The organism is Streptomyces sp. NPDC002403, assembly GCF_053593015.1.
In genome coordinates this window covers 57436-111677 of sequence record NZ_JBSFBQ010000027.1, presented here as the reverse complement: position 1 = coordinate 111677, position 54242 = coordinate 57436, and the positions used below count along the sequence as shown (strand labels likewise).

53 protein-coding genes and 1 pseudogene (1 of these 54 running past the window's edge) are annotated in these 54242 nt (G+C 71.1%); 26 read left to right on the top strand and 28 right to left on the bottom strand.

Annotated elements, in window-relative coordinates; all coding sequences use genetic code 11:
- Nucleotides 1-114 precede the first annotated feature (114 nt).
- The 8 genes from ACWCPY_RS26650 (at nucleotide 115) to ACWCPY_RS26615 (ending at nucleotide 6985) form a co-directional block, all read left to right on the top strand.
- Nucleotides 115-759, top strand: coding sequence for an HAD family hydrolase (locus ACWCPY_RS26650; protein WP_451269002.1), 645 nt, complete (start codon nucleotides 115-117; stop codon nucleotides 757-759).
- Nucleotides 760-801: 42 nt separating this feature from the next.
- A complete protein-coding gene (locus ACWCPY_RS26645; protein WP_451269000.1) occupies nucleotides 802-2010 on the top strand; it encodes an MFS transporter in 1209 nt (402 codons plus the stop codon).
- Nucleotides 1979-3151, top strand: a complete 1173-nt coding sequence (locus ACWCPY_RS26640; RefSeq protein WP_451268998.1) for an acetoin utilization protein AcuC — start codon at nucleotides 1979-1981, stop codon at nucleotides 3149-3151. The genes ACWCPY_RS26645 and ACWCPY_RS26640 overlap by 32 nt, the downstream gene beginning before the upstream one ends.
- Before the next feature lie 122 nt (nucleotides 3152-3273).
- Entirely contained in the window at nucleotides 3274-4089 is an 816-nt protein-coding gene (locus tag ACWCPY_RS26635) for a phosphatase (RefSeq protein ID WP_451268996.1), read from the top strand.
- A 128-nt stretch (nucleotides 4090-4217) separates the two neighbouring features.
- Nucleotides 4218-4430 (top strand): helix-turn-helix domain-containing protein, encoded by a 213-nt coding sequence (locus tag ACWCPY_RS26630; protein WP_014046653.1) that lies wholly within the window; start codon nucleotides 4218-4220, stop codon nucleotides 4428-4430.
- A 110-nt stretch (nucleotides 4431-4540) separates the two neighbouring features.
- Nucleotides 4541-4639: a 30S ribosomal protein bS22 gene (locus tag ACWCPY_RS26625; protein ID WP_003948845.1), complete on the top strand. Its 99-nt coding sequence runs from the start codon at nucleotides 4541-4543 to the stop codon at nucleotides 4637-4639.
- A 186-nt stretch (nucleotides 4640-4825) separates the two neighbouring features.
- Nucleotides 4826-5920: an NAD-dependent epimerase/dehydratase family protein gene (locus tag ACWCPY_RS26620; protein WP_451268994.1), complete on the top strand. Its 1095-nt coding sequence runs from the start codon at nucleotides 4826-4828 to the stop codon at nucleotides 5918-5920.
- Nucleotides 5921-5935: 15 nt separating this feature from the next.
- Nucleotides 5936-6985: a lysophospholipid acyltransferase family protein gene (locus ACWCPY_RS26615; protein WP_451268992.1), complete on the top strand. Its 1050-nt coding sequence runs from the start codon at nucleotides 5936-5938 to the stop codon at nucleotides 6983-6985.
- A 71-nt stretch (nucleotides 6986-7056) separates the two neighbouring features.
- Here the strand turns inward: ACWCPY_RS26615 and ACWCPY_RS26610 are convergent, their stop codons facing one another.
- The 3 genes from ACWCPY_RS26610 to ACWCPY_RS26600 all read right to left on the bottom strand — a co-directional run bounded on the left by ACWCPY_RS26610 (nucleotide 7057) and on the right by ACWCPY_RS26600 (nucleotide 10552).
- Nucleotides 7057-8244, bottom strand: coding sequence for a DUF5667 domain-containing protein (locus ACWCPY_RS26610; RefSeq protein WP_451268990.1), 1188 nt, complete (start codon nucleotides 8242-8244; stop codon nucleotides 7057-7059).
- A 225-nt stretch (nucleotides 8245-8469) separates the two neighbouring features.
- Entirely contained in the window at nucleotides 8470-9246 is a 777-nt protein-coding gene (locus ACWCPY_RS26605; protein WP_389974894.1) for an ECF subfamily RNA polymerase sigma factor, BldN family, read from the bottom strand.
- Nucleotides 9247-9607: 361 nt separating this feature from the next.
- Nucleotides 9608-10552 (bottom strand): HAD family hydrolase, encoded by a 945-nt coding sequence (locus tag ACWCPY_RS26600; protein ID WP_451268987.1) that lies wholly within the window; start codon nucleotides 10550-10552, stop codon nucleotides 9608-9610.
- Nucleotides 10553-10699: 147 nt separating this feature from the next.
- Here ACWCPY_RS26600 and ACWCPY_RS26595 point away from each other — a divergent pair, with 147 nt between their 5' ends.
- The 7 genes from ACWCPY_RS26595 (at nucleotide 10700) to ACWCPY_RS26565 (ending at nucleotide 17935) form a co-directional block, all read left to right on the top strand.
- Nucleotides 10700-10975 carry a glutaredoxin family protein gene (locus ACWCPY_RS26595; protein WP_451268985.1) on the top strand — a complete coding sequence of 92 codons (276 nt, stop codon included), beginning with the start codon at nucleotides 10700-10702 and terminating at the stop codon, nucleotides 10973-10975.
- Nucleotides 10976-11247: 272 nt separating this feature from the next.
- The gene (locus ACWCPY_RS26590; protein WP_451268983.1) at nucleotides 11248-12015 is read left to right on the top strand and encodes a redox-sensing transcriptional repressor Rex; all 768 of its coding nucleotides are present in this window, start codon (nucleotides 11248-11250) and stop codon (nucleotides 12013-12015) included.
- Entirely contained in the window at nucleotides 12012-13508 is a 1497-nt protein-coding gene (locus ACWCPY_RS26585) for a glutamyl-tRNA reductase (RefSeq protein WP_451268981.1), read from the top strand. The genes ACWCPY_RS26590 and ACWCPY_RS26585 overlap by 4 nt, the downstream gene beginning before the upstream one ends.
- On the top strand, nucleotides 13505-14491 hold the full coding sequence (gene hemC / locus ACWCPY_RS26580; protein ID WP_451268979.1) for a hydroxymethylbilane synthase: 987 nt from the start codon (nucleotides 13505-13507) through the stop codon (nucleotides 14489-14491). Before ACWCPY_RS26585 ends, hemC begins: the two co-directional genes overlap by 4 nt.
- Nucleotides 14488-16158 (top strand): uroporphyrinogen-III synthase, encoded by a 1671-nt coding sequence (locus ACWCPY_RS26575; protein WP_451268977.1) that lies wholly within the window; start codon nucleotides 14488-14490, stop codon nucleotides 16156-16158. The genes hemC and ACWCPY_RS26575 overlap by 4 nt, the downstream gene beginning before the upstream one ends.
- Nucleotides 16159-16294: 136 nt before the next feature.
- Nucleotides 16295-17293, top strand: coding sequence for a porphobilinogen synthase (hemB, locus tag ACWCPY_RS26570; RefSeq protein ID WP_451268975.1), 999 nt, complete (start codon nucleotides 16295-16297; stop codon nucleotides 17291-17293).
- Between the two features lie 99 nt (nucleotides 17294-17392).
- On the top strand, nucleotides 17393-17935 hold the full coding sequence (locus ACWCPY_RS26565) for a hypothetical protein (RefSeq protein WP_451269008.1): 543 nt from the start codon (nucleotides 17393-17395) through the stop codon (nucleotides 17933-17935).
- 76 nt (nucleotides 17936-18011) lie between these two features.
- On the opposite strand, the gene ACWCPY_RS26560 is transcribed toward ACWCPY_RS26565, so the two are convergent.
- The 10 genes from ACWCPY_RS26560 to ACWCPY_RS26515 form a co-directional block, all read right to left on the bottom strand.
- Nucleotides 18012-19289: a choice-of-anchor A family protein gene (locus tag ACWCPY_RS26560; protein ID WP_451268973.1), complete on the bottom strand. Its 1278-nt coding sequence runs from the start codon at nucleotides 19287-19289 to the stop codon at nucleotides 18012-18014.
- A 188-nt stretch (nucleotides 19290-19477) separates the two neighbouring features.
- The gene (locus tag ACWCPY_RS26555; protein ID WP_451268971.1) at nucleotides 19478-21466 is read right to left on the bottom strand and encodes a transglycosylase domain-containing protein; all 1989 of its coding nucleotides are present in this window, start codon (nucleotides 21464-21466) and stop codon (nucleotides 19478-19480) included.
- 303 nt (nucleotides 21467-21769) lie between these two features.
- Entirely contained in the window at nucleotides 21770-22141 is a 372-nt protein-coding gene (locus ACWCPY_RS26550) for a DUF983 domain-containing protein (protein WP_451268969.1), read from the bottom strand.
- 67 nt (nucleotides 22142-22208) lie between these two features.
- Nucleotides 22209-23000 (bottom strand): DUF4253 domain-containing protein, encoded by a 792-nt coding sequence (locus ACWCPY_RS26545; protein ID WP_451268967.1) that lies wholly within the window; start codon nucleotides 22998-23000, stop codon nucleotides 22209-22211.
- Between the two features lie 52 nt (nucleotides 23001-23052).
- Nucleotides 23053-23715, bottom strand: coding sequence for a maltokinase N-terminal cap-like domain-containing protein (locus tag ACWCPY_RS26540; protein WP_451268965.1), 663 nt, complete (start codon nucleotides 23713-23715; stop codon nucleotides 23053-23055).
- A gap of 24 nt (nucleotides 23716-23739) precedes the next feature.
- Nucleotides 23740-24051 carry a DUF397 domain-containing protein gene (locus ACWCPY_RS26535; RefSeq protein WP_451268963.1) on the bottom strand — a complete coding sequence of 104 codons (312 nt, stop codon included), beginning with the start codon at nucleotides 24049-24051 and terminating at the stop codon, nucleotides 23740-23742.
- Nucleotides 24048-24833: a helix-turn-helix domain-containing protein gene (locus tag ACWCPY_RS26530; RefSeq protein ID WP_451268961.1), complete on the bottom strand. Its 786-nt coding sequence runs from the start codon at nucleotides 24831-24833 to the stop codon at nucleotides 24048-24050. Before ACWCPY_RS26530 ends, ACWCPY_RS26535 begins: the two co-directional genes overlap by 4 nt.
- A gap of 132 nt (nucleotides 24834-24965) precedes the next feature.
- Complete coding sequence (locus ACWCPY_RS26525; RefSeq protein WP_451268959.1) at nucleotides 24966-25763, bottom strand: HEAT repeat domain-containing protein; 798 nt, start codon at nucleotides 25761-25763, stop codon at nucleotides 24966-24968.
- A 43-nt stretch (nucleotides 25764-25806) separates the two neighbouring features.
- Nucleotides 25807-26448 (bottom strand): LysE family translocator, encoded by a 642-nt coding sequence (locus ACWCPY_RS26520; RefSeq protein WP_451268957.1) that lies wholly within the window; start codon nucleotides 26446-26448, stop codon nucleotides 25807-25809.
- Between the two features lie 194 nt (nucleotides 26449-26642).
- Nucleotides 26643-27374: a DUF4232 domain-containing protein gene (locus tag ACWCPY_RS26515; RefSeq protein ID WP_451268955.1), complete on the bottom strand. Its 732-nt coding sequence runs from the start codon at nucleotides 27372-27374 to the stop codon at nucleotides 26643-26645.
- 314 nt (nucleotides 27375-27688) lie between these two features.
- On the opposite strand from ACWCPY_RS26515, the gene ACWCPY_RS26510 reads away from it, so the two are divergent.
- Nucleotides 27689-29119, top strand: coding sequence for a helix-turn-helix domain-containing protein (locus tag ACWCPY_RS26510; protein WP_451268953.1), 1431 nt, complete (start codon nucleotides 27689-27691; stop codon nucleotides 29117-29119).
- Between the two features lie 44 nt (nucleotides 29120-29163).
- Here ACWCPY_RS26510 and argS read toward each other — a convergent pair whose 3' ends face one another.
- Nucleotides 29164-30936, bottom strand: coding sequence for an arginine--tRNA ligase (argS, locus tag ACWCPY_RS26505; RefSeq protein WP_451269006.1), 1773 nt, complete (start codon nucleotides 30934-30936; stop codon nucleotides 29164-29166).
- Between the two features lie 217 nt (nucleotides 30937-31153).
- On the opposite strand from argS, the gene lysS reads away from it, so the two are divergent.
- The gene (gene lysS / locus ACWCPY_RS26500; protein WP_451268951.1) at nucleotides 31154-32920 is read left to right on the top strand and encodes a lysine--tRNA ligase; all 1767 of its coding nucleotides are present in this window, start codon (nucleotides 31154-31156) and stop codon (nucleotides 32918-32920) included.
- A gap of 113 nt (nucleotides 32921-33033) precedes the next feature.
- Here lysS and ACWCPY_RS26495 read toward each other — a convergent pair whose 3' ends face one another.
- The 3 genes from ACWCPY_RS26495 to ACWCPY_RS26485 form a co-directional block, all read right to left on the bottom strand.
- The gene (locus tag ACWCPY_RS26495) at nucleotides 33034-34431 is read right to left on the bottom strand and encodes a DUF2637 domain-containing protein (protein ID WP_451268949.1); all 1398 of its coding nucleotides are present in this window, start codon (nucleotides 34429-34431) and stop codon (nucleotides 33034-33036) included.
- Nucleotides 34432-34639: 208 nt separating this feature from the next.
- Entirely contained in the window at nucleotides 34640-35548 is a 909-nt protein-coding gene (locus ACWCPY_RS26490; RefSeq protein WP_451268947.1) for a DUF3558 family protein, read from the bottom strand.
- Between the two features lie 242 nt (nucleotides 35549-35790).
- Entirely contained in the window at nucleotides 35791-36693 is a 903-nt protein-coding gene (locus tag ACWCPY_RS26485; RefSeq protein ID WP_451268945.1) for a DUF3558 domain-containing protein, read from the bottom strand.
- Between the two features lie 170 nt (nucleotides 36694-36863).
- Here ACWCPY_RS26485 and ACWCPY_RS26480 point away from each other — a divergent pair, with 170 nt between their 5' ends.
- A complete protein-coding gene (locus ACWCPY_RS26480; RefSeq protein WP_072488093.1) occupies nucleotides 36864-38057 on the top strand; it encodes an RtcB family protein in 1194 nt (397 codons plus the stop codon).
- A 154-nt stretch (nucleotides 38058-38211) separates the two neighbouring features.
- On the opposite strand, the gene ACWCPY_RS26475 is transcribed toward ACWCPY_RS26480, so the two are convergent.
- Entirely contained in the window at nucleotides 38212-38970 is a 759-nt protein-coding gene (locus ACWCPY_RS26475; protein ID WP_451268943.1) for an SDR family NAD(P)-dependent oxidoreductase, read from the bottom strand.
- A gap of 58 nt (nucleotides 38971-39028) precedes the next feature.
- The gene (locus tag ACWCPY_RS26470; RefSeq protein ID WP_451268941.1) at nucleotides 39029-39364 is read right to left on the bottom strand and encodes a YnfA family protein; all 336 of its coding nucleotides are present in this window, start codon (nucleotides 39362-39364) and stop codon (nucleotides 39029-39031) included.
- A 503-nt stretch (nucleotides 39365-39867) separates the two neighbouring features.
- Here ACWCPY_RS26470 and ACWCPY_RS26465 point away from each other — a divergent pair.
- A complete protein-coding gene (locus tag ACWCPY_RS26465) occupies nucleotides 39868-40152 on the top strand; it encodes a hypothetical protein (protein ID WP_451268939.1) in 285 nt (94 codons plus the stop codon).
- A gap of 67 nt (nucleotides 40153-40219) precedes the next feature.
- Here ACWCPY_RS26465 and ACWCPY_RS26460 read toward each other — a convergent pair whose 3' ends face one another.
- Entirely contained in the window at nucleotides 40220-41686 is a 1467-nt protein-coding gene (locus ACWCPY_RS26460) for an FAD-dependent monooxygenase (protein ID WP_451268937.1), read from the bottom strand.
- A gap of 125 nt (nucleotides 41687-41811) precedes the next feature.
- On the opposite strand from ACWCPY_RS26460, the gene ACWCPY_RS26455 reads away from it, so the two are divergent.
- Together ACWCPY_RS26455 and ACWCPY_RS26450 are read left to right on the top strand one after the other, a co-directional pair.
- Nucleotides 41812-42384: a TetR/AcrR family transcriptional regulator gene (locus ACWCPY_RS26455; RefSeq protein ID WP_451268935.1), complete on the top strand. Its 573-nt coding sequence runs from the start codon at nucleotides 41812-41814 to the stop codon at nucleotides 42382-42384.
- A gap of 59 nt (nucleotides 42385-42443) precedes the next feature.
- A pseudogene (locus ACWCPY_RS26450) lies at nucleotides 42444-42926 on the top strand (MarR family winged helix-turn-helix transcriptional regulator); the annotation flags it as partial.
- A 111-nt stretch (nucleotides 42927-43037) separates the two neighbouring features.
- Here ACWCPY_RS26450 and ACWCPY_RS26445 read toward each other — a convergent pair.
- Nucleotides 43038-43781 carry a Mut7-C RNAse domain-containing protein gene (locus tag ACWCPY_RS26445; RefSeq protein WP_451268933.1) on the bottom strand — a complete coding sequence of 248 codons (744 nt, stop codon included), beginning with the start codon at nucleotides 43779-43781 and terminating at the stop codon, nucleotides 43038-43040.
- Between the two features lie 63 nt (nucleotides 43782-43844).
- Nucleotides 43845-44039: a hypothetical protein gene (locus ACWCPY_RS26440; RefSeq protein ID WP_451268931.1), complete on the bottom strand. Its 195-nt coding sequence runs from the start codon at nucleotides 44037-44039 to the stop codon at nucleotides 43845-43847.
- Nucleotides 44040-44227: 188 nt separating this feature from the next.
- Between ACWCPY_RS26440 and ACWCPY_RS26435 the strand changes: the two genes are divergently transcribed.
- Nucleotides 44228-44665 carry a GNAT family N-acetyltransferase gene (locus ACWCPY_RS26435; RefSeq protein ID WP_451268929.1) on the top strand — a complete coding sequence of 146 codons (438 nt, stop codon included), beginning with the start codon at nucleotides 44228-44230 and terminating at the stop codon, nucleotides 44663-44665.
- Between the two features lie 29 nt (nucleotides 44666-44694).
- Here ACWCPY_RS26435 and ACWCPY_RS26430 read toward each other — a convergent pair whose 3' ends face one another.
- From ACWCPY_RS26430 to ACWCPY_RS26410, 5 genes are all read right to left on the bottom strand, one after another.
- Nucleotides 44695-45495, bottom strand: coding sequence for an AraC family transcriptional regulator (locus ACWCPY_RS26430; protein WP_451268927.1), 801 nt, complete (start codon nucleotides 45493-45495; stop codon nucleotides 44695-44697).
- Between the two features lie 43 nt (nucleotides 45496-45538).
- Nucleotides 45539-46675 carry a hypothetical protein gene (locus ACWCPY_RS26425; protein WP_451268925.1) on the bottom strand — a complete coding sequence of 379 codons (1137 nt, stop codon included), beginning with the start codon at nucleotides 46673-46675 and terminating at the stop codon, nucleotides 45539-45541.
- A 93-nt stretch (nucleotides 46676-46768) separates the two neighbouring features.
- Nucleotides 46769-47653 (bottom strand): universal stress protein, encoded by an 885-nt coding sequence (locus ACWCPY_RS26420; RefSeq protein WP_451268923.1) that lies wholly within the window; start codon nucleotides 47651-47653, stop codon nucleotides 46769-46771.
- 38 nt (nucleotides 47654-47691) lie between these two features.
- Nucleotides 47692-48693 (bottom strand): Acg family FMN-binding oxidoreductase, encoded by a 1002-nt coding sequence (locus tag ACWCPY_RS26415; protein ID WP_451268921.1) that lies wholly within the window; start codon nucleotides 48691-48693, stop codon nucleotides 47692-47694.
- Nucleotides 48694-48848: 155 nt separating this feature from the next.
- Nucleotides 48849-49502 carry a TetR/AcrR family transcriptional regulator gene (locus ACWCPY_RS26410; RefSeq protein ID WP_451268919.1) on the bottom strand — a complete coding sequence of 218 codons (654 nt, stop codon included), beginning with the start codon at nucleotides 49500-49502 and terminating at the stop codon, nucleotides 48849-48851.
- Between the two features lie 120 nt (nucleotides 49503-49622).
- Between ACWCPY_RS26410 and ACWCPY_RS26405 the strand changes: the two genes are divergently transcribed.
- On the top strand, nucleotides 49623-50180 hold the full coding sequence (locus tag ACWCPY_RS26405) for an NAD(P)H-dependent oxidoreductase (protein WP_451268917.1): 558 nt from the start codon (nucleotides 49623-49625) through the stop codon (nucleotides 50178-50180).
- 139 nt (nucleotides 50181-50319) lie between these two features.
- Here the strand turns inward: ACWCPY_RS26405 and ACWCPY_RS26400 are convergent, their stop codons facing one another.
- Entirely contained in the window at nucleotides 50320-50910 is a 591-nt protein-coding gene (locus tag ACWCPY_RS26400) for a hypothetical protein (RefSeq protein WP_451268915.1), read from the bottom strand.
- Nucleotides 50911-51039: 129 nt separating this feature from the next.
- Here ACWCPY_RS26400 and hemL point away from each other — a divergent pair, with 129 nt between their 5' ends.
- The 3 genes from hemL to ACWCPY_RS26385 form a co-directional block, all read left to right on the top strand.
- Nucleotides 51040-52356 (top strand): glutamate-1-semialdehyde 2,1-aminomutase, encoded by a 1317-nt coding sequence (gene hemL / locus ACWCPY_RS26395; protein WP_451268913.1) that lies wholly within the window; start codon nucleotides 51040-51042, stop codon nucleotides 52354-52356.
- Nucleotides 52353-53069 carry a histidine phosphatase family protein gene (locus ACWCPY_RS26390; protein WP_451268911.1) on the top strand — a complete coding sequence of 239 codons (717 nt, stop codon included), beginning with the start codon at nucleotides 52353-52355 and terminating at the stop codon, nucleotides 53067-53069. Before hemL ends, ACWCPY_RS26390 begins: the two co-directional genes overlap by 4 nt.
- 349 nt (nucleotides 53070-53418) lie before the next feature.
- On the top strand, nucleotides 53419-54242 hold the 5' portion of the coding sequence (locus tag ACWCPY_RS26385; RefSeq protein ID WP_451268909.1) for a hypothetical protein. The gene runs 427 nt beyond the window's last position; 824 of the gene's 1251 nt are visible here — the first part of the coding sequence; it begins with the start codon at nucleotides 53419-53421; its stop codon lies beyond the right edge, outside the window.

The window sequence follows — 54242 nt, the reverse complement described above, 5'->3', positions numbered from 1 at the left end:
ACTGCAGGGGGGACCCTGTGGGAGAGTAGGACGCCGCCGAACTCCTTTTACGGGAAAGCCCCGTGCCCTTGTGGCACGGGGCTTTTCTGCGTTCCGAGCGTCTAGGCTCGAACCATGCGCTACGAACTGGTCATCTTCGACAACGACGGTGTGCTCGTGGACAGCGAGCCGATCTCCAACACCATCCTGGCCGAGTACCTCACGGAGCTCGGTCACCCCACCTCGTACCAGGAGAGTCTTCGCGACTACATGGGGGCCGCCGTGCACCGGGTGCACGATCTCGTCGAGGAACGGACCGGGGAGAAGCTGCCTCCGGACTTCGACGCGACGCTGCACTCGCGGATCTTCGCCGCGTTCCAGCAGGAGCTGGAACCGGTGGCCGGGGTCGAGGACGTACTGGGGAAGCTTGTCGCCGACGGGGTTCCGTACTGTGTCGCGTCCTCCGGCAGCCACGAGCGGATCCGGGTCGGGCATCGCAAGACCGGGCTCGACCAGTGGTTCGAGGAGGAGTGGATCTTCAGCGCGGAGGACGTGGGGCACGGAAAGCCGGCGCCCGATCTGTTCCTGCTCGCCGCCGAGCGGATGGGCGTTGCTCCCGAGCGGTGCGTCGTCATCGAGGACAGCCCGCTCGGAGTGGAGGCGGCCAGGGCCGCGGGGATGGATGTGTACGGGTTTACGTCGATGATGCCGGCGGACCGGCTCGCCGGGGTGACCGGGCACTTCTCCGACATGAGTCAACTCCGGGAATTGCTCGCCTGATCCATCTACCCATGGGTAGGAACTGGCCTTACGCTCGCGGCCATGACAGACGCTCGTTTGCGGCACGGCAGGGCCTCCCTCACGCTGAGTTTCTTCGTACAGGGAGTCACCTTCGCTCTGCTGGTGACGCGGATCCCCGCCATTCAGGACCGGTACGGGATATCCGACGGGCTGTTGCCCGTCTTCCTGGCCGCGGTGCCCATCCTGGCCGGGGTGGGCAGCGTGGTCACCGAGAAGGTGGTCGCGCGGGTGCGGCCCAGGGTCGTGCTGCGGTGGGCCCAGCCCCTGGTGATGCTCGCGCTGCTCGGTGCCGGGGCCGGCAACGCGCTGTGGGAGGCGGCGCTGGCGCTGGGTGTGTTCGGGCTGTCCGTCGGGGCGCTCGATGCCTCCATGAACATGATGGGGGTCAGTCTCCAGCGGGCGTACGGGCGTTCCATCATGCTGGGCTTCCATGCCGCGTACAGCCTGGGCGGGATCGCCGGGGCGTCCATGGCGTGGGCCGGGGCGCACTGGGACCTCTCGCTGCTGGTCTCGTACCTGCCGGCGGTCGTCGTGCTGCTGCCCGCCGCGCTCATCGGGAGCCGGTGGTACGCCGAGGGCTCTTCGGCGGAGGCGGAGCCGGGGGAGACGCAGGGCAAGGGGGCTGCGGCCTCGGTCTCCTTCAAGTTGCTGATGCCGCTCTGTCTGGTGATGAGCTTCGCGTACATCGGGGACTCGACGGTCTCCAACTGGAGCGCCAAGTATCTGCAGGACGTCCTGGGCAGCTCGGAGCAGCTGTCGACCGTTCCGTACAACGTCTACATGGTGACGACGCTGCTGGGGCGGGCCGTCGGGGACTTCGGGGTGCGGCGGTTCGGGGCCGTGGCTGTGGTGCGGTCCGGGAGCGTGCTGGCGGCTGCGGGGTTCGCCGTGGTGGCGGTGGCCGGTGGGGCGTGGACCGGGATGCTCGGGTTCACCATGCTCGGGCTCGGGCTCTGCGTGATCGTGCCGCAGACGTTCGCCGCTGCCGGGCGGATGTTCCCCGGGGCGAGCGATACGGCCATCGCGCGGCTGAACATCTTCAACTACGTGGGATTCCTGGTGGGATCGCCGTTGGTGGGGGCGCTCGGGGATGCCTGGAGCTACCGCGGGGCGATGCTCGTACCGATGGTGCTGGTGCTCGCGACGCTGGTGTACGCCAAGTCGTTCGGCGCGGAGTCCGCCCGATACGGTGGCGGGCATGAGCGGCCGCGCACAGTTGATGTGGGATGACGCAGTAACGGGTTACAACTTCGGGGAAAGTCATCCGATGGACCCCGTCAGGCTCGCCCTGACCATGGGGCTGGTCCGGGCGTTCGGGCTCGACGGCGCGGTGGACGTGGTGGCGGCCAAGCCCGCCGGGGAGTCCACGCTGCGGCTGGTGCACCGCGAGGACTACGTGGCCGCGGTGCGCGCCGCCTCGGCCGATCCGAAGCTGGCCGATCAGCGCTACGGGCTCGGGACGGTGGACGATCCGGCGTTCGCGGGGATGCACGAGGTGTCGGCGCTGATCGCCGGGCAGTCGGTGGCGGCGGCCGAGGCGGTGTGGCGCGGGGACACCTCGCACGCCGTGAACTTCACGGGCGGGCTGCACCACGCCATGCCCGGCGGTGCGGCGGGGTTCTGCGTCTACAACGATCCGGCACTGGCCATCGCGCGGATGCTGGAGCTGGGCGCCGAGCGGGTCGCGTACATCGATGTGGACGTGCACCACGGCGACGGGGTGCAGGCGGCGTTCTGGGAGGACCCGAGGGTTCTGACCGTCTCGCTGCACGAGCACCCGCGCACGCTCTTCCCGCAGACCGGCTGGCCGGAGGAGACCGGCTCCGGGGCGGGTGAGGGCAGTGCGGTGAACGTGGCGCTGCCGGCCGGTACGGGGGACGCGGGGTGGCTGCGGGCGTTCCACGCGGTGGTGCCGGAGCTGCTGGCGGACTTCCGGCCACAGGTGCTGGTGAGCCAGCACGGGGCCGATACGCATTTCGAGGACCCGCTCGCCCACCTCGCGGTGTCGCTGGACGCGCAGCGCGCGGTGATGTCGGCCTGTCACGATCTCGCCCATGAGTACGCGGAGGGCGGGCGCTGGGTGGCGCTCGGCGGGGGCGGATACGCGGTGGTCGATGTGGTGCCGCGGTCCTGGACGCATCTGGTGGGGATCGCCGCGCATGCGCCGGTGGACCCGGAGTCGGTGATTCCGTCGTCGTGGCGGGACGAGGTCTATGCCCGGACCCGGCAGTTGGGGCCGGTCCGGATGACGGACGGCCGTACTCCTTCCTGGAAGTCGTGGGAGGAGGGGTACGACCCCGCGGACCGGCTGGACCAGGCGGTGCTGGCGACGCGGCGGGCGGCGTTCCCCCTGCGGGGGCTGCTGGCCTGATCCGGGCAGGGGCGGTCGTGGCGCGGACGTTTCCGCGCGGTGGCGCGTAATGGTTGCGCCAACTGTGCGGCGTAACCCGGCTTCCGGCCCTCCGTCCGGGTGATTGGGGGAGCATCGGTGGTGTGTTGAGCACCGGAGCGCTGCGTGCGCATCTGCTGGCGGCCCGGCTGGCCGGGCCCGTGGCCACCTCGCGGGAAGCGAGTCTGCGGAGCTATCGGCTCTTTGCCGCCAGGGATCCGCGGGTGACGCTCGGCCTCGTCCCCGGACGGGGCTGGAAGGAGTCCGATCTGCTCCGTCTGATGGCCGACAAGTGCGGGGTCTCGGACGATCCCGCTCATGTCTCGGGGCCCGATGTGATCGATCCGGAGCGGACCCTGGCGGGTCTGGACGCTTTCGCCGAGCGGCTGTCGCACGCCGCGGTCCGGCGGGCGCCGGTGCTGTTCGGGACCGGTCATCCGCACCGGCTGCTCGGTTTCTACGCAGCGCTGGCAGACGCCATGTCGGCGGCCGGGTGCCGCGTACTCACCCCCGCGCAGGGGCGATGTATCGACATAACGACCCGGTTCGGCGTACGCACGTGCAGCCTCGATTACGTACGAGGAGTCGCGATGGTGCGCGAACCCGGCGTGCGGGCTCCGGGTGGTGACACCGGCGCACATACCCATTCCCCGCTGCCGGTCAGGGTGGTGCTGGAGGCTGCCGCGGAGGGGCGCGGGCGGCTGCCGGAACTGGTCGTCGGGGACCACGGGTGGGTCTGCGGGGCAGGTCAGCTGGGCATTGAGGCGATCGGCCTGGCCGATACGGACGATCCCGCGCTGTTCGTCGGGGAGGCCGAGGGGCGGGTGGCGGTCGCCGTGCCGCTCGACGACGCGGTGCCGTCCGCGTACTACCGGCCGCTCACGCGCTATGTACTCAATCGGGCGTTTCTGTCACGGTAGGCGGCCGATCGCCTCACCTCTTCCCCACTCGCATCACCCGCCCCTAACCTGGGGAGTGAGCGCACAACGACGAAGAGTCACCGGAGGGGAAGCCGGTGCGCGTCTCGTGCGGAAGGTACAGGTGGGTCATGGCTGCTGGCAGCGAGAGGCCTCTCAACGAGGTCAAGTTTCTGACCGTGGCGGAAGTCGCCTCGGTCATGAGAGTGTCGAAGATGACCGTGTACCGCTTGGTGCACAGCGGTCATCTGCCGGCGATCCGGGTGGGTAGGTCCTTCCGGGTTCCGGAGCAAGCGGTTCACGAGTATCTCCGCGAGTCCTTTGTGGGGGTGGAGTCCGCCTGAGGTTCACCTCGGATTACGCCCCTCACGCGCTGGCGGGTAGGCTAGGCCGACGTAGGTCGTGTGGGCCCAGACGCCCCGCACCAGTGAAGAAGAAGTGAGCGAGGGTAGTCGTGGGCTCTGTTATCAAGAAGCGGCGCAAGCGGATGGCCAAGAAGAAGCACCGCAAGCTGCTCAAGCGCACGCGCGTTCAGCGTCGCAACAAGAAGTAGGCGAACGCAGTTCGTGAATCCGCAGCCCTCCCGCCGATCCGGCGGGAGGGCTGCGGCGCGTTGTGGGGGCGGTGACCCGCATTCGGGCCAAAGACTCGGGGGAAGGCCGCCGTGCGGTCATCACAGGGCAACATCCACCCGCTACGGTGACGGCCAGGGGAAACCTTTCGACGGAAGGCGCGGATCTTGGGGAAGGTCGTGCTGGTCACGGGAGCGGCCCGGCAGCTGGGCGGCCGCTTCGTGCGGCGCATCCAGCGTGATCCGGGCGTGGACCGGGTGATCGCCGTCGACGCGGTCGTGCCCGGACACGAGTTGGGCGACGCCGAGTTCGTGACGGCGGACATCCGCCAGCCGGCGATCGCCAGAGTCCTCGCCGAGCACTCCGTCGACACCGTGGTGCATCTGGACGTCTCGGCCAAGGCGGTCGGCACGGGCGGCCGGACGACGGTCAAGGAGACCAACGTCATCGGCACCATGCAGCTGCTCGGCGCCTGCCAGAAGGCGCCGAGCGTGCGACGGCTGGTGGTCAAGTCCAGTACGAACGTGTACGGCTCGGCGCCGCGCGACCCGGCGGTCTTCACCGAGACCACCCCGCCCAAGTCCCTGCCCAGCGGCGGCTTCGCCAAGGACGTGGTGGAGGTCGAGGGGTACGTACGGGGCTTCGCGCGCCGCCGCCCGGATGTGGCCGTGTGCGTACTCAGGTTCGCGAACATCCTGGGCCCCCGGGCCGATTCGCCGCTCGCCGACTACCTGTCGCTGCCCGTTCTGCCCACGGTGTTCGGGTACGACCCGAGGCTCCAGTTCGTGCACGAGGACGATGTCGTCGACGTACTGGGTGTCGCGTCGGGCGAGCCGGGGCGCGGGACGCTGAACAGCGGCACGTTCAACATCGCGGGGGACGGGGTGCTGCTGCTCTCGCAGTGCTCGCGGCGGCTGGGGCGGCCGACGGTGCCGCTGCTGCTGCCCGCGGTCACCTGGGTCGGCCAGGCGCTGCGCACCTTCGCCATGACGGACTTCTCGCCGGAGCAGATCCGGCTGCTCACCCACGGCCGGGTGGTCTCCACCGTGCAGATGCGCGAGACGCTCGGCTTCCACCCCCGGTTCAGTACCGCGGAGACGTTCGCGGAGTTCGCACGCAGTCAGGGGCCCGGACTGCTGCCGCCCGAGGCGGTGGGCCGGGTGGTCGACAGACTGGCCGACATGCCGTTCGCCGGGGCGGGCGGCGATGTTCCGGGGACCACCGGGGCCGGCGACACCGAGCCGACCCCCAGCGCCAGGTAGAGGAGCGCACCGACGATGGCGGATGCCAAGGTCATTCCGTTCGACGACGACCGTTCGCGGACGGGTGGTTCAGCGCGTCCCGCACGGCGCCGGTCCGCAGCGGGCGGCGTCCGGGGCCAGGGGCCCGGGCCGGCGGCCGTGAGCGCGCTTCCGGGGCAGCAGGACGCCTCGAAGCCGCAGGAGGAGCCCGAGGGGGCCGGGCGGCCCCCGGGACGGGACGAGCGCGGCGGCTGGGACCGGCGGATCGCCGGCGGGCTCGCGTTCCTGCGGCGGCGGGTCACCGGCGAGTACGACGTCGACGAGTTCGGGTACGACGAGGAGCTGACCGGTCAGGTCCTGATGTCGATGCTCCGGCCGGTGTACGAGAAGTACTTCCGGGTCGAGGTGAAGGGCATCGAGAACATCCCCTCCGAGGGCGGGGCGCTGATCGTGTCCAACCACTCGGGGACGCTGCCGCTCGACGGGCTGATGCTCCAGGTCGCCGTGCACGACAACCATCCGGCGGGCCGTCATCTGCGGCTGCTCGCCGCCGATCTCGTCTTCGTGCTGCCGGTGGTGAACGAGCTGGCCCGCAAGGCCGGGCACACGCTGGCCTGCGCGGAGGACGCCGAGCGGCTGCTGCGGCGGGGCGAGGTCGTGGGGGTGATGCCGGAGGGGTTCAAGGGCATCGGGAAGCCGTTCGGGGAGCGGTACAAGCTCCAGCGCTTCGGGCGGGGCGGCTTCGTGTCCACGGCGTTGCGGGCCGGGGTGCCGATCATTCCGTGCTCGATCGTGGGGGCGGAGGAGATCTACCCGATGATCGGCAACTCGAAGACGCTGGCGCGGCTGCTGGGCTTTCCGTACTTCCCGATCACGCCGACGTTCCCCTGGCTCGGGCCGCTCGGGGCGGTGCCGCTGCCGACGAAGTGGACGATCCAGTTCGGTGAGCCGATCTCCACGGCCGGGTATCCGGTGGAGGCGGCGGAGGATCCGATGCTGATGTTCAATCTGACGGATCAGGTGCGGGAGCAGATCCAGCACACGCTGTACAAGCTGCTGGTGCAGCGGAGGTCGGTGTTCTTCTGAGGCCGAGGGGGATGACGGCACGAGACGGGCGGACGGGCTCGGAGTGCCCGTCCGCCCGTCTCGTGGCGGTGCTAGTCGTTCCCGTCCTCGCCGTTGATCCCCAGGCCCGGGAGCAGGCCGGGGAGGAGCGGCGGGAGGGTGACGTCCGGGGTGGGCGGGGCGCCGGCCCGGCCGTCGGTGGACGGGGCGGCGCCCGGGGGCGGGGTGCCGAGAAGGCCGTCCGTGCCGCCGATCAGGCCCTCGGACGCGGCACTGCCGGATCCTGACGGGTGGGGCGCGGTGCTGTCGCCCGTACGGCCGTGCGGGGCCTCCGGTGACGTGGGCGCCGAGGGTGCCGTGCGGGAGGGCGCCGTGTCCCGGTTCGCGGTGTCCGGCTGCTGTGCGCCGCCGTTGCCGTCCGGGGTGCGGGGGAGCAGCGACTGGAGCGGCTGGACCTCTTGGTCTATGGCGTCGAAGACCGAGCTGACCTGGTCGCCGACGTCGGTCAGCTGCACGGGCAGCCGGTCGCGGAGGCTGCTCCAGGTCTCGCGGTGCGCGCGGGAGAAGGAGTCCAGGGTCTGGATGGGGCCGATGGCGCCGTTCTGCTGGTAGGCGGAGTGGAGCAGGCGGTGGCCCTCGCTGGCGTCGTGCGTCATGCCGTTGAGCGTGCGCCTGATCTCGCCGAGCTGTTCGTGGTCCAGGGCGCCGGAGCGGGCGCGCTCCATCAGCCGGCGGGCCTCGCTGAGCCTGGTCGACGCCTGGTCGAGGTAGACCTCGCCGCGGTCGGCGTCGCCGCTGGCCATGCCGAGGTGGATGTCTTCCATGCCGCGCTTGAGCCCGTACAGCGAATCACCCGGCAGGGCGTCGGAACTGGCAGCGGCCACTCCGCCGAAGGCTCCCGCCGCCACACCGACGGTGAGTCCGCCGGCCGCGAGGCCCTTCGTCCAGCGTGAACGCGGTCGCAATTTCCGGAGCGGGGAGGCCCGGTGGGCTCCCTTGGCACGCTGCTCGGGCACCGTAGGGCCCGCGGACGCGCCGCCCTCGGTGAGCATGGCTTCCATGGCGGCGACGAGCTGGGCTCGCTGCACCACTTTGACCTCGGGATCCAACTCCGGCCGCGGAACCTCACCGAGGCCGTTCGCCAGGGCCAGCAGCGGTCCGTGGTCGGCCTCTTCGGCCGGCTCCTCGGGCTGTGCGGCCGCCGCACCGCGGAGCGACTGCTCCTCCAGGGCCTGGGCGAAGGCGTTCGCCCGCCGGTGTGCCGAAACGTTTGCGATCACTGGCGGCACCTCCTCTCGTCATGACGGTCGACTCCCCTGGGGGTCCGGAAGGTTGCACACCTTGAGCGCTTCCACACGAATGAGTGAGTGTCGGCGGACATGGGGTGACGACAGGGGGCCTGCAACCGGCACAACGAGGGGCTCGGCACTTGGGTTACGCACGAAGGATGATCGGACCAGTGCGTGATGAGCGTGTCGCCGAGAGTGATTCGGCCGGGGATGGGGTCAGCGGGCATCGTCCGGGAGGAGCCGGGCCAGAGTGCGGACGGCGCGGTACTGAAGGGTCTTGATCGCGCCCTCGTTCTTGCCCATGACGCGGGCGGTCTCGGCGACCGAGAGGCCCTGGAGGAAGCGCAGGGTCACGCACTCCTGCTGCTGGGGGTTGAGCCGGCGCACGGCCTGCAGGAGCGCGGCGTTGGAGAGGGACTCCAGGACGGAGTCCTCGGGGCTGCGTTCGACCTCGTTGGCGTCGAGCATTTCGCCGGTGGTCACTTCGAGCCGGAAGCGGCTGGACTTGAAGTGGTCGGCGACCAGGTTGCGGGCGATGGTGACCAGCCAGGCGCCGAAGTCGCGGCCCTGCCAGGTGAAGGTGGAGATGCGGCGCAGGGCGCGCAGGAAGGTCTCGCTCGTGAGATCCTCCGCCGTCGCCTTTCCGCCCACGCGGTAGTAGATGTAGCGGTAGACGGTGTCGCTGTACTGGTCGTAGAGGCGGCCGAAGGCGTCGGCCTCGCCGGCCTGGGCGCGCTCGACGAGATCCATCATGCGCGCGCTGTCGCTGTCGGCGGTCGGCCGGCGGACGGTGGACGTGGTCGTTGCGCCGCGGTTGCTGCGTCTTCCGACCGCCGCACCGCGTTCGGCCATGGCATAGCAGGGGCCGACAGGTGCAGGGGTGGCAAATGCGGGTACGGCGTACGCGGTGGGGACGAAGCCGCGCAAGCGGTCGGCGACCGTTGCGCGCAGCGTAGCCAGGCCCGAGGTGTCAACCCCGACGTGTGGGTACACGGGACTCCCAGAGGCAGAGCTTCCATCACGTTCAGTGCGGAACCGTCACTCGTCGTAGTGAGTGGTGGGTTCCGGAATGCGTCTGAGGAGAATAACGCTTCGTACAGGCAGTGCTACACCCAGTTGCTCAAATCACCGATTACGTCGTTTCTGTAGCGACTAAACGACGCATCTAGTAGCACATCGTGACCGTTTGTTGATCGAATTACTTCGTGATCTGTCTGCCGGAGCGACGGGTTGTGGTCGTGTGCGAGCAACGCGACTGGCGGGAGCAGTCGGTGGGTAAGGGGTTCGGATCGGCCGCGCGGGTCCGGGCGTGGCTCGCCCCGCCCGCGGTGGGGCCGGGCGGGGCGGGGACGCGTCAGCGGCGGCGGCGGTGCAGGGCGACGGCGGCCGCGGTGCCGCCCGCGATGGCGCCCACGCCGGCCGCGGCCGGGATGCCGACCTTGGCCGCCTTGCGGCCCGTCCGGTAGTCCCGCAGTCGCCAGTCGAGCGCGCGGGCGTGCTTGCGGAGCTTGGCGTCGGGGTTGATCGCGTACGGGTGTCCGACCAGGGACAGCATCGGGATGTCGTTGTGCGAATCGCTGTACGCCGCGCAGCGGTCGAGGTCCAGGCCCTCGGCGGCGGCCAGGGCGCGGACCGCCTCGGCCTTCGCGGGACCGTGCAGCGGCTCGCCGACCAGGCGGCCGGTGTAGACGCCGCCGACGGATTCGGCGACCGTGCCGAGCGCGCCGGTCAGACCGAGCCGGCGGGCGATGATCGTGGCGGTCTCGACCGGGGCGGCGGTGACCAGCCAGACCCGCTGTCCGGCGTCGAGGTGGGCCTGGGCGAGGGCCCGGGTGCCGGGCCAGATGCGGTCGGCCATGTACTCGTCGTAGATCTCCTCGCCGATGGACATCAGCTCGGAGACCCGGTGGCCCTTGACGATGGACAGGGCGCTGTCGCGGGCGTCCTGCATGTGTTCCGGGTCCTCGACGCCGGCCAGCCTGAACCAGGCCTGCTGCCAGGCGAACCGGGTCAGCTCGCGGCGCTGGAAGAACTTGCGCTTGTACAGGCCGCGGCCGAAGTGGAAGATTGCCGCGCCCTGCATGACGGTGTTGTCCAGGTCGAAGAAGGCGGCGGCCCGGTCGTCGCCGACGACGGGGAAGGGTGCTTCCTCGGCCTCGGCGGCGTCCTGCCCGGTGCCGGGGGACCGGTCGTCGGGGAGGGTGGATTTCCGCGCTGCCTCAGCTGCTGCCTCGCCGGCCAGCACGCTCCGTGCTGTCGCGGGGCGCCTACGGGGTGTGAGCCATCCAAGAGCGGCCATGCCGTGAGCATAGCCAGTCGGTCAGTCCCTTCCCGACCTGCCGGGATGCCGCGGCGTGAACTCTCGGCGGCCGATTTGTCGGACGGGTGATTCCGGGCGTTCCGGATGGCGGACGGAACGGCTTCGCCCCCGGCGCAGAATGAAGGCATGAGTGCCCTGTTGCGACGTACGAAGAAGAAGCCCGCGGAACGCGTGGTGACCCTGGTGGGGAAGCCCGGGTGTCACCTCTGTGACGACGCCAGACAGGTGGTGCGGGAGGTGTGCGAGGAGACCGGTGCGTCCTGGGAGGAGAAGGACATCACCCGGGACGAGGAGCTGTACCGGGAGTACTGGGAGCAGATCCCGGTGGTGCTGGTCGACGACGAGCAGCACACGTTCTGGCGGGTGGATCCGGAGAGGCTGCGCAGGGCACTGCGTTCCTGAGCGAAAGCCGGTTACCATCGTGGGCGTTTTGAGTGCTCTCGGGGGAGTGGTTGTGAGGAGTGTGTGCCGCTTTGCCCCCTTCGGGCCTGCAACGGGCTGATGCGATCCTTGGTTCCGGGATCGCACGACGAATGTGCGTGACCCCGGTCACTTTGACCGGACAAAACGGACACTATCTTTGTGCACGCGTTCACAAAGACATAGCCTGCATTCGACGGGGCGGTCCTGGGAAATGCGGCCGCCTGCAGCCCCGCTCATCCCGCAGGAGCACCGTGGCAACTGGCCGAACTCACCGACCGGCGACCCGTAGCCGAGGAATTCCCGAGGCCACCGTCGCCCGACTTCCGCTGTACCTGCGCGCACTGACCGCGCTCTCCGAGCGCTCGGTACCCACGGTCTCGTCCGAGGAGCTCGCCGCGGCGGCGGGGGTCAACTCCGCCAAGCTGCGCAAGGACTTCAGCTACCTCGGGTCGTACGGGACGCGCGGTGTCGGGTACGACGTCGAGTATCTCGTGTACCAGATCTCCCGCGAACTCGGGCTCACCCAGGACTGGCCGGTCGTGATCGTCGGCATCGGTAACCTCGGCGCCGCGCTCGCCAACTACGGCGGCTTCGCCTCCCGCGGTTTCCGGGTCGCCGCGCTGATCGACGCCGACCCCGCGATGGCCGGAACGCCGGTCGCCGGGATCCCCGTCCAGCACGCCGACGAACTGGAGCAGATCGTCGGTGACAACGGCGTGTCGATCGGTGTCATCTCGACCCCGGCCGGTGCCGCGCAGCAGGTCTGCGACCGGCTCGTCGCCGCGGGTGTCACCTCCATCCTGAACTTCGCGCCGACCGTGCTGTCCGTGCCCGACGGCGTGGACGTCCGCAAGGTCGACCTCTCCATCGAACTCCAGATCCTCGCCTTCCACGAGCAGCGCAAGTCCGGCGAGGACACCACCGAGAGCACCCCGGACCCGGCCGCACCCCCGGTGCGCTCGGCCACCGGAAGCCGGAAGGGACCTGACGGGGACATGCCCGCCGTGATGCCGGCATGAGTCTTCTCGTCGTAGGGCTGAGCCACCGCAGCGCCCCCGTCTCCGTACTGGAGCGGGCCTCGCTGACTGCCGAGACACAGGCCAAACTGCTCCAGGACACCCTCGCCGCGGAGCCCGCGGTCGAGGCCGCCGTCCTGGCCACCTGCAACCGCATCGAGCTGTACGCCGACGTGGACAAGTTCCACGCGGGCGTCGCCGAGCTGTCCACGCTCCTCGCCCAGCACAGCGGCGTCGGTCTGGACGAGCTCACTCCGTATCTCTATGTGCACTACGAGGACCGGGCCGTCCACCACCTCTTCTCGGTGGCGTGCGGGCTGGACTCGATGGTCGTCGGCGAGGGCCAGATCCTCGGCCAGATCAAGGACGCGCTGGCGCTGGGGCAGGAGCTCCACACCGCGGGCCGGCTGCTGAACGACCTGTTCCAGCAGGCACTGCGGGTCGGCAAGCGCGCCCACAGCGAGACCGGGATCGACCGGGCCGGGCAGTCGCTCGTCACCTTCGGCCTGGAGCAGCTCGCGGCCGGTGCGGACGTCGCCGACTGGGCCGCGGGCAAGCGCGCCCTGGTGATCGGCGCGGGCTCGATGTCCTCGCTCGCCGCCGCCACCCTGGCCCGCACCGGTGTCGCCGAGATCGTCGTCGCCAACCGGACCCGGGCCCGTGCCGACCGGCTCGTCGAGATCCTGGCCCAGCCCGGAGGCACCGGCGTGGCCGCCCGGGCCGTGGAGATGGCCGCCGTCCGCGACGAACTGACACGTGCCGACGTCGTCGTCTCGTGCACCGGTGCGACCGGTCTCGTGCTGACCGCCGAGGCCGTCGCCGCGGCGCTCGGTCTGGACGTCGACGACGCCGCCGAGACGCCCGCCGCCGCGCCCGCGGTGCCCGCCCCCGCCGATGTCGACCGGCACGCCGTCTGGGTGGAGAACGGCAGCGCCGGAGCGGTGCGCCAGGCCGTCCGCCGGGCCACCGTGCCCGCGCAGGGCGCCGGCCCCGTGCGTCTGGCCCTGCTCGACCTCGCCATGCCGCGCGACATCGACGGCGGAGCGGCCCGGCTCGACGGGGTGCGCCTCGTCGACATCGAGTCGCTCGCGGAGGCGTCGGCGGACGCCCCGATGGCCGCGGACGTGGACCAGGTGCGCACCATCGTCTCCGACGAGGTCGCCGCCTTCGGCGCCGCCCAGCGCGCCGCCCACATCACCCCGACCGTCGTCGCGCTGCGCACGATGGCCGCCGGAGTGGTCGCGGGCGAGATCGCGCGGCTCGACGGACGCCTCCCCGACCTGGACGAGAAGCAGCGCGCCGAGATCTCGCAGACCGTGCGCCGCGTCGTCGACAAGCTCCTGCACGCGCCCACCGTGCGGGTCAAGCAGCTCGCCAGCGAGCCCGGCGGCGCCGGGTACGCCGATGCGCTGCGGGAACTCTTCGACCTCGACCCGCAGACGGTCGCAGCCGTCTCCCGGGCAGACCTGAACGACCCGAATCGAGGGCGGTCATGACCGACAACTCACCCCTGGGCGCGGGGGCCGACAAGCCGCTGAGGCTGGGCACCCGGCGCAGCAAGCTCGCCATGGCGCAGTCCGGCCACGTCGCCGACGCGGTCAGCGAGGTGACCGGGCGCGCCGTCGAGCTCGTCGAGATCACCACGTACGGCGACACCTCGCGGGAGCACCTCTCGCAGATCGGCGGCACCGGTGTGTTCGTCGCGGCGCTGCGCGACGCGCTGCTGCGGGGCGAGGTGGACTTCGCCGTCCACTCGCTCAAGGACCTGCCGACCGCGCAGCCCGAGGGCCTCGTGCTGGCCGCGGTGCCGGTGCGCGAGGACCCGCGCGACGTGCTGGTGGCGCGGGACGGGCTGACCTTCGAGCAGCTGCCGTCCGGTGCCCGCATCGGTACCGGTTCGCCGCGCCGCATGGCGCAGCTCAACGCGTACGCCCGTAACCACGGCCTCGACATAGAGACCGTGGCGATACGGGGGAACGTCGATACGCGTATCGGATTTGTCCGGAGCGGTGAGCTGGACGCGGTGGTACTCGCCGCGGCCGGGCTCAGCCGCCTCGGCCGGACCGGTGAGGTGACCGACTTCCTGTCGGTCGACACCGTTCTGCCCGCTCCCGGCCAGGGAGCACTGGCGATCGAGTGCGCTGCGAGCAGCGCCGACCTCGCCGCCGCGCTCGCCGAGCTCGACGACCCGTACACCCGGGTCGCCGTGACCGCCGAGCGTGCCCTGCTCGCCGCCCTGGAGGCCGGTTGCTCCGCACCTGTGGGTGCGTTGGCCGACCTCCTGGTCGACGGACAGGCTGTCAACGAACTGCGCCTGCGCGGTGTCGTCGGTTCCACCGACGGTTCCTCGCTGGTGCAGCTGTCCACCACCGGTCCCGTCCCCACGTCGCAGGACGACGCGGCGGCCCTCGGTCGCGAGCTCGCGGCCGAGATGCTTGCCAAGGGTGCGGCCGGTCTTATGGGGGAGCGAGCACTTTGAGCCCCACCGGCCCCGCCGCATCCGACTTTCCGGCCCTGTCCGCACAAGGGCACGTCACCTTCCTCGGCGCCGGTCCCGGCGACCCGGGACTGCTGACTCTGCGCGCCGTCGAGGCGCTTGCGAGCGCGGACGTCCTTGTCGCCGAGCCGGACGTCCTCGGTGTCGTTCGCTGCCATGCGCGGGCAAGCGTAAGCACACCCGAGCTGACGGTTGTTGACGCGCAGTCAGCAGCCGCCGGTGTTCCCGTTCTCAGGGATGCGGTCAATCTTGTCATGGAGGCGGTGAGGGGCGGCAGGCGGGTCGTCCGTGCCGTCGCGGGCGACCCGGGACTGGACGGCAACGCCGGTGCCGAGATGCTCGCCTGCGCCGCCGCCGGTATCCCCTTCGAGGTCGTGCCGGGCGTCGCCAATGTCGTGGGCGTGCCCGCGTACGCCGGTGTGCCGCTCCGTGACGAGCAGGGCGCGGACGTCAGGTTCGTGGACGCCCGTACCGCCTCCGACCGCTGCTGGACCGAGGTCGGCGCGAGCGATGCCACGGCCGTGGTCTCGACGACGCTCGACGCGGTGGCCGCGGCCGCCGGTGAGCTGGTCTCGGCGGGCCGCAAGCCCGACACCCCGCTGACCGTGACGGTCGCCGGTACGACGACCCGCCAGCGCACCTGGACGGCGACCCTCGGGACGATCGCCCAGGTCCTGAAGCAGGCGAAGGTCCTGCCGTCCCCGGAGGGGCACCGGCCCGTCATAGCCGTGGTCGGTGAGCGCAGCTCCGCCGCCCAGCGCGACCAGCTCGCGTGGTTCGAGTCCAAGCCGCTGTTCGGCTGGAAGGTGCTCGTGCCGCGTACGAAGGAGCAGGCCGCGTCGCTCTCCGACCAGCTTCGTTCCTACGGTGCCGTGCCGCACGAGGTTCCGACGATCGCCGTCGAGCCGCCCCGTACGCCCCAGCAGATGGAGCGTGCGGTCAAGGGCCTGGTCACGGGCCGCTACGAGTGGATCGCCTTCACCAGCGTCAATGCCGTGAAGGCCGTCCGGGAGAAGTTCGAGGAGTACGGGCTCGACGCCCGTGCCTTCGCCGGGATCAAGGTCGCGGCCGTCGGCGAGCAGACCGCCGCCGCGCTCGTCGACTTCGGTGTGAAGCCGGACCTGGTGCCGTCCGGTGAGCAGTCCGCCGCCGGGCTGCTGGAGGACTGGCCGCCCTACGATCCGGTCTTCGACCCGATCGACCGGGTCTTCCTGCCGCGCGCCGACATCGCCACCGAGACGCTGGTGGCCGGGCTCATCGAGCTGGGCTGGGAGGTCGACGACGTCACCGCGTACCGCACGGTCCGCGCCTCGCCGCCGCCCGCGGACACGCGTGAGGCGATCAAGGGCGGCGGTTTCGACGCGGTGCTCTTCACCTCGTCGTCGACCGTGCGGAACCTGGTCGGCATCGCGGGCAAGCCGCACAACGTGACCGTCATCGCGTGTATCGGCCCGGCGACGGCGAAGACCGCCGAGGAGCACGGTCTGCGCGTCGACGTCCTCTCCCCGGAGCCGTCGGTGCACAAGCTGGCCGAGGCGCTCGCGGAGTTCGGAGCCCGGCGCCGGGAGGCGGCGAAGGAGGCCGGCGATCCGGTGACGCGGCCGAGCGAGCGGCGTCCCGGTGCGCGGCGGCGTCGTACGACGACCTGAGTCGCGCCTTCGGGGTGTGTTTCAGAGTGTGTGAGGGGCCCGGTCGCTTCAGCGGCCGGGCTCCCGCCCGTTTCACGTCGTTTTCCCGGCACAGGTGTCGGCAAGACGGTGATGTGTACGGGTCTAGTCTCGAAGAATGACTGTGTACGGAAACTTCCCCGGCTCCCGCCCCCGGCGGCTGCGGACGACCCCGACGATGCGGCGGATGGTCGCCGAGACACGGCTCGATGCGGCGAATCTGATCCTGCCCGCGTTCGTGCGCGAAGGCATCGACGCCCCGGTCGCCATCTCGACCATGCCCGGCGTGCAGCAGCACACCCTGGACACCCTGCGGAAGGCCGCCGTCGAGGCGGTGTCGGCCGGGGTCTCGGGGATCATGCTCTTCGGCGTTCCCGAAGACGAGAAGAAGGACGGCCGGGGCACGGCGGGCACCGACCCGGACGGCATCCTCCAGGCCGGGCTCCGCGCGGTGCGCGCGGAGGTCGGTGACGATCTCGTCATCATGTCCGACCTGTGCCTGGACGAGTACACCGACCACGGCCACTGCGGTGTGCTGACCGAGGACGGCCGGGTCGACAACGACGCGACGTTGGAGCGGTACGCCGAGATGGCCCAGGTCCAGGCCGACGCGGGCGCCCATGTGGTGGGCCCCAGCGGCATGATGGACGGCCAGGTCGGTGTCGTTCGCGACGCGCTGGACCAGACCGGCCACGAGGACGTCTCGATCCTCGCCTACACCGTGAAGTACGCCTCCGCGTTCTACGGGCCGTTCCGCGAGGCGGTCGGCTCCTCGCTCAGGGGCGACCGCAGGACGTACCAGCAGGACCCGGCGAACGCCCGCGAGTCGCTGCGCGAGCTGGCGCTCGACCTCGAAGAGGGCGCCGACATGGTCATGGTCAAGCCGGCCGGTCCGTACCTCGACATCCTCGCGAAGGTCGCCGACTCGGTGGACGTGCCGGTCGCCGCGTACCAGATCAGCGGTGAGTACGCGATGATCGAGGCCGCCGCGGAGAAGGGCTGGATCGACCGGGACGCGGCCATTCTGGAGAGCCTGACCGGGATCCGGCGCGCGGGTGCGCAGATGATCCTGACGTACTGGGCGACGGAGGCCGCGCAGCGGCTGCGGCAGGCATAGGGCCTGTCCGCGTGTTGCGCGGCACCACCCGGTCGTTCGACGTTCGATGTGAGACATGACGGCGGTGCCGTCGTCGGGAGAAGTGAGCAAGCCGTGGCCATGGTGGGCCTGTTCTGGATCGCCGAGAGCGACGTGTACGTGGGTGCGAAGCCGTCCGGGCTGGAGCCCGGGGTGCGCCTGACCCCCGAGGGCGTGGTGGCCCTCGGCGACGGGCAGTCCGGCCTCCACCTGTGGGAGGACGTGCGGGCCCTCACGGTGAAGGACCTCCCCGTGAAGTCCCTGAAGCGCCAGGTCGGCGCGGTCAAGGACGTGGCTCTGGGCCTGGTGGTGAACCTGGTTCTGCCCATGGGGCCGGGCCGGGTGGACGAGGCCTCGGCGCTGATGACGGTGGGCGTGGAGTCGTCCGGCGGTGAGTACGAACTGGTGGCGTACGTCGCCGCGGCCATCGGTTACCCGCAGACCGAGATCGACCTCTCCCGCGCTCTCCTGGCCCGCCTCACGGAGGGCGCCGCGACGATGTCGACGACGCTGGCGGCGATGTCGGAGTGGGGCCGTGCGTCAGGGGGCGCGACGCCTCGGGCGACGGAGCGGGAGAGGCTGTTGCGGGAGTGGACGGGCACGCCCCGGGGCCTGTCCGGCTGATCACGGCCCGGGGCGGGCCCGGTCGGGGCCTGTCCGGGCCGGTCGGGCGCGGACAGGCCCCGGAGAAACCGGCTCGTCAGGCCCGCTTGGAGCGGCGGCGGGCCGCCACGGTCAGGCCGGCGCCCGCGGCGAGCACCACGACGGTGCCGATGGCCAGCGGGATGGTGCCGCTGCTGCCGGTCGAGGCCAGGTCGCCGTCCTTGCCGCCGGGCGTGCTCTGCGACGGGGCCGGGGTGGCCGGTGCGGACCCGGACGGGCTGTCGGACGGAGTGCCGCTCGCCGGCGGTGTGGCCGCCGGGGTGGACGGCGTGCCGGTCACCGGCGGGGTGGTGCCGGGAGTGCTGCCCGGGGTCGGCGTGGCCGGGGGCGGGGTCTCGCCGGTCTCCGGGAGGCAGCCGGTGAAGGGGAAGTGGTGCGTCTCCGCGCCGCCCGAGCCGTGCAGCGAGGCGACCCACACCGAGCCGTTGACCGGGGCGCCGGTGCCCAGCTCCAGGTGGGCTCCGGGGGCCAGTACGCTGCCGGGCCAGGCGGCCTGGCTGCTCTTGGTGACGGTGGTGGCCTCGGGGAAGTTCCACAGCAGACGGGCGCGGACCTTGCCGCCGGAGGCGCTCTGGAGCTTGTCGTCCAGTACGTAGCCCTGGCCGCCGGAGAGGAAGAAGCCGGTGGTGCCGGCCTTGGCCATGTCGTAGGTCTTGCCGCTGACGTTGACGACCGCGGTGGCGCCGGCGGGGACCTTGAGGTAGATGTCCTTGGCCTTCTCCAGCTGATCGGCCGTCACCTCGAAGATGTTGCGGGTGGTGTTCCCGCCCTCCAGGGTGAGCTTGCTGCCGGTCAGCTCAACCTCGGTGCCGGAGGTCGCGGGTTCCTTCGCCAGTGCGGAGGAGTAGGCCCGGAGCTTGGTGAACTCGGCGTCGAAGTCGATCAGTTGCGCGTTCTGGCTGAAGGTGCCGGAGTGCATTTCGAGGGCGCGGTCGCTGACCTTGCCGCCGACGACCGCGTTGCCCTTCATCACCGCGGTGACCGAGCCGCCGTTGAGCAGGTCGCCCCGGACGACGAGCGAGGCCCGGCCGGGCAGGGCGTCGACCTCGGCGGCCGACAGTTCGTTGGCGGCACTGAAGCCGCCGCGGAAGTCGGCGTTGCCGCCGACGGCGACGGCGCCTTCCGCGTCGGGGGTGTGGACATCGTCACCGAGGACGAACTCGCCGTACTTTCCGGCGATTCCGAAGGCGTCGGTGGTGCAGCCCGCCGTGTCGGCGGCGGGCGTGGCCTGTGCGGCGGGGACGGCGGTGAGGCCGAGGACGAGGGCTCCGCCGAGTACTGCGGACGCGGTGGCGGCGGTTGCGGATATGCGCATGGGACGTGTTTCTCCAGCGGAGGTGCTTGTAAAGGTTCCGTGGCGGCTTGGGCCCATACTCTTCACACAATAAGATATTGGTCAAGACCAATGCGCAGAGTGCTGCTTCGTCCGGTTGCCGGTTCGGTCCCGTGCCGCTGTCGGTTCTTGGCCCCCATGCCGTGGTCGGTTCCGCCCCCACGCCGTTGTCAGCCCCTGGTCCGTGGGCCTGCTTCCCCCGTGACGTAGGCGTTCCAGATCCGGAGCGGGAAGACATTGCCGCGTCCCGAATCGGGCCCGCCCACCCCCTGCATCCCCAGCAGTTGAGGGGTGCCCGGCTTGTTGCGGAACATCGTGACGGCCGTGGTCAGCCCTTCGGTGTGGCCGATGAACCAGGCCGACTTCATCCGGTCGTCCTCGCCGGTCGCGCCCGCCGAGAGGTCGCCGGCGGCCCTGGTCCTGGCGAACGTGCCGAACTTCCCGTCCTGACCCAGCCGCGTCCAGGCCACCATCCCCAGGGTGTTGTTCACATCGTTGGCCACCGAGGCGTCCATCGCGCGCCGCGGCTCGGGCTTTCCGAAGCCCTCGACCGTCTCGCCGTCCCGGGTCATCCCGGTCACCGAGTAGGGGTCGGCCCTCATGCCGTCGTTGCTGAAGGCGGTGTATGCGTCCGCCATCCTGACCGCGCTGGGTGTGGACGTGCCGAGGGGAAAGGACTTGTCCAGACGGGCCAGGCTCTCCTGGTGCAGCCCGGCCGACACCGCCAGTTCCTTCACCTTCTTCAGCCCGATGTCCTTGCCGAGCAGGGTGAAGGTGGCGTTGGACGACTTGATCAGCGCGTCGCGCAGGGGCGTCGGCGCCGTGACCATCACCCGGCCGGGACCGGAACCCGACGGGGCGGGAAACGCCGTGTACGGGCCGTCCTTGATCAGGCGCCCCCCGCTGTCGTAGCCGCTGTCCAGGGTGATCCCGTCGCCGTGCTGAAGGGCCGCGGCCAGTACGAAGGGCTTGAAGGCCGAGCCGACGGGGACGCCCGCGGTGTCGGCGTTGTTGGCGAAGTGGGTGACCGCGTCGGCTCCGCCGTACACCGCGACCACGGCCCCGTCGGCCCGCAGGGACGCCGCGCCGACCTCGACGTACTTGTCCTCGGAGCGCTTCTCGGGGTCGAGGTCGCGCTCGCGCACACTGCGCACGGCCCGCTCCAACTGCCCCACCCTGGCCTTGTCGAAGGTGGTGTGCACCCGGTAGCCGCCCCGGAAGAGGTCCTTGTCGGTGAGGCCCGAGCGCTTCTTGATGTACTTGTTGGCGATGTCGACGAGATAGCCGGTCTGGCCGCCGAGGCTGGTCGGCTTCGCGGCCGGCTTCGGCTCGGGGAACGTCTGGTACGCGGCCCGCTCGGCCTTCGTCATCGTCCCGGTCTCCACCTGCCGGTCGAGGATCCACTCCCAGCGGTCGACGGCGCGTTCGTGGTTGCCCCTGCCGCCCGCGGGGTCGTACTGCTCCGCCCCCTTGAGCAGGGAGGCGAGCAGCGCCGCCTGGCTGGGGTCGAGGTCCTTGGCGGGGATTCCGTAGTACGCGTTCGCCGCTGCCTGGATGCCGTAGGCGCCGCGGCCGAACCAGCTGGTGTTCAGATACCCCTGGAGGATCTCCTTCTTGCCCTGCTTGTTGCTCAGCTTCAGCGAGATGAAGAACTCCTTGAACTTCCGGGTGGCCGACTGCTCCTGGCTGAGATAGGTGTTCTTCACGTACTGCTGGGTGATGGTGGAGCCGCCCTGGGTCTCACCGCCCTTGACCATGCTCACGGCCGCGCGGGCGATGCCCGTCGCCGATACCCCCGGGTCGGAGTAGAAGGTCTCGTTCTCGGCGGCGATGACCGCGTTCTCCACCGAATCGGGTATGTCGGCGAGCGTGACGTTCTGCCGGTTGACCGCGCCCACGCTCACCAACTGGCTGCCGTCCGCCCAGTAGTAGACGGTGCCCTGCCTGCGCGCCTCGTCGTTCTCGTTCGGGATGTCGACGGACGCGTACACCACGGCGAAGAGGCCGGCCAGCGCGACGAGTCCGAGCAGGACCCCGCTCAGCACCTGCCGCCACGAAGGGACCCAGCGGCGCCAAGTGCGCTTCCCCTGGCGGGGGTAGTCGATGCCGAGTCCGCGATGGCGGATCGCGCGGATGGGGCGGATGGGGCTTCGGGCCATGCTCCAGCTCCTCGTTCACCGTCCCGTACCGGTGGCGCGGGGCTTGTGAGAGAGGATGTTCCGGATCGCGATCGGGTTGTCTCGAAGCTCGTCCGGCACGAGCGGTGAACGCGTACCGGACGGCCCTTCCGGAGGAACAGTCCGTGATACCCGACTTTGTCGGCGGGTGCCGCGACCGGGCGTGGCACCGGGCGCGCTCAGGCGAGGCCCGCCTCTTTCGGAGCGGACCTCGCGCATGGGCGGTGTTCCGCCGCTGGAAGGCTCGGGGCCCGTTGGTCGGGCCCGTTGCGCAGGGCCTCTTGATCAGGGCCAGTTGATCAGGGCCATGAAGGCGACCCAGGTGAAGAACACGGTGGCCGGTGCGGCCACGGCGAGGCCGATCGCGGTCGGCGGCCTGCGCCTGGTGAGCACCCAGCTCGCCACCAGGATGACCAGGGACAGCAGCAGGCCGCAGCAGGTCACCGCCCACGCCGGGCCGAAACTGGCGTCGAAGCGGTGGGCATCCGCCTCCGAGCAGGAGTCGCAGGCCATCGGCGAGAGCATGCTGTACACCAGGGCGAAGAACGCGAGCGGGAGCGTGACGACCGTGGAGATCAGCGAGGCGACCCAGGTGTGCCGGGGGCTGCCGGAGGTCTCGGCGGTGTCGAGCGTGTCGTCCATGACGTTGTCGGGCATGCGTGCGATTCAACCCGGCGCTCCGGTACGGCACATGAGTTGCCGTACCTAGGAGCTCCGGCTCGGGTCAGTCCCACCAGAAGGACCAGGTCTCCTGGTCCAGCACCATCTTCTCGGCGTAGACGTCCAGATCGTACGGCGGGTTCTGTTCGATGTTGTCCGGGCAGAAAGCGAAGTGCTCGGCGGCGACCGCGCGGGCCTCGGGAAGGGTGGTGGGCGGGCGCCCGACCGAGACGGTCAGGGTGTCGAAGCCCAGCACCACGACCCGTATGCCGAAGCGGTCCTCCCAGGAGCGGAGCACGGCGCTGAGCCGGGCCGTGTCGTCCTCGTAGTTGACCGGGCCGGACCAGCCGATCGCCGCCGGTATGTCCGCGCTGCGCCGGGCCGGGACGAGCGCCAGCCGTGAGCCGGGGTACCAGCCGTCCGGGCCGACGCACTCCTCGGCGATCGCGGCCGCCAGGTCGTCGGGGGTGTCCTGCCCCTCGGCGGCGGGGACGGGGGCCAGGCCCGGCCAGTCGCCCTCGGCGGCGTCGAGCTCCTCGGGGGCGCAGTCCTCCCAGTACTCGCTGAGCACCTCCTCGGCGTCGTGATCGCCGGGGTACGACGTGCTGTCCGGGATCAGGTCCCAGGTGTCGGGCCACTGGTCACGTCTGCCGCCGTCGATCAGCACGGGGAGCAGGCCGACCGCCCGCCCGGCCGCGCGCAGCGTACGCCATGTGCCATGGGTGGCGGGCTCGTCGGCGCACCAGAGCAGCGGCTCGTGCCAGGTGCCGTCGATCGTGGCGTCCACCAGTGAGCCGGGCGGGAGTTGGAGCCCTGACGTGGCCAGGGACGGGAGCGGGTTCGGGAGCGTCGCCATGACCAAACTGTAGGCCCGGCCACTGACAGACCGGCCGGGCCCTGCGGTTCGGCTACGGGTGTGCGCGAACCACGACGAACGCGGTGGGCGCCGTGGTGCCGTCGGGCAGCGGCGCGGGCGCGGTGACGTGGCCGAGCGACTGGCTGTCGGTGATCTGTCCGGGCTGGAGCACGCGGTGGACGCGGAGGGTGAGTTCGCGTCCTTCGGGTGCCGTCGAGACCAGGATGTCCGTGCCGTCCGGGCTGTCGGTGGCGGTGGAGGAAGCGAGCTCCGCCGTGATGCCGGGTTCGTCGAGCCGGGCGGTGACGGACGGGTCCGGGGTGTCGCTCGTGCTCTGCATCTGCGGCTCGGCCTCGCCGGCGACGAGCGCGAGGAGCTGGGCCACGACGACCGGGTCGTGCGCCCCGTCGTACACCCAGCGCTGCCCCAGTACGCCGTGCTCGGTCGTGCCGATGAGTGCGTCGTCGGCGCCCGCGAGCGGTGCGCCGCGGTAGCTGAACAGCACCTGGTACGTGGTCTGTTGGGCCCCCGAGGTGTCGGTGACCACCATGAACTCGATCCCGACCTCGCCCTTCGGGTCGTCCAGGCGGAATCCGCCGGTCCGGGCCGGCTCGGGCTGCTGCCCCGTGCCCCGGTACCAGGGCTGTGCGGGCAGCCAGGTGGTGAGGAGTTCCAGCTTGGTGGGCGTCAGGGTGGTGCGGTGGATGACAGCCATGGCGGTGGGATTCCTCCGGTGGGCTCAGGCGGTTCGCCGGTCGGCGGCGAAACCGGCGAAGGCCGTCCAGGTGGTGGGGGCGACGGTGAGGACGGGGCCGTCGGGGTTCTTGGAGTCGCGGATGTGGATGGCGGCGGGGTGGGCGGCGATCTCGACGCACTGCCCGCCTTCGCTGCCGCTGTGGCTCGACTTCTGCCATTCGTAGGCGACTTCGAGGCAGGCGCCGCCTTCGCTGCCGCTGTAGCTCGACTTGCGCCATTCGTAGGCGACTTCGAGGCACTGCCCGCCCTCGTCGCCGCTGTAGCTGGACTTGAACCACTTACGTGCAGTGCTCATTGCTCTCCCAGCAGACGGTCCAGCAGGCCCACGGTGTCTTCCGGGCTGAGGGCCTGGGCTCGCAGCATCGCATATTTCTGGGCGAGGATGCTGACCTCGTCGGGGTCGGAGACGAGCAGGCTGCCGCGCTGGGTCTCGGAGTACGCGACGCGCTGGAAGTCCGGGGTTTCCAGCAGGATGAAAGGGCCGTCCAGCCCGGCGTGGGTGCGGTGGCTCAGTTGGAGGACCTGGAGGCAGATGCCGGGGAGCGCGGCGCAGGTCCGCAGGTGGTTCAGCTGCTCCGCGTGCCGGTCGTCGTCGAGGAGTTGGAGCATCAGGATCGGTTCCCAGACGACGAAGCTGATGGTCGGGGGCGATGGCCGATGAAGGATTTCCTGGCGCTTCAGGCGGGATCTCGTCTGGAGCGCCACCTTCTCCTCGCTGAAGGCAGGGACCCTGTTGCGGAACACGGCCTCGGCGTAGTGGTCCGTCTGGAGGAGGCCCGGTACGACCTGGTTGTCGTACCAGGACAGTGCCAGGGCCTCCCGCTCCAGCTCCAAGTATTCCTCCGCCCAGGCCGGGATCAGATCGATCTCCGGCATGTGTGCCACTGCCTCCGCCAACGCTCCTTTGGTCTCCAGCAGTTGGTCCAGCGTGGCGGCCAGACTGGGCAGTAGCGCCCGTCTGCCCTGTTCGATGGAGGCGATCGTCTCCACCTGGTGGCCCACCAGTTCGGCGAGTCGGGTCTGGGTCAGACCGGCCGCCGTGCGGAAGACGGCGACCAGTTTGCCCACGAGTTTCATTGCCGACGCGTTCTTGCGCTTCCGCTTTCCGGGGTGCATACGGAGCGAACTTCCACGTGCGTGCTCGCGTCACGCGCGCACGACCCGTACAAGAAATCTGTACGGGTTCGAGCCCGGTCGGTGCAGGGGGCTTCAGTCCTCGGGGGCGCTGGACCCGGCGGCTTCCCGGACCGTCGCGTCCGGGTCCTGGGCGAGGCGGTGGAGGAGTTCCTCGGCGGCCGGGCTCGACCAGTTCTCGACGGCCCACACGAGGGCCCTGCGGACCTTCGGGTCGGGGTGGTCCGCGAGGTGGGCCAGTTGGTCGACCGGTCCGCGTCGGCGCATCGCGAACCAGTGGAGCGCCTGGACGAGCTGTTCGGGGTCGCCGGGGCTGCCCGCCGCGGCGATTTGGCGCAGGAGGACCGCGGAGGCGGGGGGAGGGCCGTCGAGGGGGTGCGGGCGGCGTTGCCGCAGGCGCTGAGAGCCGTACTCGCCGCGTACCCGGCAGCCGAAGCAGGTGCAGGGCACCTTGCCGTTCGAGCCGGGGAAGTACCGCCAGCCGGTGACCTGGCCGACCGCGCGGATGCGGTGCACCTCGCGCCGGGTGACGGGCCGGGGGACGAACACCTCCCAGCCGCGCGGGTCGGGCAGGGCGGCGACCCGGCGCACGGCTTCGGCGGCCGTGACGGTCGCGGGGGCGTGGCTGTAGCGGCCCAGGGTGACGGGTTCGTCGTCCGGCAGACGGATGTGCACGGCTACGAGTCCGCGCGGGCCGCTGCGTCTGGACAGTTCGCGCAGCCACTGGTGGGTGAGGGTGTACGAGGGGAGGACGGGGAAGCAGTAGAGGCCCCGTGGCAGTGAGGCGTCACGGCCGTGGCTGACGGCCCGTATTCCGGAACGGCGTACGCGCGCCGCGTTCGCCGAGGGTGTCAGGTGCACGAACATCGCCATGGGGCCGATGCTAGGGCCTGTTCCCGGGCCCCGGCCGGAGGTTTCAGTCGCTGAGGGCCAGCCGGATGCCGAAGGCGGCGATGACGGTCCCGGTGATCCGGTCGAGCAGGAGGCGGGCCCGGGGCCTGCGGAGCCAGCCGTGCAGGACACGGGCGAAGCCGATGAGGGCGGCCGACCACACCAGCCCCAGGAGGATGTGGACGGTGGTGAGCAGCAGGCCCATGGCGAAGTGGTTGGCGCCTGCGGGGATGAACTGGGGCAGGACGGCGACGTAGAAGGCGCCCATCTTGGGGTTGAGGAGGTTGGTGAGGGTGCCTTGCCGCCAGCCGCCGTGTAGCGAGTCCGTACCGGAGAGGAGCGCGGCGTCGGCCGTGTCGGGGGCGGGACGACGGCCCCGGAAGGTGTCCCGGAGCATGCGGGCGCCCAGCCAGACCAGGTAGGCGGCGCCGGCCCAGCGCAGGGCCGTGTAGGCGAGGTGGGAGGCGGTGAGGAGCGCGGTCACGCCGAGGGAGGTGAGCGCACCCCACAGCAGGGTGCCGGTCTGGATTCCGAGGACGACGCCCCAGGCTCTTCTGCGCCGGCCGAGGGCCGAGGTCCGCAGGATCAGAGCGGTGTCGAGTCCGGGGGTCAGGGTGAGCAGCCCCACAACCAGGGCGAAGGACCACAGAGCGGTGCTTATAACCATGGAAGGCCAGCTTACGTCAGTCGGCCGGGGCCGCTGTGCCGCGGGGTCCGGACCGCGCTGGACCGTCGGGTCCCGGGACGCAGCAGGGCCCCGGGGACCGGCCGGTGGCGGCTGGTTCCCGGGGTGCTCCTCCAGGGGTGGCTCCCCGACGAGGGTCACGAGGGCCACGAGGACTACGAGGGGTGACCGGCGGGTCAGTACGTGAGGGCGAGGTCCATTTCGCTCTGCCAGTAGGTGACGAAGCCGTTGTCGCCCCAGGAGGTGCCGGCGGGGAGCGTCAGCTCGGCCGGGGCGCCCGTGGAGCCCTGGTTGGCCTTGTTGGTGAAGTACACCCCGAGGTGGGCGCTCTTGTGCAGGTCCTGTCCGTCGGACTCGCCGAACAGGCCGATCGAGGCGTAGGCGGACTGGCCCGGCTCAAGGGTGACCACGGCCTGCGGGATGCTGTCGCGGAGGACCGGGAAGGCGGCCTGGGCGTCGTCGAAGCGGAGCGCCGGCGCGTGGTACGCGTAGCAGGGCACGGAGCCGATGTTGGTCGCCGTGAGCAGCAGGTGGTTGATGGGGCGGCTCACCTTGGTGACGGTGACCTTGGTGTTCGAGCCGGTGCACGTGACGGGGGTCTTGCTGCCGGTGCTGCCGGCGCTGCTCTTCCCGCTCCGGCTGCCACCGGTGGAGCTCTTGGAGGTGGTGGAGGCGTTCTCGGCGGGGGCCTGGGCCTTGCCGCTGTCGGTCTTCTCGGCGTCCTTGGTGCCCCCGGCGTCCTTGGCGTCCTTGTCCGTGTCGGGGGTGGTGGCGGTGGCGTTCGCCGCCGGAGCCGCCGCGCCTGCCTTGCCGTCGTTCGCGTTGTCGTTGCCGCCGCAGGCGGTGAGCGAGAGGGCGGCCAGGAGGGCGGTCGCGGCGAGGGCGGTGGTGCGGATGTGGTTGCGCATGGTGGTGGTACTCCCCGTGTGTGGGCCGGTGGTGTCGGTCGGTCAGTTGTGGCAGATCAGGAGCATGACGATCGCGGTGGACACGATCACCACTCCGATGGCCACTGCGTCGATGAGCTCGATCCGGAAGTGGATTCGCACTGCGTTGTCCCGGTGGTCGCTGCGGTGTGTTCACAGATTGCGGGGCGGCGGATTCCGGCCGCAACGCCGAACAGCCCATTGGGGAAGCTGGAATGCCTGCGCGTACTGTGACCTGGGCAGATTCCACGTCCCTGGAACGGTGTTCCGGGACGACCAGGAGGGGGAACGCCGAGGTGGCGACACCGGAGGCCGGAGATTTCGCGGCTCTGCTGAAGGAACTGAAGGACCGTTCGGGGCGCAGCTACGGGGTTCTTGCCGGGAGACTGCACGTCAGCACGTCGACGCTCCACCGGTATTGCAACGGTGATGCGGTGCCGAACGAGTACGCCCCGGTGGAACGGCTGGCGCGGTTGTGCGCGGCGACCCCGGAGGAGCTGGTGGAGCTGCACCGGCGGTGGATCGTGGCGGATGCGGCCCGGAGACGCCCTGCCGCGGCTGCTTCTGAGGCTGCTCCTGCTCCTGTCTCTGCTCCTGCGGAGCCGGTGCCGGACGCGGTTTCGGACAAGGCTTCCGACCCGGGTCCGGAGACGGTTCCGGAGGCGGTTCGTGGTCCCGGGTCCGGGGCCGGTGGCGACGCGTCCGAGATCACGCCCGAACCCGGGCCCGGACCCGCGATCCCGGCCGGCGGGGCGAGCCGGCCCCGGCGGTTCCTGGCCTCCGCGCGGACGCGTGTGCTGCTCGCGGCCGTCGCCGTCGTCGCGCTGACCGTGCCGACCTCGATCGTCGTCAGCAATCTGTCGGGTACGGGCAAGGACGATTTCAGCAACGCCCCCGCCGTGGACGCGAAGGATCCGGACGAGCCCGAGCTCACCGGGCCCGGCGGCGACGCGAGCGCCACCGCCTCACCGAGCGGGGCGAAGAAGTCGGGCAAGCCCGTGCCGTCCGGCTCGGCGACCGTCTCGTCCCCGCCGTCGGGCGGCGCCTCCGCCACGGCCGGGGGACGCGGTACGGGATCCGGTTCGGGTGGGCAGCACAGCGGGGGCGTGCCGCTGAGCGCCACCATCAGCTCGTACAACTGGGATGCGCCCTGCGACAAGTACTACGTGCTGGACCAGAAGCCGAACGACGTGCCTCCGCCGCCCCCGCCGCAGGACACCCGCGGCTGGGCCAGGGCGCTCGGCGGGGTGGACGGCGGCAACCTGCTGCTCGAAGTCACCGTGCAGGGGAAGTCGGGGCAGGCCGTCGTGCTGAAAGGACTGCATGTGCGGACGCTGTCCCGGAAGGCGCCGCTGGCCTGGTCGGCTTATTCGATGGGGGATGGCTGCGGGAGCGGCATCACTCCGCAGTCCTTCGACATCGACCTCGACGACGGCCGGCCGGCCCTCACCCCGGTGGCGGGTAAGCAGGGGGACGTCCGGGTGCCGCCGAAGGACTTCCCGTTCCGGGTGTCCTCCACAGACGTGGAGGTGTTCGACCTCAACGCCCATGTCGAAGGGCACGACGTCAGCTGGTACCTGGAGCTGGAGTGGAGCAGCGGCGACCGGACGGGGATGCTGCGCATCGACGACGGCGGGAAGCCGTTCCGTACCAGCAGCATCAAGACCCGGCCGGGGTACATGTACCGGTACGACACGGCCCAGTGGGAGACCAAGGAGCCGAACTAGGTCTCGCCACCGGGCCGGGGCGTACGTGCTGACCGACGTCCTGGTCAGAGGCGCTCGGGGGTCCGGATGCCGAGCAGCTCCATGCCCTGGTGCAGGGTGCGGGCGGTGAGGTCCGAGAGGAAGAAGCGGTTCTCGGCCACATCGCCCGGCACCTCGGGCTTCAGTACCGGGCACTGGTCGTAGAACGTCGTGTAGAGCGACGACAGCTGGTAGAGGTACGAGGCGAGCTTGTGCGGCTCGTACGCGGCGGCGACCTCGGCCACGACCTCGGCGAACTGGTCCAGGTGCAGGGCCAGCGCGCGCTCGGCCGGGGCCAGCTCCAGCTCCGGGTGGGGCTGGGACTTCAGCTCGCCCGCCTTGCGCTTGATGGACCGGGAACGGGCGTGCGCGTACTGGATGTACACGCTGGTGTCGCCGGTCAGCGAGACCATCTGGTCCAGGTCGAACTTGTAGTCGCGGGCCGCCGACGTCGACAGGTCCGCGTACTTCACCGCGCCGATGCCGACCTGCGTGGCGCGCTCGGTGATCTCGTCCTCGGTGAGGTCCTTGGCCTTCTCGCGCACGACGGCGGACGCCCGGTCGATCGCCTCGTCGAGCAGGTCCTGGAGCCGGACCGTCTCGCCCTCACGGGTCTTGAACGGCTTGCCGTCCTTGCCGAGCACCGTGCCGAAGGCGAGCTGCACGGCCTTGACGTCCTCGTTCAGCCAGCCGGCCCGGCGGGCGGTCTCGAAGACCATCTTGAAGTGCAGGGCCTGCCGGGCGTCCACGACGTACAGCAGGGTGTCCGCCTTGAGGTTCTGGACCCGGTCGCGGATCGCGGAGAGGTCCGTCGCCGCGTAGCCGTAACCGCCGTTCGACTTCTTGACGATCAGCGGCACCGGGTTGCCGTCCGGGCCCTTCACGTCGTCGAAGAAGACGCAGAGCGCGCCCTCGGAGCGGACGGCGACGCCCGACTCCTCCAGGATGCGGCAGGTCTCCTCGAGCATGTCGTTGTAGCCGGACTCGCCGACGATGTCGGCGTCCCGGATCTCCATGTCGAGCTTGTTGAAGACCGAGTAGAAGTAGATCTTCGACTCGTCGACGAAGCGCTGCCACAGGGCGAGCGTCTCCTCGTCGCCGGCCTGGAGCGCCACGACGCGGTCCCGGGAGCGGGCCTTGAACTCCTCGTCGGAGTCGAAGAGCGCGCGGGAGGCCTTGTAGAGCCGGTTCAGCGAGGACATGGCGGCCTCGCCTTCCCCCTCGCCGCCGTCGCCCTCGTGGGTCAGCTCGCCCGGGTGCTCGATCAGGTACTGGATGAGCATGCCGAACTGGGTGCCCCAGTCGCCGATGTGGTGCCTGCGGACCACGGACTCGCCGGTGAACTCCAGGATCTGCACCATCGCGTCACCGATCACGGCGGAACGCAGGTGGCCGACGTGCATCTCCTTGGCCACGTTCGGCTGCGCGTAGTCGATGACGGTCGTGCCCGCGGCGCTGTTGTACGGCACGCCGAGCCGGCCCCCGTCGTCCGCGGCGCGCGCGGCGAGGGTCTCGATGATCGCCCTGTCGGCGAGCGTGACGTTGAGGAAGCCGGGTCCGGAGACCTCGATCTCCTTGATCAGGCCGCCCGCCGGGATCGCGGCGGTGACCTGGGAGGCGAGCTCGCGGGGGTTGCCCTTGAGCTTCTTGGCGAGGGCCAGGATGCCGTTGGCCTGGAAGTCGGCCCGGTCGCTTCGTCGCAGCAGCGGGTCCGCGGTGCCGGCATCCGGCAGAGCTGCCGTCAGGGCGTCCGCCAGCTGCTGCTGGAGCGTGGAAGCGAGGGAATTGACCGAGGCCATGTGCCGGCTGCCGTTTCCGTAGGAGTACAAGGGATCACACCCAGTATTCCACGGGCGGTAAAGCCGTTTTCTTGGTGCGGGCCGTGAGCCGTTTCCCCGTGCGGGCCGTAAGCCGTTTTCGCGCCGCCGGTGGACCTGGGAGAATGGGCGGAGCCCCTATGAGTCCTTGATGAGTCCCACAGGGGTTGTTCCTACGAGTCCTACAAGAGAGAAGGACGTGCAGACCGTGGCTCAGAGTCAGAGCAGCACCGAGGCCGACTGGGTCTCCCGCTTCGCGGACGATGTCATCGCCGAATCGGAGCGTCGTGCGCCTGGCAAACCGGTCGTCGTCGCGTCCGGCCTCTCCCCGTCGGGCCCGATCCACCTGGGCAACCTCCGCGAGGTCATGACCCCGCACCTGGTCGCCGACGAGATCCGCCGCCGCGGGTACACCGTCCGGCACCTGATCTCGTGGGACGACTACGACCGGTACCGCAAGGTCCCGAACGGTGTCCCGGGGATCGACGAGTCCTGGGCCGAGCACATCGGCAAGCCGCTGACCTCGGTGCCCGCCCCGGCCGGATCCGCGTACCCGAACTGGGCCGAGCACTTCAAGGCGGCCATGACGGCCGCGCTGGACGAGCTGGGCGTCGAGTACGACGGCATCAGCCAGACCGAGCAGTACACGGCGGGCGCCTACCGCGAGCAGATCCTGCACGCGATGAAGCACCGTGCCGACATCGACGCCGTCCTCGACCGGTACCGGACGAAGAAGGACCCGGCCGCGGCGGGCGCCAAGGGCGGCAAGAAGCCGCAGCAGCAGAAGAAGGTCGACGAGGCCGAGCTGGAGGCCGAGGCGGGCTCCGGTGCGGCGAGCGAGGACGACGGCAGCGGCGGTTCGGCCGGCTACTTCCCGTACAAGCCCTACTGCGGCAACTGCGAGAAGGACCTCACGACCGTCACCTCGTACGACGACGACAGCACCGAGCTGAACTACACCTGCACGGCCTGCGGCTTCGCCGAGACCGTGCGGCTGAGCGAGTTCAACCGCGGCAAGCTGGTCTGGAAGGTCGACTGGCCGATGCGCTGGGCGTACGAGGGCGTGATCTTCGAGCCGAGCGGGGTGGACCACTCCTCGCCGGGCTCCTCGTTCGTCGTCGGCGGCCAGATCGTCCGCGAGATCTTCGACGGCGTGCAGCCGATCGGCCCGATGTACGCCTTCGTCGGCATCTCCGGCATGGCGAAGATGTCCTCCAGCAAGGGCGGCGTGCCGACCCCGGCCGACGCGCTGAAGATCATGGAGGCGCCGCTGCTGCGCTGGCTGTACGCGCGCCGCAGGCCCAACCAGTCCTTCAAGATCGCCTTCGACCAGGAGATCCAGCGGCTCTACGACGAGTGGGACTCGCTGGCGCGCAAGGTCGCCGACGGCTCGGTGCTGCCGGCCGACGCCGCCGCGTACGCACGGGCCATCGGCACGGCCGCCGGTGAGCTGCCGAGCACGCCGCGCCCGCTGCCGTACCGCACGCTCGCGTCGGTCGTCGACATCACGGCCGGGCACGACGAGCAGACGCTGCGCATCCTGAGCGAGCTGGACCCGGAGAACCCGCTGACCTCGCTGGACGAGGCGCGGCCGCGTCTCGACCGCGCCGAGAACTGGATCACCAGCCAGGTCCCGGCGGAGGCCCGCACCATCGTCCGCGACGAGCCGGACAAGGAGCTCCTCGGCTCGCTGGACGACCAGGGCCGCCAGTCGCTGCGGCTGCTCCTGGACGGGCTGGACTCGCACTGGTCGCTGGACGGGCTCACCACGCTCGTCTACGGCGTGCCGAAGATCCTGGCGGGCCTGGAGCCGGACGCCAAGCCGACGCCCGAGCTGAAGGTCGCGCAGCGGTCGTTCTTCGCGCTGCTGTACCGGCTGCTGGTCGGCCGGGACACCGGGCCGCGGCTGCCCACGCTGCTGCTGGCCGTGGGCACTGAGCGGGTGCGCAGACTACTCGGTGAGTAGGCTGCCGGGCGCGTAGGCGCCTTGTGCACACAGGGCCGTCACCCGGTGATTCGGGTGACGGCCCTGTGCCGTTCCTGCTGTTGTCACTGCCCTTGCCGGGTACGGGGCGGGGCTCAGGCGATGTGGTCCGCTTCGAGCTCGGCGTGGTAGCGGTTCTTGAACTCCGGCATCAGACGGCGGATCAGCGCCGCGCTGCGCGGGTGCCTGACGTTGTGGCCGTCCGTGACGTGTATGTCCAGGGCGTCGACGCTGGGGTAGTCGTTGTGCTGGTTCACGAACGCGGCGAACACCTCGTACGCGATCGCGGCGAACTCCGCGTCCTCCTGCGCCCACTCGTCCGGTTCCGATTCCGGTTCCGGGGCCGGTTCGGGCTCCTGGGCCTGCTCCTGGAGCTGCGGCTGCTCGTGGGGCTGCGGCTGTTCCTGGGACGCGGTGCGGGGGCCCGGGACGGCGCCGATGGTGCCCACGTTGCCCAGGGGGCGGGTGCGGCCACCGGGGCCCGACGGGACCATCACCGGGGTCGGCTCCAGGCCCTCGACGTACATCGGGTTGTAGGCGCTCTCGTACGCGTCGTCCGGCACCTGGGGCGCCGCGAACCAGGGGCTCTCGTGCGAGCCGGGGCCCTCCTGGGGCCATTCCTCGGCGGGGCCGGGGCCGGGGCCTGCGTCGGAGGGGTGGGCGTGCTGCTGGTACTGCGGCTGCTGTGCGTGCTGCTGCTGGAGGTGCCCGTCCTGCGGGTGGTGCGCGTGCTGCTCGGGGGCGTACGGCAACTCGGGCTGGGAATCGGCAGGTTCGGCCTGGGCCAGGGCGGGGGCCGGGGGCAGCAGGGCCGGTTCGATGCCCGCGGCGGCCAGGCCGGACGGACCTGTCTCGGCCAGCGGGACGCCGTACTTCGCCAGGCGCAGCGGCATCAGGGACTCGACGGGGGCCTTGCGGCGCCAGTTGCGGCCGAAGCGGGCCTGGAGGCGGGCCTGGTAGATCAGCCGGTCCTGTTCGAGCTTGATGACCTGTTCGTAGGACCGGAGTTCCCAGAGCTTCATCCGGCGCCAGAGCCGGAACGTCGGTACGGGGGAGAGCAGCCAGCGGGTGAGCCGGACGCCCTCCATGTGCTTGTCGGCCGTGATGTCGGCGATCCGGCCCACGGCGTGGCGGGCGGCCTCGACGGAGACCACGAACAGCACCGGGATGACGGCGTGCATGCCGACGCCGAGCGGGTCGGGCCAGGCCGCGGCGCCGTTGAAGGCGATGGTCGCGGCGGTCAGCAGCCAGGCGGTCTGGCGCAGCAGCGGGAACGGGATGCGCAGCCAGGTCAGCAGCAGGTCCAGGGCGAGCAGGACGCAGATGCCCGCGTCGATGCCGATGGGGAAGACCAGCGAGAAGTCCCCGAAGCCCTTCTGGAGGGCGAGCTCGCGCACCGCCGCGTAGGATCCCGCGAATCCGATCCCGGCGATGAGCACCGCACCGGCGACCACGAGACCGATGAGTATCCGGTGGGTGCGTGTCAGCTGCATCGCGGCCACCCGCGTTCCCCTCCCCGTTCTCCCGTATCCGACGCCATGTTCCGACGCCGTGCTTCGACGTCCTGTTCGGCGTCCTGCTGTCACTTCTGGCGGGCACAGCCTGGCACATGGGAACGCGGCGTGTTGCGCGGGGAGGGGCGAAGCCCGGCGCTCGGGGGAGCGCCGGGCTTCGCTGAACCGCTTCTGGGCAGGGGTGTTGCTAGCTCGTCTTCTTGACGGTCGACTTGTGCGCGGAGGTCTTCTTGGCCGTCGACCCGCTGTCCGAGGAGTCCTTTCCGGAGGACTTGGGGGAGTCCTTGCCGGAGTCCTTGGCGGAGGACTTGGGGGAGTCCTCCTTGTCCGTCTTGTCCGTGGCCTTCCCGCTCGGAGCGGTCGAGCCGGACGGCTTGTCCGACGCCGCGCCGGCGACGGCGGCCACCGCTTCCTTGGCCGCCTTCTCGGCGCCCTTGAGGATGTCGTCGGCGGAGGGGGTCTTCGCGCCCGCGTAACCCGCGCCGTTGTAGGTGAGGGTGACGACGACGTTCTCGGTCCGGGTCACGATCGTCGCGTACTTGAAGTCCTCACCCGTCTTGGTGAGGTCGTAGGTGATCTTGGTGGCCTGCTCGCCGATGCCGCTGACGGGCGCCTCGGCGACCTTCTTGGCGCCCTCGGCCGCCTTGGCCTTGGCGACCTGCTTGTCGAAGTCCTGCTGGGCGCGCTTGGCGCCGCTGCCCAGGGACTGGTCCGAGTCGAAGCGGGTGAAGCCGACGTCGAGCCAGCGGTACTGGGAACCCTTCACACCGTTGTCGTCGAGACCGTTCCAGGAGCAGCCGGCGCGGGACAAGGCGTCGCTGGAGGTGGCGGCCGTGCCGTTCTTGGACTTCGCCGAGGGAACCAGCGAAGTCACCGTCTTCTTGGTGATCGACTTGCACGGGTCGGGCAGCGCGGAGAACTTCGCGGGCTCGACGGTCGGTTCCGCCTTCTTGGTCGCGCTCGCCGATGCGGACGACTCGGACGGGCCCGATTCCTTCTTGTCGCCGGAGTCCGACGAGCAGCCGGCGACGACGAGCATCACCGGGACGGCGGCGCAGGCGAGTATGCGGGAGAGTCGCGGGGCTGAACGGTGCATGGTTCCTTCACTCGGGTGGCGCGGCGGGCGGGCTGCCAGGCGGTCGGCGGGGGTCGGCCGGTGCGGTCGGCGGGCGGTCGGCGGGCGGCCGGTGTGGTCGGCCGGTTTTCCGGAGGGTCGCCCGGAAGCTGCTCCGGAGCGTTGTCCGGAGGGCCACGGTACGACGGACCGCGACCGGATGCCGCCTCGGCCGGGGACCCGGTGGCCGGGGGCGGCACGCTCCGGGAGAGCCCCGGACGGGGTCATTCGCTGAACTTGTCGACCAGCTGACGGGCCAGTGTCTGGGCCTTCTCCTGCAGTTCCTTGCTGTCGGGGACCACGGTGGAGACGGTCGGCTGTTCGGTGAAGTCGACGGTCACGATGACGTTCGATGTGCGGAATACCACGCTCACCGTGCGGTGCTGTGCGGTGGAACCTGCCCGGGTGAGCAGATCGTCCAGAAATGCGTTGTCGCCGAGGTCGTCGAGGACGCGCGGCTGGAGGCTGTCGCCCGGGTCCTCGTCGGTGTTGTCGGCCCCGTCGGTGCTTCCGGTGTCGTCGGTGTTCCCGGGCTCGCTGCTTCCGGTCCCGGAGGAGTGGCCGGTCAGGGCGTGCGAGGCGGAGCCGGAGGCCGAGGCGGTGGTGGAAACGGCGTCGGAAGCGGCGGGGTGCGCCGGCTTCTTCGTGTCCTCCGCCTTCTTCGTGCTGTCGTCCGTGGCGTCGGGGGTCTCGGAGGGCGAGGACAGACCGGCTGCGGTCTCCTTCTTCCCGTACACCTCGCGGGCGCGGTCGTCGTCGCTCACCGCGGGGTCGTAGGAGACGACGCGCTCGAAGTCGATGGACAGGGTGTGCGAGGAGGAGGAGTCCTCGGACTTCCAGCGGCAGCCGACCCGGCGGTCGGTGTCGTAGGTGACGGCGGCGGTGCCCTCGTACACCTTCTTCTGCTGTTCCTCGGAGAGTTCGGCGGCGCCCGTGAGCAGGTCCTTCAGCGTGGACGTCGCGACGGCGCGGCAAGGATCGGGAAGTGTCTGGTACTTGCCGGGGGCCGCTGCGGCGACGGCTGTCTCGCCGGGCTTGCTGTCGCCTGCGGAACCACCGGTTCCGGTGTCGGCGCTGCAGCCGACGACGAGCGCTGCCAGCAGCGCGGTGCCGGTTACATAGGCCATTCGTCGCACGGCCCTGGGCTCCCTTCGTGCGAAAAACGGTTGCCGCTCGATGGCGACCGGTGGACACAATGTGTATCGCACGCGCCGCTGTGAATGCCGGTCGGCCGACTTATTTGCCGACCTTGGCACCGGTTTTGCGCTTTCAGACTTTTCGGGGGAATCGAGGAACTATGTCTTATGTAGAGGTGCCGGGGGCGAAGGTTCCCATCCGCATGTGGGCCGACCCGGCTTCGGTCGAGGACGTCGCGATGCAGCAGCTGCGCAACGTGGCCACGCTGCCCTGGATCAAGGGCCTCGCCGTCATGCCGGACGTCCACTTCGGCAAGGGGGCGACGGTCGGTTCGGTGATCGCGATGCACGGTGCGGTCTGCCCGGCGGCGGTCGGTGTGGACATCGGCTGCGGAATGTCCGCGGTGAAGACCTCGCTGACGGCCAATGACCTGCCGGGCGACCTGTCCCGGCTCCGCTCGAAGATCGAGCAGGCCATTCCGGTGGGGCGCGGCATGCACGACGAGGCCGTGGCGCCGGACCAGCTGTACGGCTTCCGGGCGCCGGGCTGGGACGACTTCTGGGGTCGGTTCGACGGGGTGGCCGATGCGGTCAAGTTCCGTCAGGAACGGGCCACGAAGCAGATGGGAACGCTCGGATCGGGCAACCACTTCATCGAGTTCTGCCTCGATGAGTCGGGTTCGGTCTGGCTGATGCTGCACTCCGGATCGCGGAACATCGGCAAGGAACTGGCCGACTTCCACATCGGACAGGCGCAGAAGCTGCCGCACAACCAGGATCTGATCGACCGCGACCTGGCGGTGTTCATCGCCGACACCCCGCAGATGGCGGCGTACCGGAACGACCTGTTCTGGGCGCAGGAGTACGCGAAGCACAACCGCGCCATCATGATGGCGCTCTTCCAGAACGTGGTCCGCAAGGAGTTCAAGAAGGCCAAGGTGACCTTCGAGCCGGTCATCTCCTGCCACCACAACTATGTGGCGGAGGAGCGGTACGAGGGCATGGACCTGCTGGTCACGCGGAAGGGCGCGATCCGTGCGGGGTCCGGGGACTTCGGGATCATCCCGGGGTCGATGGGCACCGGTTCGTACATCGTGAAGGGCCTCGGGAACGAGAAGTCGTTCAACTCGGCCTCGCACGGCGCCGGCCGGAAGATGAGCCGGAACGCGGCGAAGCGGCGCTTCTCGACGCGCGACCTGGAGGACCAGACGCGGGGTGTGGAGTGCCGCAAGGACTCCGGCGTCGTGGACGAGATCCCGGCCGCGTACAAGCCGATCGAGAAGGTCATCGAGCAGCAGCGGGACCTGGTGGAGGTCGTCGCCAAGCTCAAGCAGATCGTGTGCGTGAAGGGCTGAGGGCCTGTCGACGGCCCGCTGGTGGCCTGTTGACGGCTTGTTGATGGCCGTCGCGCACGGATGACGGAAGAGCCTCGGACGCGGGTGGTGTGTCCGGGGCTCTTCCTTCTGTTCCGGTGGCTCTTTCGCGGCCGCTCCCTCCTGGCCGCTTCGGTCAGCCGGTGCGGTGGACCTTGGAGTTGGAGGCCTGGGCGCGGGGGCGGACCACGAGGAGGTCGATGTTGACGTGGCTGGGCCGGGTGACGGCCCAGGTGATGGTGTCAGCCACGTCGTCGGCGGTGAGGGGGGCGTCGACGCCCGCGTAGACCTTGGCGGCCTTCTCGGTGTCGCCGCGGAAGCGGGTGGTGGCGAACTCCTCCGTCCTGACCATGCCGGGGGCGACCTCGATGACGCGGACCGGGGTGCCGACGATCTCCAGGCGGAGGGTCTCGGCCAGGACGTGCTCGCCGTGCTTGGCGGCCACGTAACCGCCGCCGCCCTCGTAGGTGGAGAGGCCCGCGGTGGAGGAGAGGATCACGACCGTGCCGTCGCCGCTCCCGGTGAGGGCGGGGAGCAGGGCCTGGGTGACATTGAGCGTGCCGATGACGTTCGTCTCGTACATCTGGCGCCAGTCGGCGGGGTCGCCGGTGGCGACCGGGTCGGCCCCGAGCGCGCCGCCCGCGTTGTTGACGAGGACGGCGAGGGAACGGAACGCCGTGGCGAACTCGTCCACCGCGGCGCGGTCGGTGACGTCCAGCGCGTAGGCCGCCGCCTGGTGGCCCGCCTCGTTGATCTCGGCGGCGAGCGCCTCGATGCGGTCCTTGCGGCGGGCGGTCAGTACGACGCGGTAGCCGGCTGCGGCCAGCTGCCGGGCGGTCGCGGCACCGATGCCGCTGCTCGCTCCGGTGACGACGGCGATCGGGGTGGCGGCCATGGCGGACTCCTCGGACAGCTGATCGGTACGGGGTCAGGATAGGCAGGCGCGGGGCTTCCTAGTGGTTGCGGGGGGCGTACATGATCACGGCCATGCCGGCCAGGCAGATCAGCGCGCCGATCACGTCCCACCGATCGGGGCGGTAGCCGTCGGCGACCATGCCCCAGGCGATCGAGCCGGCGACGAAGACACCGCCGTACGCGGCGAGGATGCGGCCGAACTCGCCGTCCGGCTGGAGCGTGGCGACGAAGCCGTAGGCGCCGAGGGCGATGACGCCCGCACCGATCCAGATCCAGCCGCGGTGCTCGCGCACACCCTGCCAGACCAGCCAGGCACCCCCGATCTCGAAGAGCGCGGCGACGATGAACAGGGCGACGGAGCGGGTGACGGACATGGGGCCCAGCGTTTCACGAGGTGACGGGCCGGGTGAGAGTCGAGTGCGGGGCCGGGTGAGAGCCGAGTGCGGGGCCGGGCGGCAGGTGCGTGAGGGCCGAGCGAGCGGTGAAGGCGCGCCGAACCGGTCGGTCAATACGGATAATTCAGGGTGATCTGTATCTTCGGGGCATGGTAGTGACACATGGAGTCGCACGAACCCTCCCCGCGAAAGCCCAGGCAGTGGTGCCGGCCGCACCAGCGGCTGTGGCTGCGGTAGTGGCAGTGGCGCTGGCTTCGACGGTGGTGCTGGGGGCGGGTGCCGCGGCTGCCGCTCCTTCGGTGTCTCTGCCCCCTTCGCCCTCTGTGCCCTCCCCGGCCGCTGCGCCCTCTTCCGCCCTTGCGTCTTCCTCCGCCGTTGAGCCCGAGGCCGATGTGTCGCACCACGGGCATGTCCTGCTGTGGGGCTCGGGGCTCGGGGTCCGGGTACGGACCGAGAACCACGGCCCGTCGAACCTGGCGGGTGTGACCGTGCGCGTGCGGACATCGGTGGCGCTCGCCGCGCGACAGGAGCTCCCGCGGAGCTGTCTGCAGACCGACCGGTGGACCGTGCTGTGCCGGACGGGCGCCCTGCACGCCGACGGGGCGGAGGAGCGGCGGCTCGCCCTCGACCTGCGGCTCCTGGAGCGGCCGGACGAGGTGGTCGTACGGGTCGACACGCTGTGGAACGGCGGCGCGACCGACCGGAACCCCGGGAACAACGACCACGAGGTGCTGGCTCCGGCCACCGGGGACGAGTACGTGTTCTGAGCCCGGGAGTATGCGGGCTTCGTGGGCGGCGGTTCGGGCTTCGCGGCCGGAGCTGCGGGGCGCGTGCTCATCGGGTGAGGGCGGCCCGCAGCTCCGCCGGGTCGGGGTGCTCGCTCGCCCAGGCGATGTAGCCGTCGGGGCGGACGAGCAGGGTGGTGGCGCGGTCGCTCCGCCAGTGGGCGTGCACCAGCGGGGTCGGTGACGCCGGAACGGCGGCGCCGGCGGGGGTGACGAGGACGAACGTCCCGTCGCGCAGCAACTGGTGCAGACGGCCCTCCCGCAGGCTCAGGTCGGGGGCGCGCTTCGAGGTCAGGGGATGTGCGCCGCGCGGGGCCGGGTAGGCGATCGAGATGCCGGAGACCATGCCGATGGTCTTGTCGGAGGCGGGCCGGACCCTGGACAGCGCGTTGGCGGTGAGGGTTCTGACCGCCCGCTGGAGCGGGGTGCGTGCCATGGCGAGGCGGACGAGCGCGCCGCTGGAGCGGAGCACTTTCGTGCCGACCGGGTGCCGTTCGGCGTGGTAGCTGTCGAGGAGCGCCTCCGGGTCGGTCGTCCGCCCCCGCAGCACGGCGGCGAGCTTCCAGGAGAGATTGGCGGCGTCCTGAAGGCCGGTGTTCATTCCCTGGCCGCCCGCGGGCGAGTGGACATGGGCGGCGTCCCCGGCGAGGAAGACCCGGCCGGTGCGGTAGCGCGGCACCTGGCGTTCGTCGCTGTGGAAGCGGGAGATCCAGCGCGGGTCGTGCATGCCGTAGTCGGTGCCGAGGGCGCTTCGGGTGATCTCGCGCAGCTCTTCGAGATCGACGGGGTCGGAGGGGCCGCTGTCGGCGGCCTGGCGGGAGTGGCTCCACCCCATCACGCGATACCAGCCGTCACCGAAGGGGGCGATGAAGGCGAACGCGTCACCGCCGCCGCTGACCGTGAGGGTGTCGTCCGGCTCCTCGGTGAGCCGGACGTCGGCGAGGGCGATCGACCGGATCACGGACTTGCCGGGGAAGGGCAGGCCGAGTGCCTGGCGTACGGCGCTGCGCATCCCGTCGGCGCCCACGAGATAGCGGGCGGTGAGAGTGGACCGGCTGCCGTCCGGCTCGCGCAGCTCGGCGCCGACCGATTCCGACGCGGCGCTCTGCTGGAGCCCGGTCAGCTCCGTCTCGTACCGGAAGTGGACGCCGGCGGTGCGGGCACGGCGCTCCAGCAGCTGCTCCACCTCGTACTGCGGGGTGATCAGCACGAAGGGGAAGCGGGTGTGCAGCCGGCCGAGGTCGAGCGAGAGCTTGCCGAAGAAGCGCAGGGAGCTGAGGGAGGTGCCCGTCTTGATCAGCTCGTCGGCCAGGCCGCGGCTGTCGAGCAGTTCGAGCGTGCGGGCGTGTACGGCGAAGGCGCGCGTCATATTGCTCGTCCGGTGCGGGCGGCGCTCCACGAGCGTCACGGAGACGCCCTGGGTGGCGAGATCCCCCGCGAGCAGCAGGCCGGTGGGGCCCGCGCCCACGACGATCACGTCGACGGTCTCGGGTGCGGTGCGCGGGGTGGTGGTCATGACTGCCTCCTGGGCCCGTTCATCGGCTCTCACCTTCATGCCAACAAGTGTTGGTCAACGCTTGTTGGCAACGGTAGCTCCGGCGGGGCTGGCATGTCAACGGTTGTTGGCCTACATTTGTTGGCATGACGAAGCCCGCCACCGCGCCCCGCCGTTCGGATGCCACCAAGGCGGCGATTCTCGAAGCCGCGCGCGAGCGGTTCGCCGCCGACGGGTACGAGCGCGCCACCATCCGGGCCATCGCCCGTGACGCGAACATCGACCCGTCGATGGTCATGCGCTACTACGGCAACAAGGAGGGGTTGTTCGTCGCCGCTTCCGCGATCGATCTGCGGATGCCGCAGCTGGGGGCGTTGCCGGGCAAGCACGTCGGTTCGGTCCTCGTCGCGCACTTCCTGGACCGCTGGGAGAACGACGACGTGCTCACGGCCATGCTCAGGGTCGGTGTCACCAACGAAGCGGGCGCGGAGCGGATGCGGGCGGTCTTCGCCGAGCAGATCGGCGCGGTCACGGCCGGCGTCTGCCCCGATCCGGCCGAAGCGCCCCACCGTGCGGCGCTCGTCGCCGCGCAGATACTCGGGATGGCGCTCACGCGCTACGTGCTGCGCTTCGGGCCCGCCGTCGAGATGTCGCGCGACGAGCTGATCGCCTGGCTCGCGCCCACCGTCCAGCGCTACCTGACCGCCGAGGCGCCGTAGGGCCGGGCCGGCGGATCAGGGCCGGGACGGACGAGTTGCCTGCTTCGTACACTCTCTGCATGTCGCAGAAGTCCCAGCCCCGCCGCAGTGCGCTGATGGCCGAGCTGACCGTCGAGTCACGCCGCTACATGGCCGCGTACGCGCTCTTCAACCAGGCCGTCGCGGACCACCTGCGGCTCCACCCGACCGACCTGCAGTGTCTCAACCTGCTCGGCCTGGAGACGGCCCCGGTCACCACGGGCCGCATCGCGGAGCTGACCGGGCTGACCACGGGGTCGGCGACCCGGCTGGTCGACCGGCTGGAGCGGGGCGGGTACGTGACGCGCGAGCGCGACACCGTCGACCGGCGGCGGGTGCTCGTCACGACCGTGCCGGAGCGGATGGCGGAGATCGGCGCGGTGTGGCAGCGGCTGAACGGGGCGTGGGCGGCCATGTTCGAGGCGTACGACGACAACGAAGTGGCCCTGCTCATCACCCACATGCGGCGGACGGTCGAACTGAGCGCGTCGCAGGTCGAGGCGTTGCGGGAGGCCGGCGACGCGACCGCCGCGGGCGATGCGACGGCCGCCGGGCCTTCGGATGCCGGACCTTCGGATACCGGGCCTTCGGGCACCGGCCCCGGGCGGGGCTGAGGCCGTACCCCCTCCCCGGAGCTACGCCCCGTCCGCCGGAGCGGGCGCGAATTCGTGGAGCGCCTTGGTGACGATCGCTTCCAGATGGGAGTGGTGGGCGCCCCGCCAGTAGACGCGGTCGCACTCCGTGCACTGCGCGAAGACGTCGTACGAGCGCCGGGTGCCGTGCTCCAGGTGGTCGCTGACCGAGTCCTTGTCGGCCGTCCGCAGCGGGCCGTTGCAGGCGGTGCACCTGGTCCAGGGTGCGAGGTGCGGGGCGAACCGGCCCAGTACGTCGCGGAGTTGGTCCTCCGGGCGGTCGCTGTAGACGTACGCGCCGGCCCAGATCTCCCGGCGGTGCAGCAGCCCGCGGTCCCGCGAGAGCAGTACGCGCCGCTCGTTCGCCGACCGGGTGGCCAGCGCGGGATCGCCGATGTCCTCGCTCTCGTACGCCGCGTCCACGCCCAGCAGCCGCAGCCGCCGGGCCAGCGTGCCGAGGTGGACGTCGAGCAGGAACCGCAGCGGCGCGCCCGGGACGTGCTGAGGGCGCTCCACGGCCCGGACCTCGACCAGCTCGCCGTCCCCCGGGATGTGCGAGACGGGCACGGGGCGGCCGTCGACCAGGATCTGTCCGGCCTCGGTGAGCGGGATGCCGAGCGACTCCACGACATGGCCGAGGGTGGAGGCGCCGTCGGTGGTCACGGCAGTGCGTCCCCGGCGGCGTTCATGGGCGACGAAGAGCCTCAGCTCGGGGGCGACTTCGAGGTGGATCTCCGGTCCGTTCACCCCGTCAGGATGTCATCGGCCGGGGTGTGCCAGCCAGGGGGTTTCGATCGCCCGCGGGTGCGGTCAGGGGCGGAAGGCCGTGACGTGTTCCCCGGCCCAGGCGGCGAAGGTGCGGGCCGGGTGGCCGGTCAGCTTCTCGACGTCGCCGGTCACCTCGTCCGGGGAGCCGTCCGTGGCGGCCGCGTACGCGAGCAGCGCGTCGGCGATCGGCCCGGGCAGATGGGCGGCCACTGACTCCTTCCAGGCCGCCCCGGACACCGTGTTGACGGTGATGGGGCGTCCGCTCGCCGCCGCCAGCAGGCCGACCTGTTCGGCGGTATCCCGGAGGGGTCCCGGGCCGTCAAACGGTTTCGGCAGGTGGGGAAGCAGGTGGAGAAGCAGGCGGGAACGTATACGGGAACGAAGGCGCCGGCGGGGCGGAGGCGGGGCGCCTCTACAGTTCCCGCATGAAGATCACCGACCTCGAACCCGGCGACGCCAGACTCGCCGACGACCTGCTTCCCGTCCTGCGTGAACTCCGCCCCCACCTCACCGAGGACCTCTTCCGTGAGGTCTACGAGCGGGGATACGGGCAGGGTCTGCGGTTCAGCGCCGCCTACGACGACCGGGGTGTCTGTGTGGGCGCGGCCGGGTGGCGCGTCGTCGACAACACCAGTCAGATCCGGATGCTGTACGTCGATGACCTGGTCACCGCCGAGGGCGCCCGCTCCACCGGGGTCGGCCGAAGGCTCCTCGGGCATCTGGAGGACCGGGCCAGGGAGGCGGGCTGTCTCCACCTCAACCTGGACTCGGGCACGCACCGCACCGATGCCCACCGCTTCTATCTGCGGGAGCGGCTGGACATCGTCGCGTTCAACTTCGACAAGGCCCTCGGTTCGGACTGAACGCCGGACGCCCGGACCCGGCCGGGTGCTCAGTGCGGCGCGAACGCCGTCGGGGGTACGCCGACCGTGGCCGTGAAGTCCCTGGTCAGATGGGCCTGGTCGCTGTAGCCGAGCTCCGCCGCGAGCGCCGCCCAGTCCACCTGCCGGTCCGACTCGGCCCGCTCCAGCGCCTCGTGGATGCGGTAGCGGAGGATGACCCACTTGGGGCCGACGCCGACGTAGGTGGCGAAGAGCCGCTGGAGGGAGCGCGACGACACCCCCTCCATGCGGGCGAGTTCGCCGACGCGGCGCACCGTGCGGTCCGTGCGCACCAGGTCGACCAGGGCCATCGCGCGCTCGGCCTGCGGGTCCGGCTCCGGGGCCAGCGCCAGCAGGTACGCGTCGAGCGCCGCCACCCGCGCGTCCTCGTCCGCCGGGCCGAGCACGTCCGACGGCGGGGCGGGCGGGGCGAACACCTCGGCGGCCGGAAGCCGCCGCCCGGTCCACTCCGAGACCGGCCGGTCCGGTGCGAACGGCCGGAATCCGCCGGGCCGGAACTGCACCCCGCAGACCCGGCCCCGGCCCGCCAGCTTCTGCGTGAAGAGAGCGAGCCCGATGCCCGAGACCTCCACGAAATCGGCCTCGTCCTCGTACCGCTGGAAGACCAGGTTCACCGACGGGTGCGGCACCAGGTGGGAGGCGTACGGCTGGGACAGGTCCCAGTCGATCAGCCAGTAGTGCTCCAGGTACGGCCGTAGCCCGGCGGCGGGTTCACGGCGGCGGAAACGTACCTGGGCGAAGAGCTCGGGGGCGTCGACGATGCCCCGGGTGTCGCGTCGAGGACCGGCCATGACGGCGATCCTATGGCGCCCTCCCCGGCCCGTGTCCGGCCGGCTACCGGCTCCACACATGCAGTGCGTCGCCCGCCTCCGACACCGTGTACCAGGTGCCGTCGCCGAGGGCCGTGGGCGCGCCGGACACCGGGAACGGGTACGCGATCTGCGCGGTCAGCCGCATCCCCGCCCCGGTGGTGCCCACCAGCCAGTGACGCGCCTCGCCGTACTCCTCGTCCCGCTCCGACGTACCGGCGACGACGGTCTCCTCGTCGAGGAAGCCGCACGCGTAGTCCCAGAGCGTCTCGTCGGCGTCCCGGTCGTCGGGATCGGCCCCGGGGTGGCGGGGGACGGTGTGCTCGGTGTCGAGCTCGGACAGCACGGAACCGTCGTCGACCCGGTGCACGCCGAGGGTCTCCTCGTAATGGGTCACCGTCAGGAAGCGGTCGCCGGAGGGGCTCACATCCGTCAGGATCCGCTCGTCGTCGCAGAACCGCTGGACGGAGAGCCGCTCGCCGTCCCATCTGCCCCACAGCATCGGCACCCCGTCCTGCCCCTCGCCGACGCACAGTCCCATGCGGGCGGGGTCGGGGTGCGGGACGTGGTCCGAGCCGACCGCCGCGGTCTCCGCCTCCGCCCGGCCGAGCACCCGTCCGTCGGCGGCGTCGAGGACCAGCCACTCGTCCAGCGCCTCCGGATCGGGCCCGAACGCGGCGACCGGGCCGCGGACATGGGCCCACACGAGGCTCCCGTCCGCGGAGAACACGGCCGAGCCGCTGTCCGCGTAGAGGTGGCGGCGGTCGGTCGCGTACTCCTCGTACGTGGTGTGCAGGGTGCGGCAGCTGCCCTCCCGGCAGCCGTGCCGGACCTCCCAGCGCACCGCCCCCGTCCGGTCCACCGCGCGCACCGCGTGCACCCCGGCGAAGATCGCGAGGCCGCCGTCCGGGGCCACCGCGCAGGTGCCGGAGCCGCGGGGCCAGGGCGCGGCGAAGCGGACCGCCGGCTCGTCCGGGGAGTCGGGGTCGACGACGGCCAGTTCGGTGTCACCGTGCTGGACGAGCAGGCGCCGGCCACCCGCCGACCGCCCGTCACCGGGCGCCGGCCACCGCAGGAGTTCCGGGGCGTCCGCCGCGTCCCGCACCCGGTCCAGCGGTGCGGCGAGCGTGGCGACAAGGCGTGCGACGGCGGCGTCGACCATGTGGGCGGGCCCTTCCCCTCGTGCGTGGGTGCAGCGACTCGAACGTGAGTGCATCGGTACGAGGAGAACCGTACGGCCGTGGCCCGACGCGCATCAGCCCTGGTACGTGTCCGGGACGACGGCGACCGGGCAGGGCGCGTAATGCAGCACCGCGTGGTTGACCGGGCCCAGTTGGAGCCCGTGCCATCCGCCGCTCCGCCGGGCGCCGACGACCAGCAGTTCCGCCTTCTCGGCGGCGTCGATCAGTACCTGGTGCGCCGGTCCCTGCACGACCGACCGGCGGACGACCGTTGCGGAATCGTCCCCTTCGGCCAGCGCCCCCAGGACCGCGTCGAGGTGTTCCCCGGCCCGTCGGCGCTGCGGTGACGCGGGGGAGCCGGGGAGCGGCGGGTGGGTCAGGAGCTCGTGCGCGGGGCGGCGCCAGGCCCGTACGGCGATCAGTTCGGCGTGGCGCGCCGCGGCCTGGGCGAGGGCGAAGACGGCGGCCGCCGAGGGTGCGTCGGCGTCGCTGATCCCGACGACGACGCGGCCGGGTTCTGCCGGTGCTGCGGGCAGTACCGCGGGAACCACCACGACCGGGCAGTGGGACCGGCCGGCCAGCGAGAGCCCGACGGAGCCGAGGAGCATTCCGGCGATCCGGCCCCGGCCCCGGGACCCCAGCACGACGAGTGCCGCCTTGTGGCTCTCCCGTACGAGTGCGGCCACCGGGTCCTCGGGCTGCACGTCGGACACCACGCGCACCTCGGGCCTGAGGTCCCGCACGCGGTCCCGGGCGGAGGCGACGAGGTGCTCGGCGAGGGCCTGTTCGCCGGGGTGCTCGTCGTCGGCGCCGGGCCGCAGCCCCTCGTAGTGCTCCCACAGCGAGGCGTGCACGATGCGCAGGGGGAGCCGGGAGCGTGCCGCTTCCGCCGCGGCCCAGTCCAGGGCCCGCAGACTGCCTTCCGATCCGTCCACTCCGACGACCACGGGGAGCCGCATCGCACACCGCCTTCTCTCGGGGACTCTTCCGGGCGTTCCTACGGTTCGATCGTCAGCACCCGGTCCAGCGGGCGGCGCGGCGTGCGCGGTCCCCGGGGCCCGTATCCCAGACGGATGATCATCTGGGGGTGTCCGGCGCCGTGGACCGGGTCGCGCAGGACCCAGCGCAGGTCCGGCCATTCCAGGGGCTGGGTCGCGAACGAGGTGGACACCTGCTCCAGCGTGGCGGTGAGCAGGACGCGCTCCAGTGCCTGACCGGCGAGCAGCCAGTCCGCCGGGCGGTCGCCCCCCGTGCTCAGCAGGGCCAGCTGGGGCCGGCGCTCGAACCGGACGCGGGCCCGGCCGGCGAGGGGGGTGGTGCCGGCGAAGTCACGGTTGGTCGCCTGCTCGGCGGCGTCGCGGGGGCCGAAGGCGTAGTCGGGGATGCCGTCGACCGGCGCGTCGGACTTCGTGTTCCGGGCCCAGTACTCCTGCTCGGCCTCCCGCGCCGGGTCCCCGCGGTCGTACCCCTCGGCATCCCGGATCAGGCCGAGCACGGTCTCCAGATGGGGCCCGGCCAGGAACGCGAGGTCCGCACCCTCGGCACCGGCCGCCGCGGTGAGGCGCGCCCGGACGTCGTCGGGGATCGCCCGCTCGTCGAACGGATAGCGGCTGGTGTGCCGGTCCGCGATCGCGGGATGGAGCGCGCGGAGCGCCTCGTCGGACGGCCCGAGGGGGGCGTCGGGGCGGTCGTCCAGGCGTACGGATGCCAGGAGGGCCGGCTCCGACGGTGCGGGCAGCAGCGCGGTGACCGCGTCCAGGCCGTGGTGGGCGGCGGAGACCCGCAGGTTGAGCAGGGCCGCGCCGCAGCCGATGTGAAGGGCGCGGGTGGAGGGGTCGGCCTCCGGCATCCGGCGCTCGAAGTCGGCGCGGAGGACGAGGGTGCGGCTGCGGCGTCCGTAGCGGAAGAGCCAGGGCTGGGCGTTGTGCATGGACGGAGCGGCGGTGGCGTCGGCGACGAGGCCGGTCACCACGGCGTCGGTGAGTGTCTCGGTGGACATCGGACCCCCGGGGGTCGGGAACTGTCGATGTCCCTCCAGCATGTATCAAGAGCCGCCGAGGCGATATGGGTCTTTCCTCCCGAAGGTCGGTGTTCCTGCGATTCTCGGGATCCCGTTGTACGGGGAAAGGCGGAGGTGGCGGGGTGCCGGTGCGTCTACGCGGGCGCCCCGAGCCGGGTGACCAGGTGGTGCCAGGCTTCTTCCAGGCGCTCCAGGGGCATGCCGCGCTCGGCGGTGAGGTGATGGACGAGGGCGGTGTCGACGGAGCCGAGCAGGGTGTGCGCCAGCAGTTCCGGATCGCCGGGCACGTTCGCCTGCCGCAGCAGCATCGCGATGTGGTTGATGCGCAGATGGAGCGCGGGGACGGCGTAGCCGCGCAGCGGGTCGGTCCGGCTGGCCAGGATCAGCGGGTGGTGATCGCGTTCGTGGCGCAGGACGGCGGGTCCGAAGGCGTGCAGCCGGTCTGCCGCCGGGGCGCCGGGGCCCAGCGGCGGCGGACCGGAGAGGAAGGCGGCCTGGAACTGCTTCTCCCGGTGGTCCAGGAGCGCGATCAGGAGGCCGGCCCGGTCGCCGAAGCGCCGGAAGACGGTTCCCTTGCCCACTCCCGCGGCGACGGCGACCGACTCCATGGTCAGGTCCGCCGCCCCGCACCCGGACAGCAGCCGGGAGGCGGCGTCCAGCAGGAGCGTGCGGTTGCGCGCCGCGTCCGCTCGTAGCTGCGGGGGTTCGTCGGTCGGGGCGAGCGGGAGATTCGTCCGCTCTTTTCCTGGTTCGGGCAGCCTAGGGGGAGGAGTGACGGAGCCGGTCATGGCCTCAGCGTAACGCCCGGGAAGAATAAGTGGACCGTGGTCCGTTTAGGTGGTACAACTTTAAACGGACCATGGTCCGCTTGCTTGTTCCAACTGCCTCGCCGCCTTCCGGGAGTTCCCATGTCTGTACGCATCCTCGCCCTCGTCGGCAGCCTCCGCGCCGGCTCGCACAACCGCCAGCTCGCCGAGGCCGCCGCCAAGCACGCCCCCGAGGGCGCCGAGATCGAGCTGTTCGAGGGCCTGGCCGACGTCCCCTTCTACAACGAGGACATCGACGTCGAGGGAAGCGTCCCGGCGGCCGCCGCCCGGCTGCGTGAGACGGCGGCGGGGGTCGACGCCTTCCTGCTGTTCTCGCCCGAGTACAACGGCACCATGCCGGCCGTCCTGAAGAACGCCATCGACTGGCTGTCGCGCCCGTACGGCGCCGGCGCCATCTCCGGCAAGCCGGTCGCCGTGGTCGGCACCGCCTTCGGTCAGTACGGCGGCGTCTGGGCGCAGGACGACGCCCGCAAGTCCGTCGGCATCGCGGGCGCCGTGGTCCTGGAGGACGCCAAGCTGTCCATCCCCGGCTCCGTGACGCGCTTCGCCGACACCCACCCCGCGGACGACGCCGAGGTCGTCACCGCGATCACCGAGGTCGTCGCCCAGGTGCGCTCGGCCGCCTCGGTGGCTGCCTGACCTCCGGGGCCTGTCGGGCCCTGCGCATACGACGGCGGCGGCGCGGGCGGGAACGCCCGGCCGTCGCCGTCGTCATGCTCCGGGAGTCCCCGGGCGGGTGAGCACGCCCCGCCACGCCATCGCGCCGAACGGGCCCGGGTCAGGGCCAGACCAGGCAGTACGCCTGGTGTCCCGCGTCATGCAGCCGGTGCGAGAAGTCCTGCCACTCGTGCAGGAGTTGGTACACGTTGAACGCGTCGCGCGGGCCGCCGCGGTCCGGGACCGTGGACCAGATGAACGCCGCGGCGCCCACCGACTCCTCGCCGACGCCGCGCAGCGGGTCGACGACCGTCATCGGAAGCTTGACCACCGCGTAGTCGGGGTGCAGCACGACCAGTTCCAGCGGGGGGACCCGGTGCAGGGGTATGCCCTGGATTCCGGTGAGGACCATCGCCGCCACCGTCTCCGGCTTGATCTTGGTGAACATGCCGCCCATGCCCAGCTCGTCGCCGCCGAGTTCCTCGGGGCGCATCGAAATGGGCACGCGTGCCGCGGTGGCCCCATCAGGGGCACCGAAGTACTTGTAGGTCACCCCCACCCGGCCACCACTCCTGCTTCCGGCTTCGCCACCCTGCGGACCACCGGCCCGTATGCCCTGCTCGCGCTCCGCCTCACGCCGGTGCCGACCCCGCCGGGCAGGCTCGGGCCCCAGGTCGTCGGTCCCTTCGCCCACTCCGCCACCGCGATGCATATCTCATCCACCCGACTACTACTTAGGAGACACAGCCCCCGCCGCGCAACCCGATCATCGTGTCAGTGACCTCCCCCACGGGCGTGCGGTGAAACACCTGTCCGCAAGACCGTCCGTGGCTCTGACACCATGGCTTGTGTGAGCTTTCCCTATGACGCCCCAGTTTCGCAGACGCTTTTCGACCGCGCGTCCCTCGTGACGCCCGGCGGCGTGAACTCTCCCGTCCGTGCCTTCCGGGCCGTGGGCGGTACGCCCCGCTTCATGGTGTCCGGCAGCGGTCCCTACCTCACCGACGCCGACGGCCGCGAGTACGTCGACCTCGTGTGCTCGTGGGGGCCGATGATCCTCGGCCACTCCCACCCGGAGGTCATCGCCGCAGTCCAGGAGGCCGTCGCCCGCGGCACCTCGTTCGGTACGCCCGGCGAGGGCGAGGTCGCGCTCGCCGAGGAGATCGTGGCCCGGATCGAGCCCGTGGAGCAGGTGCGGCTGGTGTCGTCCGGCACCGAGGCGACCATGTCCGCGATCCGGCTGGCCCGCGGGTTCACCGGCCGGGCCAAGGTGGTGAAGTTCGCCGGCTGCTACCACGGCCACGTCGACGCGCTGCTCGCCGCCGCCGGTTCCGGGGTCGCTACCTTCGGTCTCCCGGACACCCCCGGGGTCACCGGCGCGCAGGCCGGCGACACGATCGTGCTGCCGTACAACGACCTGGAGGCCGTCCGCGAGGCGTTCGCCGCGCACCCCGGCGAGATCGCCTGCGTGATCACCGAGGCGTCGCCGGGCAACATGGGCGTCGTGCCGCCGCTGGACGGTTTCAACGCCGGGCTCAAGGAGCTCTGCGCCGCGGGCGGTGCGCTCTACATCTCCGACGAGGTCATGACCGGATTCCGTACGTCGAAGGCCGGCTGGTTCGGCGTCGACGGGGTGCGGCCCGACCTGATGACCTTCGGCAAGGTCATGGGCGGCGGCTTCCCGGCCGCGGCCTTCGGCGGGCGCGCGGACGTGATGGCCCACCTCGCCCCGGCCGGCCCCGTCTACCAGGCGGGCACCCTCTCCGGGAACCCGATCGCCACCGCCGCCGGTCTCGCCCAGCTGCGGCTGCTCGACGACGCGGCGTACGCCAAGGTGGACGCGGTCTCCGCGGAGATCCGCGGCCTGGTCGGCGAGGCGCTGGCCAAGGAGGGCGTGGCGCACACGGTGCAGGCGGCGAGCAACATGTTCTCCGTCTTCTTCACCGACCGCCCGGTGCGGAACTACGAGGACGCCAAGCAGCAGGAAGCTTTCCGCTTCACCGCCTTCTTCCACTCGCTGCTGTCGCAGGGTGTCTACCTGCCGCCGTCGGCCTTCGAGTCCTGGTTCGTCTCCACCGCCCATGACACGCAGGCCGTCGAGCGCATCGCCGCCGCCCTGCCCGCCGCCGCCCGCGCCGCCTCGGAGGCCACCGCATGAGCGAGACCGGAAACCGCAAGGACGACGGAGGCCGCGAGGGCAAGGACATCACCGTCGTCCATCTGATGCGGCACGGCGAGGTGCACAACCCGGAGGGCGTGCTCTACGGGCGCCGCCCCGGCTACCACCTCTCCGAGCTCGGCCGGCAGATGGCCGACCGGGTCGCCGAGCACCTCGCGGGCCGCGACATCACCCATGTCGTCGCCTCGCCGCTGGAGCGCGCCCAGGAGACGGCCACGCCGATCGCCAAGACGCACGGCCTGGACCTGGCCACCGACGGGCGGCTCATCGAGGCGGCCAACGTCTTCGAGGGCAAGACCTTCGGCGTCGGCGACGGCGCGCTGCGCAAGCCGGACAACTGGAAGCACCTGACCAACCCGTTCCGCCCGTCGTGGGGCGAGCCGTACATCGAGCAGGTCGTACGGATGATGGGCGCGCTGGACGCGGCGCGCGACGCGGCCCGCGGCCACGAGGCGGTGTGCGTCAGCCACCAGCTGCCGATCTGGATCGTGCGCAGCTTCGTCGAGCGGCGGCGGCTGTGGCACGACCCGCGCAAGCGGCAGTGCACCCTCGCCTCGCTGACCACCTTCACGTACCAGGGCGACAAGATCGTGTCGGTCGGGTACTCGGAGCCGGCCCGGGATCTGGTGCCGGCGCACCTGCGGGCCGGGGCGAAGCCGGTGAAGGGGAAGTCGAAGGCGTTCGGCGCGTAGCCGGGCCACGGGCCGGCGGGGCCGGCGGGGCGGGCGGGGTGCGGGGGCCCCGTCCCGGCCGTCGGGTGCCGGTTCGCCCGTGGTCGCCGTTTTGTCCTCGATCGCCGGACGGGCTCCATATATCGCCCGTCCGGCGATTTTCGTCTGCCCGGCGAACGTTGTCCCCGGTGGTGGTCGAAGCGCTGCTCCCACCCCGCGCCACCTGCTAGGTCATGCGTTCGGCCATGCCTGGAGCCTGGTCATACAAAGAATCATGTGCTAATTCGCGGAACCCCCGTGTTGATTCACCCATCTAAGCCTTCGCCAGTTTGTATGGACTTGAGGTAAAACGACCGCAGATGGGGTAATCATGCGCGACATCAGCCGAAGGGGTCTGCTCGGAGCCGGGCTTGGAGCCGCCGCCGCCGTCGGGGTGGCCGGCTGTGGCGCCTTCGGTTCTTCGGACGCGGGCCGCTCGGGGACCACGGGGGAGAAGGGTTCCGACGGAAGCACGCGCGGAACCGGGCCCGCGAAGAAGGACGTGCGCAAGATCGGGGACGGTTCCACCGCGGACACCGGGAAGCAGCCGCACCAGCCCGCCAGGCCGGTCCCGCTCGAACCCGGCGAGACCCCGCCGCAGTTCGTGATCTTCTCCTGGGACGGGGCGGGCGAGGTCGGCAACGGACTCTTCCCGCGCTTTCTGGAACTCGCCAAGGATCATGACGCGGCGATGACCTTCTTCCTGTCCGGGCTCTATCTGCTGCCCGAGTCGAAGAAGTCCATGTACCGGCCGCCCAACAACCCCGTCGGCGCTTCCGACATCGGGTATCTCACCGACGCCCACATCAAGGAGACGCTGAAGAACGTCCGTCAGGCCTGGCTCGACGGGCACGAGATCGGAACCCACTTCAACGGGCATTTCTGCAGCGGTTCCGGATCGGTCGCCAACTGGTCCTCCGCCCAGTGGCGGAACGAAATCGATCAAGCCGTCTCCTTCGTCACCGAATGGCGTACGAACACCGGCTGGACCGACCTCGATCCGCTGCCTTTCGACTACCGCAAGGAACTGGTCGGCGGCCGCGCCCCCTGTCTGCTCGGCCAGGAGAATCTGCTGCCCACGGCGAGCAAGCTCGGCTGGCGCTACGACGCCAGCTCACCCGGTGGCACCCAGGTCTGGCCCAAGAAGCGGGAGGG

Coding starts and splice junctions, on each gene's coding strand:
- ACWCPY_RS26650 (WP_451269002.1), top strand. CDS start 115: ATGCGCTACGAACTGGTCATCTTCGACAACGACGGTGTGCTCGTGGAC.
- ACWCPY_RS26645 (WP_451269000.1), top strand. CDS start 802: ATGACAGACGCTCGTTTGCGGCACGGCAGGGCCTCCCTCACGCTGAGT.
- ACWCPY_RS26640 (WP_451268998.1), top strand. CDS start 1,979: ATGAGCGGCCGCGCACAGTTGATGTGGGATGACGCAGTAACGGGTTAC.
- ACWCPY_RS26630 (WP_014046653.1), top strand. CDS start 4,218: ATGGCTGCTGGCAGCGAGAGGCCTCTCAACGAGGTCAAGTTTCTGACC.
- ACWCPY_RS26615 (WP_451268992.1), top strand. CDS start 5,936: ATGGCGGATGCCAAGGTCATTCCGTTCGACGACGACCGTTCGCGGACG.
- ACWCPY_RS26600 (WP_451268987.1), bottom strand. CDS start 10,552: ATGGCCGCTCTTGGATGGCTCACACCCCGTAGGCGCCCCGCGACAGCA.
- ACWCPY_RS26595 (WP_451268985.1), top strand. CDS start 10,700: ATGAGTGCCCTGTTGCGACGTACGAAGAAGAAGCCCGCGGAACGCGTG.
- ACWCPY_RS26585 (WP_451268981.1), top strand. CDS start 12,012: ATGAGTCTTCTCGTCGTAGGGCTGAGCCACCGCAGCGCCCCCGTCTCC.
- hemC (WP_451268979.1), top strand. CDS start 13,505: ATGACCGACAACTCACCCCTGGGCGCGGGGGCCGACAAGCCGCTGAGG.
- hemB (WP_451268975.1), top strand. CDS start 16,295: ATGACTGTGTACGGAAACTTCCCCGGCTCCCGCCCCCGGCGGCTGCGG.
- ACWCPY_RS26565 (WP_451269008.1), top strand. CDS start 17,393: ATGGTGGGCCTGTTCTGGATCGCCGAGAGCGACGTGTACGTGGGTGCG.
- ACWCPY_RS26560 (WP_451268973.1), bottom strand. CDS start 19,289: ATGCGCATATCCGCAACCGCCGCCACCGCGTCCGCAGTACTCGGCGGA.
- ACWCPY_RS26555 (WP_451268971.1), bottom strand. CDS start 21,466: ATGGCCCGAAGCCCCATCCGCCCCATCCGCGCGATCCGCCATCGCGGA.
- ACWCPY_RS26550 (WP_451268969.1), bottom strand. CDS start 22,141: ATGCCCGACAACGTCATGGACGACACGCTCGACACCGCCGAGACCTCC.
- ACWCPY_RS26545 (WP_451268967.1), bottom strand. CDS start 23,000: ATGGCGACGCTCCCGAACCCGCTCCCGTCCCTGGCCACGTCAGGGCTC.
- ACWCPY_RS26540 (WP_451268965.1), bottom strand. CDS start 23,715: ATGGCTGTCATCCACCGCACCACCCTGACGCCCACCAAGCTGGAACTC.
- ACWCPY_RS26535 (WP_451268963.1), bottom strand. CDS start 24,051: ATGAGCACTGCACGTAAGTGGTTCAAGTCCAGCTACAGCGGCGACGAG.
- ACWCPY_RS26530 (WP_451268961.1), bottom strand. CDS start 24,833: ATGAAACTCGTGGGCAAACTGGTCGCCGTCTTCCGCACGGCGGCCGGT.
- ACWCPY_RS26525 (WP_451268959.1), bottom strand. CDS start 25,763: ATGGCGATGTTCGTGCACCTGACACCCTCGGCGAACGCGGCGCGCGTA.
- ACWCPY_RS26520 (WP_451268957.1), bottom strand. CDS start 26,448: ATGGTTATAAGCACCGCTCTGTGGTCCTTCGCCCTGGTTGTGGGGCTG.
- ACWCPY_RS26515 (WP_451268955.1), bottom strand. CDS start 27,374: ATGCGCAACCACATCCGCACCACCGCCCTCGCCGCGACCGCCCTCCTG.
- argS (WP_451269006.1), bottom strand. CDS start 30,936: ATGGCCTCGGTCAATTCCCTCGCTTCCACGCTCCAGCAGCAGCTGGCG.
- ACWCPY_RS26495 (WP_451268949.1), bottom strand. CDS start 34,431: ATGCAGCTGACACGCACCCACCGGATACTCATCGGTCTCGTGGTCGCC.
- ACWCPY_RS26490 (WP_451268947.1), bottom strand. CDS start 35,548: ATGCACCGTTCAGCCCCGCGACTCTCCCGCATACTCGCCTGCGCCGCC.
- ACWCPY_RS26485 (WP_451268945.1), bottom strand. CDS start 36,693: ATGGCCTATGTAACCGGCACCGCGCTGCTGGCAGCGCTCGTCGTCGGC.
- ACWCPY_RS26480 (WP_072488093.1), top strand. CDS start 36,864: ATGTCTTATGTAGAGGTGCCGGGGGCGAAGGTTCCCATCCGCATGTGG.
- ACWCPY_RS26475 (WP_451268943.1), bottom strand. CDS start 38,970: ATGGCCGCCACCCCGATCGCCGTCGTCACCGGAGCGAGCAGCGGCATC.
- ACWCPY_RS26470 (WP_451268941.1), bottom strand. CDS start 39,364: ATGTCCGTCACCCGCTCCGTCGCCCTGTTCATCGTCGCCGCGCTCTTC.
- ACWCPY_RS26460 (WP_451268937.1), bottom strand. CDS start 41,686: ATGACCACCACCCCGCGCACCGCACCCGAGACCGTCGACGTGATCGTC.
- ACWCPY_RS26455 (WP_451268935.1), top strand. CDS start 41,812: ATGACGAAGCCCGCCACCGCGCCCCGCCGTTCGGATGCCACCAAGGCG.
- ACWCPY_RS26435 (WP_451268929.1), top strand. CDS start 44,228: ATGAAGATCACCGACCTCGAACCCGGCGACGCCAGACTCGCCGACGAC.
- ACWCPY_RS26430 (WP_451268927.1), bottom strand. CDS start 45,495: ATGGCCGGTCCTCGACGCGACACCCGGGGCATCGTCGACGCCCCCGAG.
- ACWCPY_RS26425 (WP_451268925.1), bottom strand. CDS start 46,675: ATGGTCGACGCCGCCGTCGCACGCCTTGTCGCCACGCTCGCCGCACCG.
- ACWCPY_RS26420 (WP_451268923.1), bottom strand. CDS start 47,653: ATGCGGCTCCCCGTGGTCGTCGGAGTGGACGGATCGGAAGGCAGTCTG.
- ACWCPY_RS26415 (WP_451268921.1), bottom strand. CDS start 48,693: ATGTCCACCGAGACACTCACCGACGCCGTGGTGACCGGCCTCGTCGCC.
- ACWCPY_RS26410 (WP_451268919.1), bottom strand. CDS start 49,502: ATGACCGGCTCCGTCACTCCTCCCCCTAGGCTGCCCGAACCAGGAAAA.
- ACWCPY_RS26405 (WP_451268917.1), top strand. CDS start 49,623: ATGTCTGTACGCATCCTCGCCCTCGTCGGCAGCCTCCGCGCCGGCTCG.
- ACWCPY_RS26400 (WP_451268915.1), bottom strand. CDS start 50,910: ATGCATCGCGGTGGCGGAGTGGGCGAAGGGACCGACGACCTGGGGCCC.
- hemL (WP_451268913.1), top strand. CDS start 51,040: ATGGCTTGTGTGAGCTTTCCCTATGACGCCCCAGTTTCGCAGACGCTT.
- ACWCPY_RS26390 (WP_451268911.1), top strand. CDS start 52,353: ATGAGCGAGACCGGAAACCGCAAGGACGACGGAGGCCGCGAGGGCAAG.